This window comes from Pseudoalteromonas shioyasakiensis (assembly GCF_022398475.1).
Classification (GTDB): domain Bacteria; phylum Pseudomonadota; class Gammaproteobacteria; order Enterobacterales; family Alteromonadaceae; genus Pseudoalteromonas.
This window is the reverse complement of the sequence record NZ_JAKEVM010000022.1, coordinates 1-42,234: the sequence shown is the minus strand read 5'-3', so window position 1 is coordinate 42,234 and position 42,234 is coordinate 1. Positions and strand designations below refer to the sequence as shown.

At 42.1% G+C, this 42,234-nt stretch carries 42 protein-coding genes, 4 tRNA genes and 2 pseudogenes; 29 read left to right on the top strand and 19 right to left on the bottom strand.

The window, feature by feature from the left end; genetic code table 11:
- Positions 1–53: 53 nt before the first annotated feature.
- A complete protein-coding gene (locus L1D51_RS06535) occupies positions 54–1,586 on the bottom strand; it encodes a recombinase family protein (protein ID WP_239963229.1) in 1,533 nt (510 codons plus the stop codon).
- Positions 1,587–1,627: 41 nt separating this feature from the next.
- On the opposite strand from L1D51_RS06535, the pseudogene L1D51_RS06530 reads away from it, so the two are divergent.
- A pseudogene (locus L1D51_RS06530) lies at positions 1,628–2,503 on the top strand (YifB family Mg chelatase-like AAA ATPase); the annotation flags it as partial.
- An 8-nt stretch (positions 2,504–2,511) separates the two neighbouring features.
- On the opposite strand, the gene L1D51_RS06525 reads toward L1D51_RS06530, so the two are convergent.
- Together L1D51_RS06525 and L1D51_RS06520 are read right to left on the bottom strand one after the other, a co-directional pair.
- On the bottom strand, positions 2,512–3,216 hold the full coding sequence (locus L1D51_RS06525; RefSeq protein ID WP_054563933.1) for a response regulator transcription factor: 705 nt from the start codon (positions 3,214–3,216) through the stop codon (positions 2,512–2,514).
- A gap of 165 nt (positions 3,217–3,381) precedes the next feature.
- Positions 3,382–5,877 (bottom strand): alpha/beta hydrolase family protein, encoded by a 2,496-nt coding sequence (locus L1D51_RS06520; RefSeq protein ID WP_239963228.1) that lies wholly within the window; start codon positions 5,875–5,877, stop codon positions 3,382–3,384.
- A 144-nt stretch (positions 5,878–6,021) separates the two neighbouring features.
- On the opposite strand from L1D51_RS06520, the gene L1D51_RS06515 reads away from it, so the two are divergent.
- Complete coding sequence (locus tag L1D51_RS06515) at positions 6,022–7,086, top strand: hemolysin family protein (protein ID WP_054563948.1); 1,065 nt, start codon at positions 6,022–6,024, stop codon at positions 7,084–7,086.
- Here L1D51_RS06515 and L1D51_RS06510 read toward each other — a convergent pair.
- The gene (locus tag L1D51_RS06510) at positions 7,083–8,303 is read right to left on the bottom strand and encodes an EAL domain-containing response regulator (RefSeq protein ID WP_054563931.1); all 1,221 of its coding nucleotides are present in this window, start codon (positions 8,301–8,303) and stop codon (positions 7,083–7,085) included. The two genes, L1D51_RS06515 and L1D51_RS06510, sit on opposite strands and share 4 nt — an antisense overlap.
- 175 nt (positions 8,304–8,478) lie before the next feature.
- On the opposite strand from L1D51_RS06510, the gene L1D51_RS06505 reads away from it, so the two are divergent.
- The gene (locus tag L1D51_RS06505; protein WP_055021751.1) at positions 8,479–9,495 is read left to right on the top strand and encodes a metalloprotease; all 1,017 of its coding nucleotides are present in this window, start codon (positions 8,479–8,481) and stop codon (positions 9,493–9,495) included.
- Positions 9,496–9,545: 50 nt separating this feature from the next.
- On the opposite strand, the gene L1D51_RS06500 is transcribed toward L1D51_RS06505, so the two are convergent.
- Positions 9,546–10,859 carry a short-chain fatty acid transporter gene (locus L1D51_RS06500; protein WP_239963227.1) on the bottom strand — a complete coding sequence of 438 codons (1,314 nt, stop codon included), beginning with the start codon at positions 10,857–10,859 and terminating at the stop codon, positions 9,546–9,548.
- 115 nt (positions 10,860–10,974) lie between these two features.
- Positions 10,975–11,928, bottom strand: coding sequence for a chemotaxis protein CheV (locus L1D51_RS06495; RefSeq protein ID WP_239963226.1), 954 nt, complete (start codon positions 11,926–11,928; stop codon positions 10,975–10,977).
- Positions 11,929–12,073: 145 nt separating this feature from the next.
- Between L1D51_RS06495 and L1D51_RS06490 the strand changes: the two genes are divergently transcribed.
- Both L1D51_RS06490 and L1D51_RS06485 read left to right on the top strand, forming a co-directional pair.
- Positions 12,074–13,138 carry a potassium channel family protein gene (locus tag L1D51_RS06490; RefSeq protein WP_054563927.1) on the top strand — a complete coding sequence of 355 codons (1,065 nt, stop codon included), beginning with the start codon at positions 12,074–12,076 and terminating at the stop codon, positions 13,136–13,138.
- A gap of 43 nt (positions 13,139–13,181) precedes the next feature.
- A complete protein-coding gene (locus L1D51_RS06485; protein WP_054563926.1) occupies positions 13,182–13,394 on the top strand; it encodes a hypothetical protein in 213 nt (70 codons plus the stop codon).
- 26 nt (positions 13,395–13,420) lie between these two features.
- Here the strand turns inward: L1D51_RS06485 and L1D51_RS06480 are convergent, their stop codons facing one another.
- On the bottom strand, positions 13,421–14,452 hold the full coding sequence (locus tag L1D51_RS06480) for a cytosolic protein (protein ID WP_239963225.1): 1,032 nt from the start codon (positions 14,450–14,452) through the stop codon (positions 13,421–13,423).
- Positions 14,453–14,537: 85 nt separating this feature from the next.
- On the bottom strand, positions 14,538–14,999 hold the full coding sequence (locus tag L1D51_RS06475) for an EVE domain-containing protein (RefSeq protein ID WP_054563924.1): 462 nt from the start codon (positions 14,997–14,999) through the stop codon (positions 14,538–14,540).
- A 79-nt stretch (positions 15,000–15,078) separates the two neighbouring features.
- Here L1D51_RS06475 and tesB point away from each other — a divergent pair, with 79 nt between their 5' ends.
- Complete coding sequence (gene tesB, locus L1D51_RS06470) at positions 15,079–15,936, top strand: acyl-CoA thioesterase II (protein WP_054552365.1); 858 nt, start codon at positions 15,079–15,081, stop codon at positions 15,934–15,936.
- On the opposite strand, the gene plsB is transcribed toward tesB, so the two are convergent.
- Positions 15,933–18,383 (bottom strand): glycerol-3-phosphate 1-O-acyltransferase PlsB, encoded by a 2,451-nt coding sequence (gene plsB / locus L1D51_RS06465; RefSeq protein ID WP_239963224.1) that lies wholly within the window; start codon positions 18,381–18,383, stop codon positions 15,933–15,935. The two genes, tesB and plsB, sit on opposite strands and share 4 nt — an antisense overlap.
- Positions 18,384–18,814: 431 nt before the next feature.
- On the opposite strand from plsB, the gene rpsJ reads away from it, so the two are divergent.
- From rpsJ to rpsQ, 11 genes are read left to right on the top strand one after another with little or no spacing between them, the layout of a single operon-like run.
- On the top strand, positions 18,815–19,126 hold the full coding sequence (gene rpsJ, locus L1D51_RS06460; protein WP_002957900.1) for a 30S ribosomal protein S10: 312 nt from the start codon (positions 18,815–18,817) through the stop codon (positions 19,124–19,126).
- 27 nt (positions 19,127–19,153) lie between these two features.
- Complete coding sequence (gene rplC / locus L1D51_RS06455; RefSeq protein ID WP_036974218.1) at positions 19,154–19,789, top strand: 50S ribosomal protein L3; 636 nt, start codon at positions 19,154–19,156, stop codon at positions 19,787–19,789.
- Between the two features lie 17 nt (positions 19,790–19,806).
- Entirely contained in the window at positions 19,807–20,412 is a 606-nt protein-coding gene (rplD, locus tag L1D51_RS06450; RefSeq protein ID WP_054552367.1) for a 50S ribosomal protein L4, read from the top strand.
- A complete protein-coding gene (gene rplW, locus L1D51_RS06445) occupies positions 20,409–20,711 on the top strand; it encodes a 50S ribosomal protein L23 (protein WP_054552368.1) in 303 nt (100 codons plus the stop codon). The genes rplD and rplW overlap by 4 nt, the downstream gene beginning before the upstream one ends.
- 17 nt (positions 20,712–20,728) lie before the next feature.
- Positions 20,729–21,553 carry a 50S ribosomal protein L2 gene (gene rplB / locus L1D51_RS06440; protein WP_054552369.1) on the top strand — a complete coding sequence of 275 codons (825 nt, stop codon included), beginning with the start codon at positions 20,729–20,731 and terminating at the stop codon, positions 21,551–21,553.
- A gap of 16 nt (positions 21,554–21,569) precedes the next feature.
- On the top strand, positions 21,570–21,848 hold the full coding sequence (gene rpsS, locus L1D51_RS06435) for a 30S ribosomal protein S19 (protein WP_010376377.1): 279 nt from the start codon (positions 21,570–21,572) through the stop codon (positions 21,846–21,848).
- 14 nt (positions 21,849–21,862) lie between these two features.
- Positions 21,863–22,195, top strand: a complete 333-nt coding sequence (gene rplV / locus L1D51_RS06430) for a 50S ribosomal protein L22 (RefSeq protein WP_004588690.1) — start codon at positions 21,863–21,865, stop codon at positions 22,193–22,195.
- An 11-nt stretch (positions 22,196–22,206) separates the two neighbouring features.
- On the top strand, positions 22,207–22,908 hold the full coding sequence (gene rpsC / locus L1D51_RS06425) for a 30S ribosomal protein S3 (RefSeq protein ID WP_054552370.1): 702 nt from the start codon (positions 22,207–22,209) through the stop codon (positions 22,906–22,908).
- 12 nt (positions 22,909–22,920) lie between these two features.
- A complete protein-coding gene (rplP, locus tag L1D51_RS06420) occupies positions 22,921–23,334 on the top strand; it encodes a 50S ribosomal protein L16 (RefSeq protein ID WP_036974208.1) in 414 nt (137 codons plus the stop codon).
- A complete protein-coding gene (gene rpmC, locus L1D51_RS06415; RefSeq protein WP_054552371.1) occupies positions 23,334–23,525 on the top strand; it encodes a 50S ribosomal protein L29 in 192 nt (63 codons plus the stop codon). Before rplP ends, rpmC begins: the two co-directional genes overlap by 1 nt.
- Positions 23,525–23,782 carry a 30S ribosomal protein S17 gene (rpsQ, locus tag L1D51_RS06410; protein WP_054552372.1) on the top strand — a complete coding sequence of 86 codons (258 nt, stop codon included), beginning with the start codon at positions 23,525–23,527 and terminating at the stop codon, positions 23,780–23,782. Before rpmC ends, rpsQ begins: the two co-directional genes overlap by 1 nt.
- A gap of 195 nt (positions 23,783–23,977) precedes the next feature.
- On the opposite strand, the gene L1D51_RS06405 is transcribed toward rpsQ, so the two are convergent.
- The 8 genes from L1D51_RS06405 to L1D51_RS06370 form a co-directional block, all read right to left on the bottom strand.
- Entirely contained in the window at positions 23,978–24,862 is an 885-nt protein-coding gene (locus L1D51_RS06405) for a hypothetical protein (protein WP_239963223.1), read from the bottom strand.
- A 128-nt stretch (positions 24,863–24,990) separates the two neighbouring features.
- A complete protein-coding gene (locus tag L1D51_RS06400; protein WP_054563921.1) occupies positions 24,991–26,184 on the bottom strand; it encodes a dipeptidase in 1,194 nt (397 codons plus the stop codon).
- 60 nt (positions 26,185–26,244) lie between these two features.
- Positions 26,245–26,502, bottom strand: a complete 258-nt coding sequence (locus L1D51_RS06395) for a YheU family protein (RefSeq protein WP_239963222.1) — start codon at positions 26,500–26,502, stop codon at positions 26,245–26,247.
- Positions 26,499–27,479, bottom strand: a complete 981-nt coding sequence (locus tag L1D51_RS06390) for a hydrolase (protein WP_054563919.1) — start codon at positions 27,477–27,479, stop codon at positions 26,499–26,501. Before L1D51_RS06390 ends, L1D51_RS06395 begins: the two co-directional genes overlap by 4 nt.
- A gap of 142 nt (positions 27,480–27,621) precedes the next feature.
- A complete protein-coding gene (locus L1D51_RS06385; protein ID WP_119852677.1) occupies positions 27,622–27,762 on the bottom strand; it encodes a DUF3149 domain-containing protein in 141 nt (46 codons plus the stop codon).
- A 237-nt stretch (positions 27,763–27,999) separates the two neighbouring features.
- Positions 28,000–30,156, bottom strand: coding sequence for an ATP-binding protein (locus L1D51_RS06380; RefSeq protein WP_055199357.1), 2,157 nt, complete (start codon positions 30,154–30,156; stop codon positions 28,000–28,002).
- Between the two features lie 112 nt (positions 30,157–30,268).
- A complete protein-coding gene (locus L1D51_RS06375) occupies positions 30,269–30,925 on the bottom strand; it encodes a helix-turn-helix transcriptional regulator (RefSeq protein WP_054563917.1) in 657 nt (218 codons plus the stop codon).
- A gap of 230 nt (positions 30,926–31,155) precedes the next feature.
- Positions 31,156–31,527 (bottom strand): histidine triad nucleotide-binding protein, encoded by a 372-nt coding sequence (locus tag L1D51_RS06370; RefSeq protein ID WP_054563916.1) that lies wholly within the window; start codon positions 31,525–31,527, stop codon positions 31,156–31,158.
- Between the two features lie 105 nt (positions 31,528–31,632).
- Here L1D51_RS06370 and L1D51_RS06365 point away from each other — a divergent pair, with 105 nt between their 5' ends.
- On the top strand, positions 31,633–32,262 hold the full coding sequence (locus L1D51_RS06365; protein WP_130167783.1) for a DUF2057 domain-containing protein: 630 nt from the start codon (positions 31,633–31,635) through the stop codon (positions 32,260–32,262).
- A 52-nt stretch (positions 32,263–32,314) separates the two neighbouring features.
- Here L1D51_RS06365 and L1D51_RS06360 read toward each other — a convergent pair whose 3' ends face one another.
- On the bottom strand, positions 32,315–34,159 hold the full coding sequence (locus L1D51_RS06360; RefSeq protein WP_175083397.1) for a M1 family metallopeptidase: 1,845 nt from the start codon (positions 34,157–34,159) through the stop codon (positions 32,315–32,317).
- A gap of 145 nt (positions 34,160–34,304) precedes the next feature.
- On the opposite strand from L1D51_RS06360, the gene murB reads away from it, so the two are divergent.
- The 11 genes and pseudogenes from murB (at position 34,305) to L1D51_RS06310 (ending at position 40,474) form a co-directional block, all read left to right on the top strand.
- Entirely contained in the window at positions 34,305–35,315 is a 1,011-nt protein-coding gene (gene murB, locus L1D51_RS06355) for a UDP-N-acetylmuramate dehydrogenase (RefSeq protein ID WP_239963221.1), read from the top strand.
- Entirely contained in the window at positions 35,312–36,304 is a 993-nt protein-coding gene (gene birA / locus L1D51_RS06350) for a bifunctional biotin--[acetyl-CoA-carboxylase] ligase/biotin operon repressor BirA (RefSeq protein ID WP_054563912.1), read from the top strand. Before murB ends, birA begins: the two co-directional genes overlap by 4 nt.
- The gene (locus L1D51_RS06345; protein WP_055021739.1) at positions 36,301–36,999 is read left to right on the top strand and encodes a type III pantothenate kinase; all 699 of its coding nucleotides are present in this window, start codon (positions 36,301–36,303) and stop codon (positions 36,997–36,999) included. The genes birA and L1D51_RS06345 overlap by 4 nt, the downstream gene beginning before the upstream one ends.
- A 117-nt stretch (positions 37,000–37,116) precedes the next feature.
- A tRNA-Thr gene (locus tag L1D51_RS06340) sits at positions 37,117–37,192 on the top strand.
- 40 nt (positions 37,193–37,232) lie between these two features.
- Positions 37,233–37,317 (top strand) — tRNA-Tyr (locus tag L1D51_RS06335).
- 44 nt (positions 37,318–37,361) lie between these two features.
- Positions 37,362–37,436 (top strand) — tRNA-Gly (locus L1D51_RS06330).
- A 13-nt stretch (positions 37,437–37,449) separates the two neighbouring features.
- A tRNA-Thr gene (locus L1D51_RS06325) sits at positions 37,450–37,525 on the top strand.
- A 44-nt stretch (positions 37,526–37,569) separates the two neighbouring features.
- Complete coding sequence (gene tuf, locus L1D51_RS06320; protein WP_054564107.1) at positions 37,570–38,754, top strand: elongation factor Tu; 1,185 nt, start codon at positions 37,570–37,572, stop codon at positions 38,752–38,754.
- A 135-nt stretch (positions 38,755–38,889) separates the two neighbouring features.
- Positions 38,890–38,970: pseudogene (locus tag L1D51_RS21855) on the top strand (EF-Tu C-terminal domain-related protein); the annotation flags it as partial.
- Positions 38,971–39,369: 399 nt separating this feature from the next.
- Complete coding sequence (locus tag L1D51_RS06315; protein ID WP_239963220.1) at positions 39,370–40,092, top strand: hypothetical protein; 723 nt, start codon at positions 39,370–39,372, stop codon at positions 40,090–40,092.
- Positions 40,093–40,159: 67 nt separating this feature from the next.
- Entirely contained in the window at positions 40,160–40,474 is a 315-nt protein-coding gene (locus L1D51_RS06310) for a hypothetical protein (RefSeq protein ID WP_239963219.1), read from the top strand.
- 59 nt (positions 40,475–40,533) lie between these two features.
- Here the strand turns inward: L1D51_RS06310 and L1D51_RS06305 are convergent, their stop codons facing one another.
- Positions 40,534–42,174, bottom strand: a complete 1,641-nt coding sequence (locus L1D51_RS06305; RefSeq protein ID WP_239963218.1) for an endonuclease — start codon at positions 42,172–42,174, stop codon at positions 40,534–40,536.
- Between the last annotated feature and the right edge of the window lie 60 nt (positions 42,175–42,234).

The window sequence follows — 42,234 nt, the reverse complement described above, 5'->3', positions numbered from 1 at the left end:
GTTGTATAACTTATTTCTTAGGCTGGCATTATTAGTATTAATTAAAACACATTTTAAGCTTCAACTTTAAAGCACATACCGTCACCAGAGGACCATACCTTAGTGCTTTCATCATAGCTTAAGTGTATGTCATCACCATCATTTACCAAGATATCAATAGTCTTCTTATCAGGTGATAGCACTATAGTCTTTAGTTGCCTTTTAAGGTGCTGGTGGAGCTTCAAACGTTCAGATTGCTCATTGATATTTGCAGTTAGCTCCGTAATATCTAAGGACTCATCACGGATTACTTTCTTTGCCTGTATATCTTCTAACTCTCTAGTTATTTCACTGATACGAAGCTCTTTCTGACGGATAGCTTTGCTAATGTAAGCACTAAAGCCATTCTCATCTATATCTTGGATGAGTTCATCGATCTGTTTCTGTAAGGTTATTAACTCTCCTTCAAGGCTCATCTCTTTAGAGTTATCTTCAGGCTTCTTAGCGTAAGGTGTGAGTAGCTTTTGAAGGGCAATAAGGATTACCCATTGAGTATAGTAGTAACGATGGCTCACGTACTTACAGCCACCACCATGCCTCGCTAAGCTACATACTAAGTAGTAACCGCCCTTAGGGGAGCTCCCTTTATTTACGAATTGAACAGATGAACCACACTTGCATGATATAAAACCAGAGAATATGTTCCTAGTGATCCCCTTTTTGATTGACCCAGTGCTTCCTATACGTCTGCTTTTGATACCTGCTTGGGATTTGTACCACAGGTCCTCATCTATAATCGCTGGATAGTAGTCTTTAATGACTTCACCAGTTGCTTCACGTTGACCTAGCGAGTTCGTAATGTGGGGATGGTATTCACCTAGGACAGTTCGACCGTTAAGAAGTTTAGTTATATAAGACAAATGCCACTTTGTTGCCCTAGAGCCAATAGGAGAAATTCCCTCATCGTTTAATCTTCTAACGATAGCTGCTCTACCATAGCCTTCAGCGGACAGTAGAAATATGTATTTAACTATGAGTGCTTTCTCTTGTGAGACTAGTATCTCTTTTCTATCATCACTGTAGTAAAGCCATGCTGGTAGGGGAGAGCCCATAGGTTCAGAAATGGCTCTACTTTGCTTTTTATGCCATGCATCGCCTACACGCTTACTCTTTGTAGCTGATTCCTCATGAGCTCGACTCATAGACACTAGGGAAATCATGAGGGATTGCATATCCATTTCACCCTTTTTATAAACCTGTTTGTCCATTAGGGTGACGACTGTTATGCCTAGATCGATTATGTTCATTAGAAGCATTAGAGAGGTTTCAACAGGCTGTCTACTCATACGGTCAAAACTTTCAATGAGTAAGTAACTGCCTTTCTCGATGACACCATCTTTTACTGCCTCAATAAACCTTCCAAGCTCACCGTCTGATGAGTTTTTACCTTTGTAACCACTAACGCCTAGGTCTCTAAATGATAAGCCTTGTAGAGCTAACCCGTTGCTATCTGCATATGCTTTAGCATTTTCTAATTGGCGTTTAAGGCTTCTGCCTTCAATTTGTCCTTTTGTACTGAAACGAATGTAACTATATGCCTTTTTCATAACGATTTTCTGTTGAAGTAAAAAACATGGGTCTATTATATCATCATAAACTGTTTCTTGGCCCTCCAGGTACTGGCAAGTCAATGCTTGCCCAACGTATGCCTACGATTATGCCAACCATGTCGGATGATGAAGCAATTAGCACCGCCGCGCTATATTCGATAATTGGTCAGTCGGTTGATTTATCTAATTGGCGTGAACGCCCCTTCAGAAATCCACATCATACTTGCTCTGCTGTGGCCCTTGTTGGTGGCTCTTCGAACCCTAAGCCGGGAGAAATTTCTCTTGCTCATAATGGTGTACTGTTTTTAGACGAGCTGCCTGAATTTGAGAGAAAAGTGCTCGATTCACTGCGTGAACCAATGGAAACGGGCGTGGTGACTATATCGCGAGCGGCGCGACAAATGGAATTTCCATCGCAATTCCAGCTGATCGCCGCATTAAACCCTAGCCCCACAGGAAGCCATACAGATAAGCGTGCAACGCCTGATCAAGTATTGCGGTATTTATCTCGAGTATCTGGACCATTTATCGATAGGATTGATCTACAAATTGAGCTGCCGCGACTCACCAGTAGCCAATTACAGAGCACGCAAGTAGAAGAGAGCAGTGAACAAGTAAGAGCCAGAGTTGAAAGAGCTTATGCAATTCAACTTAACCGGCAAGGCAAAGTGAATGCGCGCTTGAATAATAAAGAAATGAGCATTCATTGTGAGTTGGCAGCTGCTGAGCTGCAGTTTTTAGCAAAAGCCAGCGAAAAACTGGCTTTATCACCACGCTCATATCATCGTGTTATTAAAGTTGCGCGTACCATTAGCGACTTGAAAGCACAGCCAGCAATTACCTTAAATGAATTAAAAGAGGCGCTGAATTATCGCGCCTTTGAGCGGTTAATTAGTCAATTAACGCAGTATTAGATAACTTGCTAAATAGAGAGCATGTAACCTTTGCCGCGAACGGTAACGATACGTTTTTGGTCTTTTTCATCGCTTAATTTTTTACGTAAGCGGCCAATAAGTACATCAACGGTACGATCGCTTGGGCTCCAGTCAGGTTGACCTATTTCTTCGGAAATTTTTTCACGTGATGTCGCTTTACCTGCATTTGCAATAAGGCAAATAAGTACCTTGTGCTCTGCTTCGGTGAGACGAGACTCTTCACCATTAGGGGTCACTAATGTGCGGTTATCTGGGTGCAGTTTAAAGTCGGCATATTCAATAAACTCTTCACTCTCATCATCTTGCTGAGAGCCTTTTATGCGCTTAAAAAGGGCGCGCATTCTTAGTTCAAGTTCAAGTAAGTCAACCGGCTTGCAAATATAGTCATCGGCACCTTGTGCAAGGCCTGCAATACGGTCAGCTTGCGAGTCACGACTAGACAGCACAATAACACCAATATCTGTTAGTGCATTAAGTTCTTTGGCAAGCAAAAGCCCATCGCGTTTTGGTAACACAATGTCGATAACGGCTAGAGAAATAGCTTCTTTTGATGAAGCACGCGATTGCACAATGCTTAATGCATCGGCCCCCGTTGAATCTACCTCAATATTAAACTCAGTTTCTTTAAAATGATTAAGAATGCGTTTAACGAGTAGTTCGTCGTCTTCAACCAATAAAACTTGAATAGTCATTCGCTTTAATTTCACACTTGATTTGTTGTTATGTTAGCACTGTATGGCAAAGGCTGAGAAGTGTATTGGCGAGGTTTGTAACTATTTCTTACAATTTAATGGCTTAGCTGTAGTTGAAAAGGGTGAAAGCTGAGCACTCGCAAAGTACTCAGCCAAGTGATTAATCTACTTTTCAGGATAAAGATATTGCCACCATTGTGGCTGATCTTTTAAGTTTTTATCGAAATAAGCCAACATGGTATTCCACCAGTCGAAGCGTTTATCTCGAGCAAAAATTTGGTGATCTGCACCTTTGTACTCAATCAGGTCAACATCTTTACCTAATAACTTTAATGCCGTGTACATATTGTGGCTTTCACCAACCGGTACGTTGGTATCCGAATCACCATGAAGGAGTAATAGCGGCGTTGCTACTTTGTCAGCATGAAACACCGGGCTGTGTTGGCTATAAAGTGTAGGATTGTTCCACGGGTAGCTATTTTTAGATGCCTCAGCTGAGTATAAGTAACCCCACCAACCTTGGCCCCAGTACGAGGTGATATTTGAAATTCCAGCATGAGCAATCGATGCACTGAACATATCTGTTTTAGTTGCGAGTAGCATGGTCATAAAGCCACCGTAAGAGGCTCCTAAATTACCTACACGCTTACTATCTACAAAGCTATATTTATCTAAAAAGGCTTTTGTGCCGTCGATGATGTCGTTGGCGGTGTATTCGCCCCATGCGTTGACGTGTTTAGCCGAGAACTCTTGGCCAAAGCCGGTTGCGCCAGTAGGTTGTACAACGTAAACAACATAACCATGCTCAGCCCAAAGGTTAAATGGGTAGCGACCGGTAAAACCACGAGTTACTGGCGATGTACCGCCATAATAATAAACCAGCGCAGGATATTGTTTATTGCTATCTAAATCATGCGGTAAATAAACGCGACCCTTAATTTCAATGCCATCCTTATTAGTAAAGTTAAACTCTTCCAATGAGGCTACTTGCGTATTTTCATAGCCAATTGGCTTAGAGTCCCACACAGTTTTAGCGCGGCTCTTACCTAAGCTTAGTTGCTTTAACTGCTGAGGTGTTGACGCTGTGGTACCGGTAACCAAAATGCGCGGGGTACGTTCGTGTGAATAGCTAACTTGCTCAACAACATCAAAGCCCGTATTCACTTTATTAAAACGCTTTTTGCTTAAGTCGAATTGATAAAGTTGTACAGTATCTTGCTCGGTAACTTTAATCAGTGCATCACCGTTTTTAAGTACGTTTAACTGCCCGATAGCCGGGTTAAACTCTTTACTTAAAGCGGTTGCTTTTTTACCGTCACGGCTGAGTAAATAAAGTTGGCCATCATAGTTATTAGCAAGCATCCCTTCAGGAAGATTACGACCTAAGCCATTATTAAAATCTGGTCCGGCAGTGACATAAATTCCGTCGTCAGTATATTTAGCCTGATTAAATGTTTTGTATTGACCAAGTACCGTAAGAGCCGATGAAGCTAAGTTTAGCTCAACAAGTTCTGTTGCTGGCTGTGGTGAGAGTTGCATAGCTTGTGCTGAGCGGCTCATTAAGACGTGACCGCTTTTAGCGTCAAAATCTTCAAGTGAATGGCTAAGTGGTCCTTGGCTTAAGGTTTTGCTTAGACCTGTTGATATATCGAGTAAATAGACTTGCGATGTAGTACGAGCATAAGACCAACGGTCTTGCAGGCCTTGGTAATGCTTAGTGAGCTTGCCATTATCTGTTGGAGACTTTGACCAACTAAAAATTAAGCTGTTGTTATCAAAAAACTGAAAGCCATTTGCCCCAGAGAGGTTTTTAGCAATGACGCTAAGTTGCATGGTTTTTAGGTTTAAACGTTTAAGCTCGCCATTTAATAAATACACTAAACTTTTGCTATCTGGGCTCCAAGTAATGTTACTTGGTTGGGCTGACTCAAAGCGATAAAGTGTATTGTTTTTTTCGTCTTTAAGTTCAGTAACATATTGCGCTTGATTAGCGGTTGCATCTTCGTAATGACGTTGGCTAGTAATGAAGAAATCGCCATTTGGTGCCATTGAAATATAACTGACCGTTGGCGCATCAAATAATTGTTTAGCAGACAAACCGTGTTGTTGTTTAGCACTAAATTGCACAGCGTCTAGTTCTGACTTAGCCGTAAAATCAAGCTCAACCTCATTCCAGTTGGCTACTTGCTCAGTGATGATAACAAACTGATGATCGCCTTGGCTTAAAGCTAGCTCATAGCTTTTATTTTTTTCTGTTTGCTTTTCACCATCAATAAATAGCTGTGCGTTTTCAATGCCTTTAAGTGTTAATGAGCCTTGGCTAAAACGCTCTGTCGAGGCGGTAAATTTGAGTGCTTGCAAACCACCAAGTGTTAGCGCGCTCACTTTGTCGAATGATTGCCAGTCAAGCTCATTACCAAAAACGCGTATGCTATCGGTGCTTTTTTGCAAGCTAGGTAATAGGTTAGCAATAATGGCATCGCGATGATCCGTTTGATATGGTTTAAGTTGCATATCTTCGCCAAGAGGGCCAATAAATTGCACCGCTGATTTATCAATGACATCGGCCATCGCTGTATTACTTAACGCACATAACGCTAATGCACTGAATGTTGTTTTTAGCTTGGCTGATTGGTTTAGCCAAGTAGTTGAAAGTGTCATAGTTTCGCCTGTTGAAGGTAATTTAAACCAATATAGCACGCTGCAAATTACCCAAAAAGTGCTCTGCGTTAGATTGCAGTCGGGTTTGAGCTTGTGGTTTTCAATTGCTATGGTGAGCAGGTTAACTTTTTAAGAGGGCTTACAGTGACATTGTTACTTGTTTATATGTTTGTTGCCATTGCGGTTTCGTTTTTGTGCTCAGTGATGGAGGCGGTACTGTTAAGTATTACGCCCAGTTATGTTGCCATGCTCAGAAAGCAGCAACCGCAGTTAGCAAAACGTGTTGGTAAGCTTAAAGACAATATAGACCAACCTTTAGCTGCAATACTCACGTTAAATACCATAGCGCACACAGCAGGTGCCGCTGGCGTTGGCGCACAAGCTGCAGTGGTGTTCTCTGATGCTGCGGTTGGTGTTGCTTCTGCAATTATGACGCTATTGGTACTAGTGCTCTCTGAAATTATCCCTAAAACATTAGGGGCTAATTATTGGCGAGGATTAACACCCATTGTTAGTGTGAGCCTAATTTGGTTGGTGTTTATTCTAAAACCTTTCGTATGGTTTGCTGATATTCTAACGCGCTTTTTAGGGCGTAATTATGATGAAGCCTACTATATTCGCCAAGAAATTGAAGCCATGGCTGATATTGGTACTGAGTCTGGAGCGCTTGGGCAAGATGAATCTGAAATCATACGCAGCTTGCTGCATTTTCGTCATGCCAAACTCGATACCTTAATGACACCACGTACGGTGCTTTTTAAAGTACATAAAGATTTAACCGTAAACCAATACTTGGCGGAGCATGGTTCTTCTTCGTTCTCTAGAGTATTGGTTTATGACAAAAATGGTGATGATATTATTGGTTTTGTGCATAAAAATGACATTATGCTGGCTTATCACCGTCTGGGTGAAGACTATAAAATTAGCAAGCTTGTTAAGCCTATTTACACCGTACCAGAAACCTTGCATGTGCCGACCTTACTCGAAACCTTACTATCTGAGCGCACGCATATTTGTTTAGTCGTGGATGAATATGGTGATGTACAAGGTATTGTCACTCTTGAAGATTTAATTGAAGCATTAATGGGGCTCGAAATTGTTGATGAACATGATCAATCAGCCAATATGCAAAAAGTCGCCAAACAGCGTTGGCGACAACGTTTAGCATCGAGTAATACCATCGTTAGTGACGATAAGCGTAAACCTTAGCGGCGATGTCCTGCTGCAGTTTTTACCATTTGCCGCCATGAAAGTGACCAATTTAAAAAGTCTTCTTTGGCTTTCGGGCGGCACAGCAAAAAGCCCTGCATTAAAATAAACTCTTTGTAGCGGTCGAGGTATTCAAGCTCTTCCACGCGTTCAATGCCTTCGGCCACAATAGCAAGATCTTCTTGTATCGCTATATTCACCAAGCTGCTAACAATCACTTGGGAAAACTGATCGGTTTCAATATTGCTAATCAAGGTGCGATCGATCTTAATTTCGGTAAACGGTAGTGTTTTTAGCTGCTGAACATTGGTAAATCCTGTACCAAAATCATCAAGTGAAATACCAAAACCGCGCATTCGTAAACGGTTGAGTGTTTCGAGTTGTGCAGTGCTGCGTAGAGCATACTGTTCGGTAATTTCTAAAATAACTTCACTGGGTGTTAGGTTGTTAAGGTGCAGTATTAAAGCCAGTTTATCTGGGCAGCTTAAGTCCTCGAGCTGCGAAGGAGATAAGTTAAACGCCAGTTTTAAGTTAGGATCAAACTGCTCTTTGATTTCTGCAAAATCGTTAGTGGCTTTTTCAAACAATTGAAAAGTAATAAGGTTTATTAAATCTAGGTCTTCAGCGATACAAATGAAGCGCTCCGGTAAGATAATTTCATCTGCTTGGCTTGTGTTGATACGGGCAAGCACCTCAATACTTTCAACCCGATTATCGTGGCGATTTATCTTAGGTTGATAAAACGGAATAATTTCATTATGACTGATGGCATGTAGTAGCAGTGACTCAGAAATAGGGGTTTTTGTACGCTCAACATGAATAGCAAAGTGCTCAAGCTTTTGCAGTAGTAAATACACTTGATTGAGTTGCACTGGTTTAGTGACGTTACCAATTAAGTGAGCGTTATGTTTACGAGCAAGGTCTGCTGCAAGGTCTATAACTTTAGGATCCATCTCAGAAATAATGGCAATTGCACCTTGGTATTTCATAGCGCCTAAGTGACGAATAAGCTCCATACCATCCATATCTGGCATATTGAGGTCGGTAAAAATAGCATCAAAGAATCGAGGTGCTTTTTTAATTTTTTCTAAAGCTTCTTCTGCACTTAGGCAGGTTGTGATGTGCGGAACCTCAAGCTCATTCAAAATGGCATGCATAACAATCAGGATGGCTTTTGAGTCATCCACTACGAGAATGTGTCTATTTGACTTCACCATATTCACTCCATGAACAAGAACGCTATAGTTAAAAGTAGTAGATAAACGGTGTTTCGTCATGTTTTTTGCTTGTTTTGTGGTGCGAAAAGTATACCTCCTTGTACCTAAAGGAAATTCGTAATTTTGTAAGGCCTCAGTATAATAGCCGCACTTTTTATTCGTATTTATAAGAACTATGGTCAGACTTCAGCTGAGCCTCGCAGACGAAACCTTTATTTTGCATTTAAACGGCTCACAGTTAATTCAGCTTTTTCATCAACAACAAGCAATTGCCTTCGATAATCCAGAGTCAGAACTTTATGAGTTTGATTTTCAGGGGCAGCGTATTGGCCTTGATACCAGTAAAGTGCAGGAAAAAAGCTTAGCAATCTTTGTTAACCAGCAGCAGGTGAGCCAACTTGCTTTACCTGAGTTACAAGAAGCTGAACCAAAACGCGGCATTATTGGTTTGCTGGCACTGGGCTTTAAATTATTCAAAAGTGCAAAAGTCGTGAAAGCGGCTTTAGCGGGTGCTTCGGTGGCAGGCTATGCGTGGTTATTCTCAATCGAGTTTGCCTTGATGCTAATTGCTTGCTTGGTGGTGCATGAATATGGTCATGTGCGCGCTATGAAATATTTTGGCATTAAAACTAAAGGTATTTACCTTATTCCCTTTGTCGGTGGTTTGGCTGTTTCTGATGATAAAATTACCACGCGATGGCAAGATGTGGTGATCTCACTCATGGGGCCCGCTTTTGGCTTAATTACCTCAGTGCTGGGAGTGGTGCTTTACTACGCCACAGAAATGGAAATATTCGCCGGTGTGGCAGTACTTAGTGCACTGTTAAACCTATTTAACTTGTTACCTATTCTGCCCTTAGATGGCGGCCATGTACTTAAAAGCATTAGTTTTTCGATGCGTTCATGGATAGGCCTTAGTGTGTGTTTATTAGGCGTGTTATTTGGCTTGTGGTTAAGCTATACCTTCGGCTTGATGCTACTGGTGTTTTTCTTATTTGTAGGAGCACTTGAGATTATCTTTGAGTGGCGCGGACGTCACTACTCACACCTCATCCCTCTCGATACTTATGGACAAGGTTTTTCAGCGGTAATGTACGCACTGGTTGTTGCAGGTCATGTTGCAGTAATGATGCATTTTGCTGACTCAGAAAGCCCAATCCTCAGCTTGCCAATGAAGATTTTAGCAAGTTAGCATGCACCGCCAGATATTAGGAAGTGTTTTTAACACTTCCTAATATCGTGTTAAGGGTAAAAACTCAGTATTAACGATATAAACACGCCGGTGATGATCAGCTGCACAAGACAAAAGCCCATGATGTCTTTGGCTTTTAAGCCGGCAATAGCAAGTACGGGGAGTGCCCAGAACGGCTGAATAAGGTTAGTCCAAGCATCGCCCCATGCGACAGCCATAGCCACCCGTGGCATATCCGCGCCAAGTGTTTGTGCTGCAGGAATGACAATCGGCGCTTGCACTGCCCATTGGCCGCCGCCTGACGGCACAAAAATATTCACAAACCCTGCACTTAAAAAGCTCCAAAATGGCAGCGTTTCGGCTGTTGCAATGGCAATAAATCCTTCCGATATTTGTTGAGCAAGTCCCGTTTTTACCATAATGGCCATGATCCCCGCATAAAAGGGAAATTGAATCACAATACCAGCGCCACTAGGGATTGCTTGCTGTAAGCTGCTAAGTAAATTATGCGGCGTTTGATGCAGTAAAATTGCGCTAAATAAGAAAATAGCGATCACGCTATTTAAGTTTAAGCCGCCTCCGTTTAACACAAAATAATAGAATAAATAGGCAAGACCAACAGCACCTATCCCCATACCTAGCAAACGGCTATGTTCAATTACTTCGGCGGGGCGGGTAGGCGTATCTGCTTGCTGCGATTCATCTTCAAGCTTTGCGGGGTCAACATAAACACTGTCTTTTTCGCTTGGCAACATATAGCGATTTACCAGCGGCATGACGATAAACAAGCCCACAACAATAGCGATATTAAATGCCGAAAAAATCGTGTTTTCGGTGCCTATTACCCCAATACTTTGCTCTGCAAAGTGGCCATCGGTTGCGATTGTCAGCGGCACTGAACCGGCTAAGCCGCCATGCCAAACAATAAAACCCGAATAGGCACTGGCCACTAACAAACGGTAATCAACGCGGGTATGTTTCGCAATTGCTTTGGCGAACAAAGCGCCAATCACTAAACCAAAGCCCCAATTTAGCCAGCTTGCTAATAAAGACACGATTGTAACGAGTATGATCGCTTTAGCAGGGCTGTTGGCAAGAGTCGCGAGTTTGTTGAGTATACTGCGCATTACCGGGGTGCTCGCTAGCATGTAGCCCGTTAGCAGCACTAGCAGCATTTGCATGGCAAATTGTAATAGGTTCCAAAATCCACCACCCCAAGCCGCGAGCACTTGCGTGGGCGTTGACGGCGTAAAGAGGCTCGCAACGATAAAGCTCAGCAAGGTGAGTAATATAACAAATACAAACGGGTCGGGTAGATAACGCTCTACTAGTTTAGTGAATGGTTTAGCAACGCGATTTAGCATAGTTTTTATTGTTGTCGTGGAATCGATAATGCCAATAAATCATGATTAACGATGATTGGCAAATTGCGACGTCGTTGCTTTAGCTTATGCCTTTAAAAACTGATGCTAAATGCGCTTACTGTGAATCTTGCTCTAGCACGGCTTTTAAGCGGGCTTGAACTTCTTCTACTAATAGTATTGGCTGGAATTTTGATAAGAAGGCATTACAGCCAACCTTCTCAACTAAAGCTTGGTTAAAGCTACCACTCAAAGATGTATTAAGCACAATATGTAGGTTCTTCATTCGGGTGTCGTTACGAATTTCGTGTGTTAAACGGTAGCCATCCATTGCTGGCATTTCAGCATCGGTGATCACCATGAGTAGCTCTTTCTCAACATCTTTGCCTTGATCAGCCCAGCCTTTTAGCATTTCGAGTGCTTCAAGTCCGTTACGAGCAGGTATGATTTCGATGCCAAGTTGCGACAAGGTATCGCTTACTTGCTTACGAGCAGTTGGCGAATCATCGGCGTGAAGAATTTTGCGGCCTGCAAACTCGTTCACGATGCTTTTATCTAGAATGTCTTCAGATATTTGAACTTCGTACTCAACGATTTCGGCGAGCACTTTTTCTACATCGATAATTTCAACCAGCTGCTCTTGGCCATCGCGTTTTACTTTAGTTAAGGCTGTTAGGTAATGATTTTTACCAATTGCAGTTGGTGGCGGCATAATATCTGACCATGTCATATTGATGATTTGATCAACTTTACCAATTAAAAAGCCTTGCACGGTACGATTGTATTCAGTGATAACGAGGTTTGTATCTTCGATGTGTTTAGCTTCAGGCATGTTTATCGCTTTGCGCAAATCAATCACCGGAATTGATTCGCCACGAATATTTACAACCCCAGAAACTTTAGGGTGGGCGTGGGGAATTTTGCTAATTTGCGGTAACTTCACCACTTCTTTAACTTTAAACACATTGAGAGCGAATAAGTGGCGACTGTGTAGGTAAAATAGTAAAAGCTCTAAGCGGTTTTCACCGACCAGTTGCGTACGCTTATCGACGGAAGCAAGAACACCTGACATATTTCACCCTAAACACCTAATACAGAGATAGTATAGTCTACTATCATTTTTCATCGACATGCATTAGTAATTTTCCATCAGTTGCCAAAGAGCAAGCATTACAGTACCGTATCGATAATTTCTTCCACTATAAATCGCAAGGATTATGCATCATATATTTAATCGTTTAGTGGTACTTATTCGCAGTCACATTGATCAAGTAAGTTGGCAGGCTGTGGTATTTACTACGCTTTTGCATATGCTACTTATTTGGTGGCTGCTTATGCTTGCAGGAGAGCAAGCGCTCACACCACTTAGTACTTATTTTTATTATTATGTAGTAACTACATCTACAGTTGGCTATGGCGATTTTAGCGCGAGCACTGAGCTTGGCCGTTGGATTGTCGCATTACTGCAAATACCTTTTGGTTTAGCATTATTTGGCGTTCTGTTAGGAAAAACAGGGCAAACAGTAACTTATTTAATTAGGCGCGCTATGACGGGTGATAAAAGCTTCGCACATATAAACAATCACATTATTATTTTTGGTTGGCATGATACACGTACTAAAAAGATGGTTGACTATATCTTGGCCGATCATAAACGCTTAGATCGTCGTATTTTATTGGCGGTTACTGAGCAAATGGAACATCCGTTTTTAGCAAATCCTATGGTTGATTTTGCTCGTCTAAGTAGCTTTACTGACTTAGATGAGTTGAAAAGAATTGCCATTGATCGCGCCGACAAAATTATTATTGATGGCCAAGACGATGACCAAACGTTTACAACAGCCCTGCGTATTAGCAAGTTGGTCAATGAACAGTGCCACATTAGCGCACACTTTACTGATGAAACTAAAATCGAAATGCTACATGAGCATTGCCACAATGTAGAATGTAGCAGTGCTAAGTCAGCCGAGATATTAGTGCGCTCAATGCAAGACCCAGGTTCAAGCCGTGTGCAAGAAGAGCTGTTATCGACACTACATGGGGATACTCAATTTAGTTTACCAATTCCAAAAGGCGTGCAAGCAATGGAGTTTGGCAAGCTGTTTCATCACTTTAAATATAGTCACGATGCTATACTGCTGGGTGTAGCACATAATTTGAGTGCAAAAAATATGGACTTAAACCCGCCACTTGATTATGTAGTAAGTGAGGGAGATATTTTGCATTATATTGCTGCGGAGCGTGTTTTGAGTGACGAAGTTGATTGGTCTGCGTTGGTATAGTACCAATCCGCAATAATACTTTTAATTAAGCGAATTGGTATTTATGAACGAAGTTGTGTTTTTAATTATTGTACTCAGTGCCTACATTTTACCTGTGGTCATTGTACTCAATAGTAAACGCACACAAGGCCACGAAAAGAATGCTTGGTTAATCGGTATCATCTTCTTTTCGTGGTTAGCTTTAGTAATGTATTTAACAATCATCCCTAAACACGGGCGGGTCAAAAAACACCGTAAAGTAAAACCTAAGGGTTAACTTACCTCAAGCTGACAGCAGCTGTATCATTTCAACTGTTTTAGTTTATGGTCTATCACAGGATCATCGGGTGAGAGTTGCTGAGCCACTTCTAAGACCTTAATTGCATCGTTTGGGTGCTCATCTTGATGTTTGATTGCAACATCAATCAGCGGTTGCACATCAATCGCATCTTTTTGCTCTTGCATGTGCTCGGCTTTTTCTTCAGCTAAAATTGTATGCGCGGTGCTCAGTAAGGCTAAACGATGTGGCGAACTCTTGTTTGCCTTATTTAGACGACGATAATAATCTTCTTTAAAGCGCAGCGTTTTGGTTTGCTGGCGGAATTGGGCTATATCAACTTGCTGGTGGCTAATAAAATCAACAGCAACATCTTTATAAAAACCAAACTTATTTAAATATGTTGCATGAACACTATGGCCCATACCAAACACGCGTAAGTGGGTTAGTTGTGGGTAACGTTTAGCATGAGCTCGGTCGATGCGATTCGTTGGGTCGTAAATAATATAACCCTTTGCATGGCCTAAATCTAAATCGTGGTAGTCACCGTTCCAATCAAATTTTTGCGCGATGTCGGTACTTGAACGGTCATCCCATGGCGCTTTTTCTTTGTTTTTTGTGCTAACTGGGTGAAAGAGTAAAACCTTGTCTAGCTTTAATAGATTGGCAAAGGCGCCAACGGCAAAGCCTCCTCGACTCAAACCATAACCTAATCGCTCTTTAAATCCACTAATCAGTGGTGCTAGCTGTTCAATAAAAAACAACAGATTACGGTGCCTAAACCAGTTGCTAATGCCTAAATGTTGAAAGGCGATGATATTCACATCTTGCTTTTTCGCGAGCTTATAAGCCCAAGGCGAAAAATCATCATTGATATCATGTTCTTGATAATTTGTTCCAGCAGGAGAGAAGGTAATTAGCAGGGGCTTATTGGCATCAATGATATGGTATTTCACATAAACATCACCGAGCAAATCACCACCAGTCATAGGAACAAGGCTTTGTTGCTCATCGCGTGGGAGATTGGTCCATTCCTCTAACCAATACAATAATTTCATACATCCCCCACGTTACCTCTAAAATAAAGGGGCAAAATTATAGCAAAAATAGCAGCTCATTAAAAATGGCCGCTAGTTTATATGCTTAGCCCTCGCTCATTGCGATGATCTGTTGCCAGTCATGTTCGGTGACAGGCATTACTGACAATCGACCACCTTTTTTAAGGGCGATTTCGGTAATTGACTCATTGGCTTTAATCGCCTGCAGGCTAACTAGCTTTTTAAGGTGTGATTGGTATTGCACATCGACTACAAACCAGCGCGGGTTATCAGCAGTTGCTTTAGCATCGTAGTAATCGCTATTTAAATCAAACTGTGTTGGGTCGGCATAAGCTTCGCGAGTCACCGTAGCGATACCTGCAACACCCACCTGTTTGCAACTTGAATGATAAATCATCACCAAGTCACCTTGCTTGATACCATCGCGCAGAAAGTTGCGGGCTTGATAATTACGCACGCCATCCCACATAGAGGTTTGCTCAGGTGCGTTTTTTAGATCATCAATTGAAAATGCATCGGGTTCGGTTTTAAAAAGCCAATAAGCCATAATGAGGTGCTCTTACAAAGATTTACTTCCAATTAGTCTATAGTATCATTAAACGCTTGTCGGGATTGAGGATAAATAAATGAGCCAAGTATTAGATGACCTACTGTCATTAATGTCGTTAGAAGAGATTGAGCAAGGCTTGTATCGCGGGCAAAGCCAAGATTTAGGATTTAGAGCTGTATTCGGTGGCCAAGTAATGGGCCAAGCTCTATCTGCCGCAAAAGAAACATTACCACAAGGGCGTATTGTTCACTCTTTACACTCTTACTTTTTGCGCCCAGGTGATGCTGCAAAGCCGATTGTCTATGATGTAGAGAATATCCGTGATGGTAAAAGTTTTAGTACTCGCCGTGTAAAAGCAATTCAATATGGTAAGCCGATTTTTTACATGACCGCTTCTTTCCAAGGTGAAGAAGAGGGCTTATCACATCAAGCGCAGATGCCTGATGTCCCTCAGCCTGAAGAATTAAAGTCATCGCTTGAGTTTTACCAAGCAAATGCAGAGCTTATTCCTGAACCAATTCGAAATAAGTTCATCCGTGAAGTGCCAATTGAAATGCGTCCTGTGACTTTTCATAACCCATTCAAACCACAAGTAATGGAGCCCGTTAAGCATATTTGGTTTAAAGCTAATGGCGAGATGCCTGACGATCAGCGCATTCATAATTACTTACTTGCGTACGCATCTGACTTTGAGTTTTTACCAACTGCATTACAGCCGCACGGCGTATCTTTTATGCAGCCGAATATGCAGGTTGCAACGATTGACCATGCAATGTGGTTTCACCGCCCGTTTAGACTAGACGATTGGATTTTATATTCGATTGATAGCCCAAGTGCGAGCTCTGGTCGTGGTTTGGTGCGAGGTCAGTTCTTTGACCGTCAAGGCAATTTGGTTGCCTCAACGATCCAAGAAGGGGTCATGCGTCAGCGTTAATCTTTTATGTGCTGAGCTTGGCTTTGCACTATATCGTCAATTGACTGCCAGACCCGTGCTGGCAGCAATGCTTTAAGATATAAATACACTTCACACAGCTCATTGCTGCCCGTTAAGCCTTGCTCTGTTTCGGTAATTAGCTTTTGCTCTCGCAAGCTTGAAATAAAACCAATAAGTACTTTTTTGTCGAAGAACTCAGGGGTTTTAATGCCGTGCAAGGTGCCTAAGCGCTCTGCTAACACTTGGCTTTCATGTTCAAGTTCTTCACGCTCAATACCACTGCTAGTTTGAATAAAACCAACCACGATAGCGTAGCGTTGTAGTGTTAAGCTTAGGGCACGACCGAGCATTTCGAGTTTCGCTAAGCAGTCGTTGCTGTTAGTGATCTTGATATTATCGCCATCAATTTCAATCAGGTCTTGATCAACGAAGCTTGCGAGTACGCGAGTAATGTAGTTTTCATCTAACTCATGCAAGAACCACTCTTTGGCAAACAACGGGTAAAAACGTGCAATCAAGGCTTGGCAATCAGCCATGGTAGTTTGATGTGCTTTGAATAAATGCAGCGCCAATAAGCTCGGTACTGCAAATAAGTGCAACACGTTATTACGGTAGTAGTTGAACAGTGTTTTTTCTTTATCGTTAATCGCGATAATTTCGCCAAACTCGTCACTGATCACATCAAACTTATTAAGTTTAAGTGCATGCTCTAATAGCTGCTCGGCGTTTTCGTCTGGTGTGGTCACCTTTTCACTGTAGCTTGCGCTACGTTGTAAATGTAAATAAAACTCAAGCTGAGCAATCAGCTTAGGTTTACTTAGCGCGTGTTTATCATTTACCAGTAATATCATCGCAAGTAGATTCACTGCATTGAGTGCAGCGGCGCTATTAATATTAACCATTACCTTATCAGCGAGGTTAGCGACTTGTGGTCCAAGCCATTGTGGTTTCTGAACATCAGTTGGGTGAATCGACTCTCGCCAATCAGGTTGTTGATCATTGAGATATTGGTTTATCGATATAGGGTCGCCAAAGTTTAAATAACCACGACCATAGTTTTTAAGGTTTTTAATTGCCTTAAAGATACCTAATACCGACTCACCTTTTTTATCGTTACCGGCAAGCTCTTTTAAGTAAGTATTAATTTCCATTACGTGCTCATAACCAATGTATACAGGCACAATTGAAATAGGGCGGTCTATGCCACGTAACATGGCTTGTAATGTCATGGCGAGCATACCTGTTTTTGGCGGTAACAACCGACCAGTACGGCTACGACCACCTTCAGTGTAAAACTTTACTGAATAGCCTTTGATAAATAACTGGCTCAGGTACTCTTTAAATACTGACGAATACAATTTATTGCCCGCGAATGAGCGGCGAATAAAGAAAGCACCACTGCGACGGAAAATCCCTCCTGCCGGGAAGAAGTTTAAGTTAATACCCGCAGCGATATGTGGCGGAACTAACCCTAAATGGTAAATAGAATAGGTCAGCAATAAGTAATCCATATGCGATCGGTGACATGGCATATAGATAATTTCGTGGCCTTTATCTGTAAGCTCATGCACCTGCTCAGAAAACTTAATATCAATCCCATTATAAAGCTTATTCCACAGCCAAGTTAAAATACGGTCTGCAACACGAATGGTGGCATCGCTATAATTGGCGGCAATCTCATCAAGTAGCTTCAGCGCATTTTGGCGAGCTTGCTCTTGGCTGATGTTTTTTTCTTTCGCTTCTATTTGAATTGCTTTTTTTATTGTTGGTGAGGCAAGTAGCGAATTAAATAGCTGCTCACGTGATGGCATTTTCGGGCCTGTCGCTGCCAATTTTTGACGACGAAAGTGCACGCGGGCTACACGTAATAGTTTATGCGGTAGCTCATCAACCTCAGCTTTTTCATTGACCAATAACGATAAATCGAGCGGCTGACTAAAGCGAATAAAGTTATCGCGCCCAGAAAATAGCAACACAAAGAATTTACGAAACCAGCTAGGTGTTAATGAATGAGACACCAAAGTACCTAAACCTGGCTTTTCTTTACCCGGATTACGACCCCATAAAATCGTCACCGGGATCACTTGGACGTTTTTCTCACCTGATTGCATCAGGTGGTCAATAATTTGTTTGCCTTGCTGCAGGGCATTGCTTGGTTTGCTTTTATTACCAAATAGCGGTGGTGGGTTTTGAATACCGATAAAGCGATCAAGTTCTGCATTACCTAATAACTGCTCTTCGGTCGGGTTAGGTAAGCCGTATTTTTTACATACCCTTGCCAGTGCAGCTAAATCAGAGCGTGCATTTAGCCTAACAATATAAAAAGTAGGGTTGGCTGGGTTTAGGTTGTATTGTTCAATCGGATTCTCTGGCAACACCTTACTTTTTACAAACAAGCGGTTCATACCGGCAGAAATGAAATTTAAACAACGATTAATGATACGCATCAACTCACCAAAGTTATTAGTAGATATTAAATAGACCGAGTCCGGTCAAAAATAAGCGGCATAGAATAACAATTATTAACTGGACTGACCATTTAAAAGCGATTTTCTAGCCTCTTTACTCGCACAAGTATAATTTAAAGACGCTAATGTTATTGATAAAGTTCGAAAATTAAACAAAATTTAATTTAGACCTTTGAGATTTTCAAAATAGTTGTTGCATTTATCACCAATCTATCTATAATACGCAGGCTTTCAAAATTCCCTCGGGAACTTGGAAGGAAAGATTAAGCTTGGATTTCAAGCTAATAAACAGGAATTCCGATTTGGAATTCATCGTAGATATAAGAAAGCAGCCGACATCTTAGTTATTAAGATTGTTTCGGTCGTTTTTTTATGCTCTTTTTAAATGCTCTTTATATTGAGGTTTAAGAATGTCAAATCAACGCATTCGTATTCGCCTAAAAGCTTTTGACCACCGTTTGATTGACCAATCAACGGCGGAAATCGTGGAAACTGCGAAACGCACTGGCGCACAAGTACGTGGTCCAATCCCACTACCTACACGCTTTGAACGTTTTACTGTACTAACTTCACCGCACGTTAACAAAGACGCGCGTGATCAGTACGAAATCCGCACCCATAAACGTCTGATCGACATCGTAGAACCAACTGACAAGACTGTTGACGCTCTAATGCGTTTAGATCTTGCTGCTGGTGTTGATGTTCAAATCAGCCTGGGTTAATCGGAAGATTAGAGAGGTTTTAGGAAAATGGCATTAGGTCTAGTCGGTCGTAAAGTGGGTATGACACGTATCTTCACTGAAGATGGTGTATCTATCCCTGTGACAGTTATCGAAGCGACACCTAACCGCATTGCTCAGATCAAATCTGAAGCAACTGACGGTTATAACGCGCTTCAAGTAACCGCAGGCACTAAAAAAGCAAGCCGTGTAAACAAAGCAGCAGCGGGTCACTTCGCTAAAGCTGGTGTTGAAGCGGGTCGCGGTCTGTGGGAATTCCGCCTAAATGGTGGTGAAGGCGATTTTGAAGTAGGCGCTGAGCTTACTGTTGAATTATTCAACGAAATCAACAAAGTTGACGTAACCGGTACTTCTAAAGGTAAAGGTTTCCAAGGTGGTGTTAAGCGCTGGAACTTCAGCATGCAAGACGCTACTCACGGTAACTCTCTATCTCACCGTGCTCCTGGTTCAATCGGTCAAAACCAATCACCTGGTAAGGTGTTTAAAGGTAAGAAAATGGCCGGTCACATGGGTGCTGAGCGTGTAACGACTCAAAACTTAGAACTAGTTCGCGTTGACGCTGAGCGTAACTTGCTTTTAGTTAAAGGTGCAGTACCTGGCGCTATCGGCGGTGACGTTATCGTTAAACCAGCTGTTAAAGCATAAGTCCTGGAGATTTAGTGATGGAATTAGCAATTAAAGACGCTTCTGGCGCTCTTGAAGTTTCTGAAGCTACTTTTGGACGTGAGTTTAACGAAGCATTAGTACACCAAGTAGTTGTTGCTTACGCAGCAGGTGCTCGTCAAGGTACTCGTGCTCAGAAGACACGTTCTGAAGTAAGCGGTGGTGGTAAAAAACCATGGTCTCAAAAAGGTACTGGCCGTGCACGTGCTGGTACAATTCGTAGCCCAATTTGGCGTTCAGGTGGCGTTAGCTTCGCAGCTAAACCACAAGATCACAGCCAAAAAGTAAACCGTAAAATGTACCGCGGTGCGATCAAAAGCATCTTATCTGAATTAGTTCGTCAAGAGCGTTTAATCGTTGTTGAGCAGTTTGGTCTTGAAGCACCAAAAACTAAAGAACTAGTTTCTAAGCTTAAAGAACTTGAGCTTAAAGATGTTCTAATCGTGACTGAAGAAGTAGATGAGAATCTTTTCTTATCGGCACGTAACCTATACAAGGTTGACACGCGTGATGTAGCTGGTATCGATCCTGTAAGCCTAATCGCTTTCGATAAGGTACTTATTACAGCTGCTGCTGTTAAGCAACTTGAGGAGGCGCTAGCATGATCCGTGAAGAACGTCTTTTAAAAGTGATCCTTGCTCCACACATCTCTGAAAAAAGCACTATCGCTGCTGAAGAGAACAACACGATTGTTTTCAAAGTAGCTTCTGATGCAACTAAAGCTGAAATCAAAGCTGCAGCAGAAAAGCTTTTTGAAGTAGAAGTAACTGGTGTTCGCACACTAAACGTTAAGGGTAAAACAAAACGTACTGGCATGCGTTTCGGTCGTCGTTCAGACTGGAAGAAAGCTTACGTTACTCTTAAAGAAGGTAGCGAGCTAGACTTTGTCGGCGGCGCCGAGTAATAAGGGGAGTTAGAATTATGGCACTTCAAAAGTGTAAACCAACTTCTGCGGGTCGTCGTCACCTGGTTAAAGTGGTTAACCCAGATCTACATAAGGGTAAACCTTACGCACCACTACTAGAGAAAAACTCTAAGTCTGGTGGTCGTAATAACAAAGGTCGTATCACGGTTCGTCACATCGGTGGTGGTCATAAGCATCATTACCGTGTAATCGACTTTAAACGCACTAAAGATGGCATTCCAGCTGTTGTTGAGCGTCTAGAGTATGATCCAAACCGTAGCGCAAACATCGCTCTTGTATTATATGCAGACGGTGAGCGTCGTTACATTATTGCACCTAAAGGCTTAAAAGCTGGTGATTCAATCCAATCTGGTATTGATGCACCAATCAAAGCTGGTAACACGTTACCAATGCGTAACATGCCTGTAGGTTCGACTGTTCACAACGTAGAATTAAAACCAGGTAAAGGCGCGCAAATCGCACGTTCTGCTGGTGCATACGTTCAAATCCTTGCTCGTGAAGGTCAATACGTAACTCTACGTCTTCGTTCTGGCGAAGTTCGTAAAGTTCCAGCTGACTGTCGCGCAACACTTGGTGAAGTAGGCAATGCTGAGCATATGCTTCGTTCACTAGGTAAAGCTGGTGCAAATCGCTGGCGTGGTATCCGTCCGACAGTTCGTGGTGTTGCCATGAACCCGGTAGATCACCCGCACGGTGGTGGTGAAGGTCGTACATCTGGTGGTCGTCATCCTGTGTCTCCATGGGGTAAGCCGACTAAAGGTGCTAAGACACGTAAGAACAAGCGTACTGATAAATTTATCGTACGTCGTCGTACTAAATAATAGTTGAGGAATAGCCATGCCACGTTCTCTCAAGAAAGGTCCTTTTATTGACCTACACTTGCTGAAGAAGGTAGAGAAAGCGTTGGAAAGCGGTGACAAGAAGCCAATTAAAACTTGGAGCCGTCGTTCAATGATCATACCTAACATGATCGGATTGACCATCGCTGTCCATAATGGTCGTCAGCACGTTCCTGTGTTCATCACAGACGAAATGATCGGTCACAAACTAGGTGAATTTGCACCAACTCGTACTTACCGCGGTCACGCTGCGGATAAGAAAGCGAAGAAACGTTAAGAGGGGAATGATAAATGCAAGCATTAGCTAAACATAAATTCGCCTCTGGTTCGGCGCAAAAAGCACGTCTAGTTGCAGATCAGATCCGCGGACTTCCGGTTGATCGCGCTCTAGAAATCCTGGCGTACAGCCCTAAAAAAGCGGCTGTATTAGTTAAAAAAGTACTTGAGTCTGCTATTGCTAACGCAGAGCATAACGAAGGTGCTGACATTGATGAGCTTCGTGTAACTACGATCTTTGTGGACGATGGTCCAACAATGAAGCGTATTATGCCACGTGCTAAAGGACGCGCAGACCGCATCCTTAAGCGTACAAGCCACATCACTGTTGTGGTTTCAGATAGCTAGGAGTATAAGTAATGGGACAAAAAGTTCATCCTACTGGTATTCGCCTAGGTATCTCTAAACCTTGGGTTTCTACCTGGTACGCGAATTCAAAAGATTTCTCTGATCAGCTTTTTGGCGATCACAAAGTACGTACTTTCCTTACTAAGGAATTAAAAGCGGCTTCTGTGTCTAAAATCGTTATCGAGCGTCCAGCTAAATCTATCCGTGTAACAATTCACACAGCTCGTCCTGGTGTTGTTATCGGTAAAAAAGGCGAAGACGTTGAAAAACTACGTCAAGCAGTAACTAAGATTGCAGGTGTTCCGGCTCAGATTAATATCGCTGAAGTTCGTAAGCCTGAACTTGATGCACAACTAGTAGCTGACGGTATTGCGTCACAGCTAGAGCGTCGTGTTATGTTCCGTCGCGCTATGAAGCGTTCGGTACAAAATGCAATGCGCATTGGTGCAAAGGGTATCAAAGTTGAAGTTAGCGGTCGTCTTGGCGGTGCTGAGATCGCACGTTCAGAATGGTATCGTGAAGGTCGTGTACCTCTACATACTCTTCGTGCTGATATCGACTACGCAACTTCTGAAGCCTTAACCACTTATGGTATCATTGGTGTTAAAGTTTGGATCTTCAAAGGCGAAGTTATTGGTGGTTTACCACTAGTACAAGAGCAAGAGAAGCCAGCTAAACGCGCGCCAAAGAAAGCCAAAAAAAGTGCTAAGTAGAGGTAGCGAGTAATGTTACAGCCAAAACGTACAAAATTCCGTAAAATGCACAAAGGCCGCAACCGCGGTTTAGCGCAAAACGGTAACAAAGTAAGCTTCGGTACTTTCGGTTTGAAAGCTACTGGCCGTGGCCGTATGACTGCTCGTCAAATCGAAGCAGCTCGTCGTGCTATGACACGTCACGTAAAGCGTCAAGGTAAAATCTGGATTCGTGTATTCCCAGATAAGCCAATTACGAACAAACCATTAGAAGTTCGTATGGGTAAAGGTAAAGGTTCTGTTGAATATTGGGTTGCTGAAATTCAACCTGGTAAAGTACTTTACGAAATGGAAGGTGTTTCTGAAGAGCTTGCTCGTGAAGCATTCAACCTTGCAGCGCGTAAATTACCATTCACAACAACTTTCGTAACTCGGACGGTGATGTAATGAAAGCTAGCGAACTAAAAGACAAAAGCGTAGAAGAGCTAAATGCTGAACTTCTAGGACTTCTTCGTGAGCAGTTCAACCTGCGCATGCAAGCAAGCACTGGTCAGTTAGCTCAGACACACACGCTAAGAACAGTACGTCGCGATATCGCGCGTGTAAAAACAGTTATTAACCAGAAGGCAGGTCAATAATGAGCGATAAAATCCGTACTCTTCAAGGCCGTGTAATCAGCGACAAGATGGATAAATCTTTCACTGTTGCTATCGCACGTTACGTGAAGCATCCAGTATATGGAAAATTCATCAAACGTACGACTAAACTACACGTACATGACGAAAACAACACAGCTCAAACTGGTGACGTAGTTACTATTTCTGAGTGTGCTCCTATTTCTAAGACTAAGTCTTGGACTTTAGTAGACGTTGTTGAGCGTCCAAAGAAAGCTTAATTTTTAATTAAGTTTCCTTACTAAAAAGCCCCGGCATCTGCTGGGGCTTTTTGTTATAAAAAATAGCTGGAAGCTTTCAGCTGTCAGACGTCAGATTAGATCGAGAAGGGGCTTTCATTTCAGTGCAAGAAAACAAGTTAATAGTTACTTCAGGTTAAACTGGATTTAGTTTGTCCTAGCACCTAGCACCTTCAATCATTTCCCCAACGCTTTATCTAGCTCTTCTCTTAACCGTGGGCCTTTTAGGTTTTCAGCCATGATTTCGGCAACTTTTGTATTGCTACTATTTTCAAGAGTGGTAATTCGTTCTGCTAAATCACTGGCATAACTATTGTTGCCATCTCTTGTGGCGCGGAAAAACTGGCCGATGAGGGCTGTGGCAGAAATATTGCGAACATAATCATTATCGTCAGTTTGTAAAAGCTTTTGAAAATGCTCAGCGAGCTTAGGTGAGACATTATTTTGGCGAGATAAATTCTCTAAAGTACTGACACGAATCTTAGGATCATTAGTGTATTCGCTAATGCTTATCATAGCATCGATTACTGCATTTGCCTGGCTGTCGTCCAGGTCGCGTCTGAGCATGCTTAGGGTCATTTTTAGTTGCCCGTAGGCTGCTAAGCGCTCATTTTCGGACTTACTCAAATTGAGTAAGGTAGCAAGAGCTTCATTTATTGAGCTGTCGGCATATTGTGGGTCTGCTTTGATGCGTTCGCGGTAGTCATCAGGTAAATTACTTAGCCAGCCAAGCGCTGGATTTCTTTTCTCAATTTCGACTCGTCGCTCTTTTTCTTGCTGTTCCATTGCTTGTTTAACTAATGAGGCAAGTCGCTCAGGATCAATTGTTGGCGCTTGATTTTCAAGCTCGTGAATGCGTGTTTCGAGATCTAAAATATAGCCATGTAAGGCAACTAGATTTTCTCTGTCTTGCTCTGGAATGGTTAACTTTTTTAAGTTAGGTTTTGCTTGCTGAGTAACTACAGGCTTGTCAGTCGAGTTTACTTTTGTATAGCTATAAATTGATAAGCCAAGTGCAATGCTTGCAAATGCCAGCGCAGTATTCCCTTGCCAAGTTGACATATCACATCATCCAAGTTGCTTTGTAATATCAGCAGATTAAAACAAGCTATTTGTATTATCAATTACTTATAATGATAAAAACAAAAAGCGCAGCTAGTTAGCTGCGCTTTTAATGGAGTTTGTGTCGATTAATGGGCTTTTGCGTATGCTTCAGCTTGTTGCCATACACGTAGCATATTGCCACTTAAAATCTTTTTGATGTCTTTATCACTATAACCACGGTCCATTAGACCTTGCACAAGGTTAGGATAGCTAGATACATCTTTTAAGCCAGTAGGTAGAGAGTCGCCTACACCATCGTAATCTGAGCCAATACCCACATAATCGATGCCAATTAGCTCAACTACATGGTCAATGTGATCAAGTACTTGTTCTAAGCTTGCAAATGGAAACGGGTTTTTAGCGCGATAAGCAGCATCAAAATCTTTGCTTAGCTTAGTACCGTCTTTTTTCTTTTCAGCCTTTGCTGATTTAAGTTGATCGTACCAAGAGCCTGCTTTTGCTGTAACAAAGCTTGAACCGAAGTTAATTTGAATAACACCACCATTCTTTTTAAGAGCTAACAGCATGTCGTCATTCATATTACGCTCAAAGCCAGGGGTGTATTTACGCAGTGACGAGTGTGAAGCAATCACGGGTACTTTCGAGATTTCCATCACTTGGTAAAACGCATCATCAGAAATATGCGATACATCAACCAGCATACCAATGTTGTTCATTTCTTTTACTAGCTCTTTACCGAACGGGCTCAGGCCTTTCCACTTACGACGGATGTCATAAGATGAATCAGAAATGTGGTTGCTCTGTGAGTGAGCTAGCGTGATGTAACGCACGCCACGCTCATAAAAATGCTTAAGGTTTTTAATGTCGCCTTCGATAGGTGAGCCGTTTTCCATGCCCATAGCAATCGACATTTTACCTTGTTTAAACTGCTCTTTAATATCGGCAGTTGAGTCAGCAATAGCGAATTTACTTGGTGCGCGTTGCACAATCGCTTCCATAGAATCGATTAGCTGATTTGCTAATTGATAGCTTTTACCTTTGCCTTCAAATTCTAGGTTTGCAGGAATGTAAATTGACATGAAAGGAGCGTTCAAACCACCTTGCACAGCACGCGGATAATCAAAATCACCGTCGCTTGTAGCTTTGGTTACGTCAGCCCACTTGTTATGAATACGGTAAGGCACATCGATATGGGTATCGATTAAAATAGTGTCTTTTGCCAGTTTAATGGCTTTATCTGATGCAGTAACCTGATCTGCATTTGCTTGACCAATTAAGGCCAAAGAAACTGCGGCAACCAGTGAGCTTAGTTTTTTCATTTTTTAATGGCTCTTTAAGTTAAAAAGCCATTGTGAAGGGTTACAGTGTAACTTACAAGTTTAGTCGTTAAACGACGCTTGGTACTCTGGATCTGCTTGTAGAGCAACGAATTCAGCTTTGGATATAATCGTAACTGACTCATGTAACTCAGAAAAAAACACCATGGCTTCACCACTTTTAAGCTGTTGATGAACCTGCGCCACTTTGCTTTCAATGCTAAATTCTTGTTCGCCGTAATCAGTGCCTTCACGTAAAACATAACTTTCGATTAAATTATACAGAGTCTCTTTATCGAGGCGTTCGTGGGGAATGATCATAACTGCTCTTTTTTAACTAATTGTTGAAAATACTCAGGAACAATTCGTTCAAGCCAATATTCGGGCTTAAAAGGGTTTTTACCGCTAATAAATCCGACATGGCCTCCTTGTTCTGAGATGCGCAGCGTAACATGTTCACTTACATCTAAGCTATCTGGCACGGCTTTTATTGATAACATCGGGTCATCTTTGGCGTGCACAATCAGCGTAGGTGTTGCAATGCTTTTTAAAAATGGTTTTGCACTCGCTTGCTGATAGTAATCTTCAGCACCGGCAAAGCCGTGCAATGGTGCCGTGAGCATATTATCGAATTGCCATAAGTCATCAATCGCCATAAGTTTTTCTGGCGTTAGGCTAATTTGCTGTTCGATTTGTGGCAGCTTTCTTTGCATCGACTTTTTCATACGGTCGAGCAAATACTTTTGATAAATCTTGCCTAAGCTTTTGCGAATTACTTCACAAGATGATGACAAGTCAAATGGCGCAGACACAACGGCTGCGCCTGTTAAGTTCGATTTAGTACCTTGCTCACCTAAATACTTTGCTAGTACATTACCACCTAACGAAAAGCCCACGGCAAATAACGGACGTTTTGGAAATTTACTCTTAAGGTGGTTGATGAAAAAGCGCAGGTCTTCTGTTTCACCGCTGTGATAAGCACGTGCTAAACGGTTAACTTCGCGCGAGCAGTTTCGAAAATGCATCAATACAACAGCAAAGCCTTGTTGTTTAAGCTTTTTCATCATGCCTTTAGCATAAAAGCTGTTTATATTGCCTTCTAAACCATGCAATACAATAGCGAGGGGGGCTTGCTCGTTATGAGGTGTTGCCCAAGCCAGTTCTAAAAAGTCGCCATCTGGAGTATCGATTGTCGATAAGTCGTAGCGGGTATTATGAAAAGGGCGAAAAAAGCGCGGCATTATGGTTTGTAAATGGCGATTGCGCATCCACCACGCAGGCTTAAACTCAGGTAACATAGCTGACACTTTCGAAACAAAATAAGCGCCTATTGTAGCAAGTTTTTGCTTTTTGAGAACCGCTACAAGATTTTAGCTAGCTGCAAATAAAAAGCCCCTAAACAATAAATTGGATAGGGGCTTTGTGCGTCGTGCTTAATTCTTACTTAGGAACTTCTGCGTCGTGTATTTTCTTAATAAAGAAACCAACATAGAAAAGGCATAAAACGATAACAACTGCCAAAATGCCGAATGACATAAATAAAACTGGGTCGCTAAAAAAATCTCTGAAGAATACGTTCATGGTTGTGCCTCCTAATGTCTATGAGTTAATCATAGGCTGGCTTGAGGGCGGCTGATATGATCCAGATCAAGCTATTTTCCTGATGCGAAATAAGGCGATTTAATAGTTGATTTGGATCAAATTTATTTGGGGAGTTCGGAGCTTTCATACATGCGAGAGAGGGGAATTTCTACGCATATGACAAATGTCGCTTGCTTGAGGCTAATAGGGATTAGTCTCGCTAGGAGCTAGGAGCTCCTATGCTAACTCACTTCTAACATGCTTTAAGTAGGCTTGTAGGCTTTCTTGCCATAGGACTAATGCGTCGGTTAGTGATTCCTTTAAAGGCTTGTTGTCGAGCAGTTTACGCTCGATTTTCTTAAGTTCTAAACCATAGCGGTTAAAGCCTAGTTGTAAAGCCGTGCTGGCTTGGCGGTGCAGTAGCTTGATGCACTGCTCTTTATCATCCTCGACGAGCTGTTGGCAGCGGATCAGTTTGTTTCTGGCTGACAATACAAACTCGTTGTAAATCGATGACACTTCATCTTCACTGAATGAGCTGACAAGAGTCGCTGCGGCTGTTTCATCATAGAGTGTATCGCGCAGCTCAACAGCAATGCTTGCTGCTTGATTACTTTGTGAGTCACTGAGTGCTTGACGTAGTTTTTGTTGCTTAATGGGTTTGCCAACAATGTCTTTGATACCAAGTGCTAAGTATTCTTTTATTTCATCAGGGCTAAGGCTCGCGGTAAATGCTAACACCGGGGTTCGCTGGTTTAAATGGTCGATATTTTTTAGCTTTTTTAGCACTTCTTGGCCTGTTAAATCAGGCAAATTCATATCGAGTAATACCACATCAAAGTGATGTTTTTGCATTAGTTCAATGGCACTAGTACCATCTTTTGCAAGCTTAATCTTGTGCTCGTCATCGGCCATAAATTCAATGGCAATTTTTTGGTTTAAGTCGAGGTCTTCAACTAATAACACGTCTAGGCCAGTAACATAATCTTTTGATTGGTGGCGCTGCTCAACAAGACTAAGCTCACCAATGGCAAGCGGAATATCAAAGCTAAAAGTACTGCCTTTATTAAGTTCACTCTCAATATTGAGCTTGCTGCCTAACTTTTCCAGTAAACGGCTGGTGATTGCTAAGCCAAGGCCTGTACCACCTTTTTCTTTACCTGCGCTGCTTTGAACATAAGGTTCTGTTAGGTATGCAATTTCTTCATCTTCAATACCAGGCCCAGAATCTATGACGCTGATACGAACAAGGTGATCTAATTGCCCTTCATTGAGCAGTTTTACTTGGATTTTGACTGCACCTTGGTCGGTAAATTTAATCGCATTACCTACTAAGTTAATAATAACTTGTCTGAGTTTTTGTTGGTCGCAGTAATAACATGCTTGATCGGGCAAGTTGTATATAAGTTCAAACTTTAAATGTTTTTGCTCTGCTAAAGGGCTGAGTAAAAGGCACAGGTTATTGAGCCAGGTTTTAAACTCGACGTCTTCTTCGTAGAGCGCTTCATCACGCTGATCAAGGCTGGCGTAATCGAGTACTTTATCGACCAGTAAGTTTAGCGACTCAGCTGAGTTAATTATTGCTTCACAATAAGGTTTGTCACGTGGGTCACTCGACTGGTTCATGATTAGCTGTGCACTACCCAAAATACCATTTAACGGTGTACGTATTTCATGGCTAATAGTTGATAAGAATAAACCTCGAATTTCTAAGTCTTTATGAGCTTTTTCTGCTAACTGATTGAGGTTTTGTTCGCGGCGTTCATTACATAATAGTGCCATACCAGTTGCATAAAACATCGGCGCAATAACACCATTAATAAATAAAGTGATACTAAACCAATCCGCTGACAATAAGCTTGCTGTTGTGACATCTCCCATCATTAAGGTTCGGCCTGTAAATATAGCCAGAATAATGCTGAGAATTAAAATGTAGACAATACTGCCATTAGGGTAACTTTTACGGCCATTTCGAATAAATAATGCCAGTAAAAACAAAGCTTCAACTATATGCTGAAGATCAGAAACCAAAATTCGACTACGTAACTCTGCGCTATCAGTGGCAAGGTAAATCATGGTAATCGCGAGCACCACCGTTATCGCAACAAAGGTTTTAAAACCAACGCATTTGGCATTTAAAAATTGGCAAATCGCAAGTACATGAATAATGGAAGCACTAAAGAGTAGGGTGTTTGCGATAGCAATACTGGCAATATTATTGATATGACCATGCAATGCAAAACTCATTACCGATGCAAACATCACTAGAGGGTAGAAAATATAGAGTAAGGTGCCCGGAGTATTATTATTGGTTCGCCATGTAAGGTAATTAAGAAGAGTCATCACTGCCATCATGGCAGCACTGGCGTAATATAAAGTGGCTGAGTCGAGCATTGTATTTCCGGTGTTTTGCAATCAGTTTGAGCATAAAGTCAATTACAGTGTTTAGCAACCAGAAACAAAAACAGACGCGGCTGCGTCTGTTTTAACTTGTAGGATGTTTAGTTTAGCGAATTTCGTCTGGAATATTCTGCTGTGCCCAAGACAATAGCTCGATACGGTTACGACATTTAGTTTTTCTAAATGCACTATATAAGTGAGTTTTAACTGTATGTGGGCTGATGCTTAAGTCTTCAGCAATTTCTTTATTCTTCGAACCTTTACTCATTAGTGAGATTATTGCTTTTTCACGTTTAGTAAGTTTAACCGGTTCGATGTCACCATCTGTCAATTTGTGGAGTGCGTCTTTATTGAACTGCAACATACGATTTAATGCATTACACATGATGTCGCGGCGATACCATAGTTGATCTTCAAGTAATAAACGAATGCCTTTCATTAACACATCTGCATTATCTGTTGTGTAAAACACACCACGAATACCACTTAATAGAGCACGGTTTGCAAGTTCAGGATTTTCATCTAGGTTAAACAGCACGATATCGCATTTTAATCGTAAATTAACTAGCTGCTCTTTTAACTTGCCCCACGGATCTGTGCTTGACGTTTCAATAAATAACAAGCGTGTTCCTTCTGGTACTTCAGAGATATCAGTACCAGATGTCACTGCTAGTCCTTGTGTTTTTAACAATGGCTCTAATACGTTAATGCCAATAGTGTTAATTGGCTCTGGATCTAATAATAAAAAGGCTGAACTACTCATATATATACACTCTTGAATAAAGTTGACAGTTAAATCCTATCACGCAATCCACCCCTTTCGTATTAGAAATTTCTGAGAGTTGTGCAGGAAAAGTACAGTTTGTGTCTGTTTTGTGTCAAAAATTACAGTTAGTTAACTAATCGCAATATGTTAACTAACTGATATATATTTATTATAGCCAAAAATAATATGTTTGTGCTACTTTTTACATTTGTTTACATGTTAAAGTATTAGATTGCTGTTTTTTTCTTGTCCTGATATGGAGGCCAGCCCATTTCTTTACCTGCTAACATGTGTAGGTGTATATGGTACACAGTTTGTCCGCCGTGGTCATTACAGTTCATTACGACGCGAAATCCGTCTTCACTAAAGCCAAATTGTTTAGCGAGTTTTGCAGCAACTACATATAAGTGACCGACTAAAGCTGAGTTTTCTTCCGTAACATCATTAATCGTCGCTATTGGCGTTTTTGGGATGATCAGCACATGAAAAGGGGCTTGTGGGTTAATATCTTTAAAAGCTAAAGATAGATCGTCCTCATAAACAATATCAGCTGGGATCTCTCGGTTAATAATCTTTGTAAAAATAGTCTCTTGGCTCATACTTAGCTCTCTTATAAATGTGGTTAAATGACCGCCCACTAATGACAAACTTTATTTGCAGTGTCAAACTGAAACTGCCGCAAGTTGAACAACCAAGGAGTGAACATGCGTAAGTTAGTATTACTGAGTAGTGCGTTAATGCTATTTAATAGTTTCAGCAGTGTAGCTGAGACTATTCACTTTCCCGAAGAGTTTGTACCCTTACAAGTTGGAGAGCGCCTAATTGAACAGTCGTTTTTCAGTCGTGTTGACGATGTTGAGCTTGCTCCTGGTACGTACCAAGTGAAGATGAAATATACCGATCTTTACGAGCAAGGTTATGATGACCATCAAGTTGTTGAGTCGGAGCCATTTTGGGTTGAGCTTACGGTAGAGAGTGGCAAAGACTATGACCTAGTGTTTAATCGTGCCAGTAATGCTGTTGCTGCAGAAGTGTTTGCTGAATCACCGCAAGTAAGCTTAAAAGCCAAGGGCAGTGAACTTGCTGTGCCGCTATCGATAGTTAGCTATCGTGCAGCTAGCGCGCCTGCACAAGCTGTAGCCAGTACCCCAGTTGCAGCTACAAGTACAAGCAACAAGCCTGCGACAGCAGTCCCTGTCACATTGCCTGCAAAAGTACCCGGCGGACAAGCGGGTTTGAAAAATATGCCAAGTGCGGCTGCGATGCTTGAGTTTTGGTGGCAACAAGCAAGCCCAGAAGAGCGCCGTGCGTTCTTACAAAAAGTAAGTAACTAATAAAATAATTAAAAAAGGCGCTGATTGCAGCGCCTTTTTTGTGTTTGATGACTTACTTTGCAAATAAGTCGTCAACAGTACCTTGTGCAAGTGGGTGGTAACCCGGACGTGCTTTTAAGTACACATCATGCGCCCAGTCTTTTTTACCGTTTTTAATAAGTGCTTTATAGAGTGGCACAATTAATTTACGACGACCGATGCCTGATAGGTGTTCATCAAGCGCTGGGTAAATTGGTTGATAACCATTACCTACCGCTAGCATAAACCATGCGAAAGCACGCTCTGCATTAGTTGACTGTGTTAGGTTGAATTGATTATCAAGCTCAGTCATTTTTTCGATGCTTAAATCGCGAGGTAGGTTATTCAAAAAGTGTAGCCACTCGTGAACTGACCAATCCGCTGTTGGTAACTGGGCTGCACTGATCTCACCGTTTAACCATGTTTTGGTTACAGCATCAACTTTATCGAAGGCATCAGACGTTGGGTTAGGAGCATCGCTTGGTAAACCAGGCTCAAAGATCCACTCATTAACTTTATCCATGCTCACAACGCCTGGATATTTTTCGATCAAGTTAGCTTTTAAGTAAGTAACAAATTGCGCTGTTGTAAGAGACTTAAACGCAAATTGGTCAAAGTAAGCTTTTACGAATGGGTCAAACTTATCACGGCCAAATTTGTTTTCTAGATAGATTAAGAAAAGCTGACCTTTAGTGTAAGGCACTGAGCTAAATGCATCATCAGGATCGCGGCCATTAAGTTTTAAGTTAAGACGCGTATCTGGTGCTGGTAGAGTTTTAAGTAATGCACGTAAGCCGGCAGCATCAAGCGCTTGCTCCATAACGGCACGGTCACGGCCAAACACTTCTTCCATAATGCGGTTTTCAACGTAAGACGTGAAACCTTCATTTAGCCATAAATCTTCCCAAGTCGCATTGGTTACTAAGTTACCAGACCAAGAGTGAGCAAGCTCGTGAGCAATTAGGTTTACTAAGCTTTTATCGCCAGCAACAACCGTTGGTGTGATGAATGATAAACGTGGGTTTTCCATGCCACCAAATGGGAAGCTTGGCGGTAGCATTAATAAGTCATAACGACCCCATGCGTATTCGCCATACATCGCGTTAGTTTTATCGATCATCGCTTGTGTGTCGTTAAACTCAGCAACTGATGCATCTAAAATTGTTGGCTCAGCAAAGATACCCGTTTGCTTAGACATGGCTTTGAATTCTAAATTACCTGCACCAATTGCGATTAAGTATGGCGAAATTGGTTGTGGCATATTAAATAGGTAATCGCCGTCCTTATAAAGTGCATCTTTGTTATCAGCACTCATCACCGCACGAATGTCTTTAGGAGTGTGAATACGTGCCGAGTAGGTTACACGCATTGCTGGCGTATCTTGTACTGGGATCCAACTACGAGCATGAATTGCTTGTGATTGGCTGTACATAAATGGGTGTGATTTACTGGCTGTTTGCTCTGGCGTTAACCACTGTAAACCTGAAGCTTCTGGACGGCTGTTGTAGTAAATACGTGCTTTAACTGCTTGGCTTTTAAATTTAATTGTTAATTTTGAGCCCTTCACGTCATCACGTGCAGCAAGGGTGAAGTCAGCTTTGTGCCAGCTGCCTTTTTGATCTTGATACATTACTTTGTCGATATCTAAATCGCGAGTATCAAGCACCAGTGTTTTGCTTGTTGCATTGTGCCAATCTAGCGTGTGCTCAACAAAACCTTCTAGTTGTTTGTCATCAAAATCAACATCTAAATCTAGTAGTAGGTGAGTGGTTGTTACGTCATCTAAGTTTGCGTAAGTGTGCTGGCTGATTGCATCTGCAGTTGCTTGAGAGCAAGCACCGGCCATAGCAAGACTTAAAAGTAATGGTTTAAACTTCATAATAACCCTGGAACGGAAATGAAAAAGAGCCCGTTTTATAACATGATTAGTGCAGTGGGTTGAGTGATTTTTACAATCTAATGCGTATTTTGCGACGATAGGTTACACTAATGCGATTAGTTACCGGTAACCTTTGAGGCGTTTTGTGGCTCAGTCCCTGCAATCTTTTCATACCTTTTCTTTGCCAAGCCAATGCCAGCATTTTTATCAAATTGATGAAGTGAATCAGCTTTTAAGCACAGACTTTTCTGGGCCATTTTGTATTTTAGGTGAAGGCAGTAATACGGTGTTTTTATCTGACTACCAAGGTTCTGTGATCCATATGAATACGAAGGGCATAGATATAGAGCAGCAAAGCGATGGCTTTTTATTGCACATTGCAGCCGGAGAAAACTGGCACCAATTAGTTGCTATGACTATTGCTAATGATATGCCTGGGCTTGAAAACCTTGCTTTAATACCTGGGACTGTTGGTGCTGCACCAGTGCAAAATATAGGTGCTTACGGTGTAGAGCTTGAAAAGTTTGTGAGTTATGTCGAATACTTTGATATTGCCACCAAAACCATAAAGCGCTTAACTAAAGGCGAATGCCAATTTGGGTATCGTGACTCTATCTTCAAGCATGCACTGAAAAATCAAGCGGTGATCACCCAAGTAGGGTTGCTGTTACCTAAGAAATGGCAGCCAGTGCTTAGTTATGGACCATTGCAACTGCTTTCAGAACCCTCTCCACAGCAGGTATTTGAGCAAATCATCACAACCAGAAACAGCAAACTACCAAACCCCAGTGAACTTGCAAATGCAGGCAGTTTTTTCAAAAACCCAGTGATCAGGAATGAGCAACTTGCGTTACTTTTAAAACAGTACCCAGAGCTACCTCATTACTTTGTGGATGCTGAGCATCATAAAGTTGCGGCGGGGTGGTTGATTGAGCAAGCTGGGTTAAAAGGCTTTAAGGTCGCAGGTATTGAAGTGCATCAGCAGCAAGCTTTAGTGCTAGTAAACCACGGTAATAGTACAGGTGATGACTTAATTGCCATGGTAAAGCATGTACAACAACAGGTTTGGCATAAATATCAGATTGCTTTACAGCACGAAGTACGCCTGATCAATGCCGAACATGAATGCCACATTGAATTGGGAGCTTCATCATGAAAGCGCCAGATGGAAATAAGCTCGCTATTTTACAAGCTCTAAATACCGGTGGTTTTATTTCTGGTCAGCAATTGGGCGAGCAGCTCGGTATTAGCCGTGCAGCAGTGGGTAAACATATTCACTCTTTGCAGGAGATGGGGCTCGATATATTTAAGGTTACGGGTAAAGGGTATTGCCTAAATAATAGTGCAGGCTTACTGAACAAAGATAAAATTGGTCAGCATTATAATGAGTTAGGTGGCAGCACCGCGGATGTTGAAGTGCAGCCTATTATTGACTCAACCAACAGTGAGTTAATGCGCCGTTTGCAAACAGAAGTATCACTGCCATCTGGCAGCGTATTAGTTGCAGAAATGCAGCAAGCGGGGAGAGGGCGCCGTGGGCGCGTTTGGCAATCTCCATTTGGCGCAAACTTATACTTTAGTTACTTTTGGCGTTTGGATGATGGTTTGCAAGCTGCTATGGGGGTATCTATTGCTGTTGGGCTTGCTGTTTACGATACGCTTAAAGCCTTATATCAATTAGATGTAGAGCTTAAGTGGCCAAATGATATCTACTTAAACCGTGAAAAATTAGCGGGCGTATTAGTTGAACTAGATGGCCAACCACAAGGTCCTTGTCAGCTTGTAATAGGTATAGGCATCAATTTACATATGCCAGAAAGTGTTAGCCAACACATTGATCAAGCATGGACTGATTTAAGCCAGCATGTACAGGGATTAGATAAAAACAAGCTGGTGGCCTATTTGTGCTTTTATTTAGAAAAACGCTTAGCCCAGTATCAGCAATCAGGTTTAAACGATATGTATCTACAGTGGAATCAATTAAATGCATTTGCTGGCGAGTGTGTTGAGCTCAATACGGGTCATCGTAGCTGGCGTGGTATTTGCGAAGGAATTGATAATCAAGGTGGCGTACGTATTCGCCAAGATGGCGAAGTGAAAAGTTATTATGGTGGTGAAATTTCATTACGTAAGGCTGAGCTATGAAACTATTAGTGGATGTTGGCAATACCGCAATTAAAGCCGTTTTGTTTGATGGTAAGGATTACCAAACCTGTGAACTCAGCAATTTACCTTGGTCACAAATAACAGAGCTGGTCTATGCCTGCGTGGGTAGCACTGAGCTACTTAAACCGTTATTAGCACAGGCGCAGCAACATGCTGTTCCTTACTTTGAAGCGGAGGTGACCGCTAAACTCGCTACGTTAACCTGTGCTTATCAGCAGTTTCAAAACCTAGGAATTGATCGCTGGCTCGCTGTGATCGCTGCGTATGTAGAATATCCCGAGCAAAACTGCATTATTATCGATGCCGGTACAGCAACGACAATTGATGTGCTTAATAAAGAAGGCGCGCATCTAGGAGGCTGGATCTTACCTGGCCTTGATTTAATGACCTCATCACTTACCCAAAATACGCAACGTGTGTTTGATGATGAGCAAACTCCATTCACTACTGAGTTAGGGCGTAATACGCCAAATGGCCTAAAAAATGGTGCTATGGTTGCTACTCTTGGTGCAATCGAGCAAGCAAAACAACATCTTAACCAACAAGGTTGTCAGTTATTATTTGCTGGTGGTTATGGCAAATTGTTAGCAGATACATATATAGATGCTAAGTTTGACAGTTTGCTCGTGTTTAAAGGACTGAATTATTGGCGTGAATTAGCTATAAAGCAGTAAAAATACGGGTTTTTGCCTGAATAGTGAGCGTTTAACACATAAATTCACATTTTTTTTAATTTTATGGTTGCATCACAATAAACCTTACCTTAGAATCTCGCCCCGTACTAAAGCAGTGCCGACTTAGCTCAGTTGGTAGAGCAACTGACTTGTAATCAGTAGGTCATCCGTTCAACTCGGATAGTCGGCACCACTTTCCTTTTACCGGAAGTGACTTAGTAAAGAATTTTCGTGGAGGGGTTCCCGAGCGGCCAAAGGGATCAGACTGTAAATCTGACGGCTCAGCCTTCGCTGGTTCGAATCCAGCTCCCTCCACCACTTTATTCTTGACGGTTAGAGGTAGTTTAAGAACAGGTTCCTATGCGGGCATCGTATAATGGCTATTACCTCAGCCTTCCAAGCTGATGATGCGGGTTCGATTCCCGCTGCCCGCTCCAGACTTCTGGTGTTGCTGATATAGCTCAGTTGGTAGAGCGCACCCTTGGTAAGGGTGAGGTCGGCAGTTCAAATCTGCCTATCAGCACCAGTATCGAGAACTCATCTTAATTTCTTCCTTTATCTGTCAGAAAAATGGCAAAAGAAAAGTTTGAACGCGTAAAACCGCACGTAAACGTTGGTACAATCGGCCACGTTGACCACGGTAAAACAACTCTAACAGCAGCAATCACTAACGTACTTGCAAAAGTATACGGTGGTGTAGCTAAAGACTTCGCATCAATCGATAACGCTCCAGAAGAGCGTGAGCGTGGTATCACAATCTCAACTTCACACGTTGAGTACGATACTCCAACTCGTCACTACGCACACGTAGACTGTCCAGGACACGCCGATTATGTTAAAAACATGATCACTGGTGCTGCTCAAATGGACGGCGCAATCCTAGTAGTTGCTGCGACTGACGGTCCTATGCCACAAACTCGTGAGCACATCCTACTTTCTCGTCAGGTTGGTGTACCTTACATCATCGTATTCATGAACAAATGTGACATGGTTGACGACGAAGAGCTACTTGAGCTAGTTGAGATGGAAGTTCGTGAACTTCTTTCTGAGTACGACTTCCCAGGTGATGACTTACCACTAATCCAAGGTTCAGCGCTTAAAGCGTTAGAAGGCGAGAAAGAGTGGGAAGACAAAATCGTTGAGCTTGCAGAAGCACTAGATTCTTACATCCCAGAGCCAGAGCGTGACATCGATAAGCCATTCATCATGCCTATCGAAGACGTATTCTCAATCCAAGGTCGTGGTACTGTTGTAACTGGCCGTGTTGAAGCTGGTATCATCAACGTGAATGACGAAGTTGAAATCGTAGGTATCAAAGAAACTACGAAGACAACTTGTACAGGTGTTGAGATGTTCCGTAAGCTTCTAGACGAAGGTCGTGCGGGTGAGAACATCGGTGCACTTCTACGTGGTACTAAGCGTGAAGACGTTGAACGTGGTCAAGTACTAGCTAAGCCTGGTTCAATCACTCCACACACGAAGTTCACTTCAGAAGTATACGTACTTTCTAAAGATGAAGGTGGTCGTCACACTCCATTCTTCAAAGGTTACCGTCCACAGTTCTACTTCCGTACAACTGACGTAACAGGTGACGTACAGTTACCAGACGGCGTTGAAATGGTAATGCCTGGTGATAACATCAAGATGACTGTAGAACTAATCTGCCCAATCGCGATGGACGAAGGTTTACGCTTCGCTATCCGTGAAGGTGGCCGTACAGTTGGTGCTGGTGTTGTTGCAACTATCGTTGAGTAATCAACTATAGTCATGCATTAAGCATTGAGAAAAACCCGAGCTTAGTCTCGGGTTTTTTTATGGGTGAAAAAGCTATCAGCTTTAAGTTTTAAGCAGTTTAGAGTGAAAGGCTAATCTGCCGCCTTCAAATTCCCAATGGACGAAGGTTTACGCTTCGCTATCCGTGAAGGTGGCCGTACAGTTGGTGCTGGTGTTGTTGCAACTATCGTTGAGTAATATCAACAGATAGAGCTTCACAGCTTATAAAAAGGTCGCCTAGGCGGCCTTTTTTAATGTCTGTAGAAAAGCTATCAGCTGTCAGCTTTCAGACGTCAGATCATCGATCGGTGGGGTTGTTTAGTTTTGTGTTTTCACTCAGCATTTGCCCTGTTCATTCTTCGGGTAGGTTGGTTTGAGCGAAACCCAACACAATCCATGTAAACCTTTTCTTTGGTAAACCCAAACCACATTAAAGCACTCCCAAGGTTATGCTTGACCTAGAACCTAGAACCTAGAACCTAGAACCTAGAACCTTTACCCTCGCTAACTCGCTAACTCGCTAACTCGCTAACTCGCAACTTTCCTATGAACTAATTCACTCTTTTAGCACTCTTAAAAATAAAACGAGGCGCTAGGGTGTTAAAAGGGAATTACAAAGCATGGATCATCTCAATTTCGTTACATGCTGTTTTGTTGCTGTTATTTACTCGATATGGAAAGTCTTTGAAACTCCCCGCAGTCGCTGAACCGCCAAAAGTAATCAACGCGTATGTGAGTGTTGATTTAACTTCGTTACCTAGTTTGCAGAAACCTCAAGACAAACCTTTACCAGAACACTCGCAAGTAGTTCCAAGTGAGGCTAAGCCTTTGCCAAAAAACGAAGATGTTTCGCAGGGGAGCTCTCAACAGATGACTGACGCTAAGGCAATTAATCCCACTATAAATGAACCAAAAGAAGCTACCTCTGAGGTTGTAAAGCCTAATCAGACACTTGAGAATTCAAAAATAGCCGAAGAGCCATTTAAAAAGCTCAACCCTTATGCACCAATCCCACAGCTTAATGTTGAAAATGGTTCTGCTAATGCGTCTTTGTTTGGGCAGGGTGAAGCGACGATTAGTAATAGCCCCGCAGGCAGGGTTACGGTGCCCGCACAATTAACCGTCTCTGATAAAGCAACTGTCGTTTGGCAAAATGGCGATGGCAGCAAGCGTATCGAGGTGCTAAATGGCATGTGTTACGGCATAGATTTTAATTCGGTGTTTGGTAAATCTGGAGTGCCAAGCGGATCCCCAAGACCCTGTGAAGATAAAGAAGCAAAACTATTTAAAGATATAATGAATAAGTGGAGTAAAAAGTAATAACAAAACACTTTACCTCAACTTAACTTGAGCTTTTAAAGTAGCGTTTTTTGTAATGGATATCGCTATGAACTCACTAGAAAACTATTTATTAAGCTTACAAATCAATTGTTATCAAACGTCAGTGATACAGATTTCTCAAGTACAAGCGCGTATTTGGCAGTCATTACAAAATAGTTCTAGTTATGCTCATAATGTAATCGAAGAGTTTGAATTAAATGGGCAATCTACGCATTACCAACATGCCGCCCTATTTACACTGGTTTTACAGCAGCTTGGATATAAAATACAGCCAACAGAAGAAAATACTTTGTCGGTAAGGCATAACCATTTGTTACATGACATTCGTCTTGTCGAGCAGTTAAACTCTAATGAGGCTTAAGTCAGTTTTATTGTATAAAAAGGCACTTAGCCGAAACTAAGTGCCTTGGCTTAACGAAGTTACCAAATCATTTCTACAAATTCTGGGTGATCCACAAATGGGTTGCGGTTACCTTGATGTTCATAAGCTGCTTGGTTACGGTCAAGCTCTAATTGGCTAACAGGATCCTCGTTATGCCACTTTAATAACATAGCAACGACCCAGCTCTCAAAAACCTGATTAGATGAACCATTCAGTACAGCATTACTGTAGGTTGTGTTGTTTTGCCATGAGCCAATCACGTTTTCATAGCGTGTTGCCATATAGAAATAGGCTCTTGCAAAGTCACCTTTAAACTCATCAATAGGCTCAAAAACCGTTCCTGAGTAATTTAATGAGCTAGCAGCGCTGCCTAATTTACTGCCGTTACTAGAGGTATAGCTTGCACTAGCTACTTCACCAAACGGGTAGTTACTGCGTTTTGAATTCACATAACCATCAGTGGCAAAAATGTGATGTACGTCTGAATTCATGGGCTCAACCTTACCGCCAAACCAACTTTTCGGGAAAGAATGCTCACGGTTGTAGCAATCTGCTTCGCTGTTGTATGTACCACATTGGTCGCTTACAGCAACATAGTTGTAGCTGTCTTGGCCTGCGGGGTTTTCTGAATAACGATCTAAAATAGAGTTGTCGCTTTCAAAATACTTATCGCGTGAAGCAACATCATAAAAACTCCAAATCGCAGAATAGCCCTGCGAGTTATGACCTTTGATGATGTTGTATAACTCTGTTTTCAGTGCATAACCACTAAGGCCTTGCGTTGTAACATAGTATCCCGTTGGCTCTGTTGGGGTTGTACCACCCCCGTCACCGCCGCCTGAGCTATCACCTAAACTAAACGGCGTAGCTTCTGAGCTTTGGAAGCTTGCCCCACTGGCAAGTACCGTTTGACCGAATGAAAGGTTATAGCTACCGTTACCGTAAGAGCAACATATGCCATCACCATAGCTATCAAAAATAGTAAAGGTATAGTCACCATCAGTTAAACATGCTTGCTCACTGTACTGGGTATTTGCTGCGTAGCTGCCGCCCGATGCCACTGCACTACCTTGGCTATTGGTTATTTGCCAGCTGGTTTCTTCCCCATAGTTATCGGTAGTGAGGGTAAAAGATACTTGGTTATCGGCGCAGCTGCCCGTAGGTGGTGGGGTTGAGCCTGTGTTTGGTGCAAAGTTATCTACATAAACGACTTCGCTGCCATCAAAACCAGTTACGTCGTAAAAGCGCAGGCCAACATTAATTGATGTAGTAGCAGGGGCTGTGTACTGATAACTGATTTGTTGCCATTGATTAGTTAATGCTGAGTTAGAATAGCCTTGATAGCCATCAACTACTAAGCGAGCTTTTACGCCACCTTCTGTATGGTAAACCCAAGCAGAAAACTCATAACTTTCACCCGCCACTACCTCTACTAATTGTTGTAAATCGGTATTACTTTGGGTGCCAGTATTAACCACGACTTGTGCTGAGTAATTACCTGAGTAAACCACATTAGTATTAGCGCTGAGACTAATACCGCTATCAATAGTGCTCCAGCTTGCAGGGGTATTTGCTGACCAGCTTTCGAAGTCGGCGTTACTAACATTTGCCAATGCTGAACTTGCTAAACAAAGTAAGCTACTGGCTAGCATATATTTTTTACATGTCCCGTGTGACATTGTATTTTCCTTTTTATATTTTAATAGTTTTTGCTGTTCTCAAAATGAACACAGCGAGTA

Coding starts and splice junctions, on each gene's coding strand:
- L1D51_RS06535 (WP_239963229.1), bottom strand. CDS start 1,586: ATGAAAAAGGCATATAGTTACATTCGTTTCAGTACAAAAGGACAAATT.
- L1D51_RS06525 (WP_054563933.1), bottom strand. CDS start 3,216: ATGACTATTCAAGTTTTATTGGTTGAAGACGACGAACTACTCGTTAAA.
- L1D51_RS06520 (WP_239963228.1), bottom strand. CDS start 5,877: ATGACACTTTCAACTACTTGGCTAAACCAATCAGCCAAGCTAAAAACA.
- L1D51_RS06510 (WP_054563931.1), bottom strand. CDS start 8,303: ATGGTGAAGTCAAATAGACACATTCTCGTAGTGGATGACTCAAAAGCC.
- L1D51_RS06505 (WP_055021751.1), top strand. CDS start 8,479: ATGGTCAGACTTCAGCTGAGCCTCGCAGACGAAACCTTTATTTTGCAT.
- L1D51_RS06500 (WP_239963227.1), bottom strand. CDS start 10,859: ATGCTAAATCGCGTTGCTAAACCATTCACTAAACTAGTAGAGCGTTAT.
- L1D51_RS06495 (WP_239963226.1), bottom strand. CDS start 11,928: ATGTCAGGTGTTCTTGCTTCCGTCGATAAGCGTACGCAACTGGTCGGT.
- L1D51_RS06490 (WP_054563927.1), top strand. CDS start 12,074: ATGCATCATATATTTAATCGTTTAGTGGTACTTATTCGCAGTCACATT.
- L1D51_RS06485 (WP_054563926.1), top strand. CDS start 13,182: ATGAACGAAGTTGTGTTTTTAATTATTGTACTCAGTGCCTACATTTTA.
- L1D51_RS06480 (WP_239963225.1), bottom strand. CDS start 14,452: ATGAAATTATTGTATTGGTTAGAGGAATGGACCAATCTCCCACGCGAT.
- L1D51_RS06475 (WP_054563924.1), bottom strand. CDS start 14,999: ATGGCTTATTGGCTTTTTAAAACCGAACCCGATGCATTTTCAATTGAT.
- tesB (WP_054552365.1), top strand. CDS start 15,079: ATGAGCCAAGTATTAGATGACCTACTGTCATTAATGTCGTTAGAAGAG.
- plsB (WP_239963224.1), bottom strand. CDS start 18,383: ATGCGTATCATTAATCGTTGTTTAAATTTCATTTCTGCCGGTATGAAC.
- rpsJ (WP_002957900.1), top strand. CDS start 18,815: ATGTCAAATCAACGCATTCGTATTCGCCTAAAAGCTTTTGACCACCGT.
- rplC (WP_036974218.1), top strand. CDS start 19,154: ATGGCATTAGGTCTAGTCGGTCGTAAAGTGGGTATGACACGTATCTTC.
- rplD (WP_054552367.1), top strand. CDS start 19,807: ATGGAATTAGCAATTAAAGACGCTTCTGGCGCTCTTGAAGTTTCTGAA.
- rplW (WP_054552368.1), top strand. CDS start 20,409: ATGATCCGTGAAGAACGTCTTTTAAAAGTGATCCTTGCTCCACACATC.
- rplB (WP_054552369.1), top strand. CDS start 20,729: ATGGCACTTCAAAAGTGTAAACCAACTTCTGCGGGTCGTCGTCACCTG.
- rpsS (WP_010376377.1), top strand. CDS start 21,570: ATGCCACGTTCTCTCAAGAAAGGTCCTTTTATTGACCTACACTTGCTG.
- rplV (WP_004588690.1), top strand. CDS start 21,863: ATGCAAGCATTAGCTAAACATAAATTCGCCTCTGGTTCGGCGCAAAAA.
- rpsC (WP_054552370.1), top strand. CDS start 22,207: ATGGGACAAAAAGTTCATCCTACTGGTATTCGCCTAGGTATCTCTAAA.
- rplP (WP_036974208.1), top strand. CDS start 22,921: ATGTTACAGCCAAAACGTACAAAATTCCGTAAAATGCACAAAGGCCGC.
- rpmC (WP_054552371.1), top strand. CDS start 23,334: ATGAAAGCTAGCGAACTAAAAGACAAAAGCGTAGAAGAGCTAAATGCT.
- rpsQ (WP_054552372.1), top strand. CDS start 23,525: ATGAGCGATAAAATCCGTACTCTTCAAGGCCGTGTAATCAGCGACAAG.
- L1D51_RS06405 (WP_239963223.1), bottom strand. CDS start 24,862: ATGTCAACTTGGCAAGGGAATACTGCGCTGGCATTTGCAAGCATTGCA.
- L1D51_RS06400 (WP_054563921.1), bottom strand. CDS start 26,184: ATGAAAAAACTAAGCTCACTGGTTGCCGCAGTTTCTTTGGCCTTAATT.
- L1D51_RS06395 (WP_239963222.1), bottom strand. CDS start 26,502: ATGATCATTCCCCACGAACGCCTCGATAAAGAGACTCTGTATAATTTA.
- L1D51_RS06390 (WP_054563919.1), bottom strand. CDS start 27,479: ATGTTACCTGAGTTTAAGCCTGCGTGGTGGATGCGCAATCGCCATTTA.
- L1D51_RS06385 (WP_119852677.1), bottom strand. CDS start 27,762: ATGAACGTATTCTTCAGAGATTTTTTTAGCGACCCAGTTTTATTTATG.
- L1D51_RS06380 (WP_055199357.1), bottom strand. CDS start 30,156: ATGCTCGACTCAGCCACTTTATATTACGCCAGTGCTGCCATGATGGCA.
- L1D51_RS06375 (WP_054563917.1), bottom strand. CDS start 30,925: ATGAGTAGTTCAGCCTTTTTATTATTAGATCCAGAGCCAATTAACACT.
- L1D51_RS06370 (WP_054563916.1), bottom strand. CDS start 31,527: ATGAGCCAAGAGACTATTTTTACAAAGATTATTAACCGAGAGATCCCA.
- L1D51_RS06365 (WP_130167783.1), top strand. CDS start 31,633: ATGCGTAAGTTAGTATTACTGAGTAGTGCGTTAATGCTATTTAATAGT.
- L1D51_RS06360 (WP_175083397.1), bottom strand. CDS start 34,159: ATGAAGTTTAAACCATTACTTTTAAGTCTTGCTATGGCCGGTGCTTGC.
- birA (WP_054563912.1), top strand. CDS start 35,312: ATGAAAGCGCCAGATGGAAATAAGCTCGCTATTTTACAAGCTCTAAAT.
- L1D51_RS06345 (WP_055021739.1), top strand. CDS start 36,301: ATGAAACTATTAGTGGATGTTGGCAATACCGCAATTAAAGCCGTTTTG.
- tuf (WP_054564107.1), top strand. CDS start 37,570: ATGGCAAAAGAAAAGTTTGAACGCGTAAAACCGCACGTAAACGTTGGT.
- L1D51_RS06310 (WP_239963219.1), top strand. CDS start 40,160: ATGAACTCACTAGAAAACTATTTATTAAGCTTACAAATCAATTGTTAT.
- L1D51_RS06305 (WP_239963218.1), bottom strand. CDS start 42,174: ATGTCACACGGGACATGTAAAAAATATATGCTAGCCAGTAGCTTACTT.